The organism is Pseudomonas sp. NBRC 111140, assembly GCF_001320885.1.
Lineage (GTDB): Bacteria > Pseudomonadota > Gammaproteobacteria > Pseudomonadales > Pseudomonadaceae > Aquipseudomonas > Aquipseudomonas putida_P.
Map to the genome: position 1 here is coordinate 55,397 of NZ_BCBQ01000007.1, position 43,728 is coordinate 99,124.

40 protein-coding genes, 1 pseudogene and 2 riboswitches (1 of these 43 running past the window's edge) are annotated in these 43,728 nt (G+C 63.0%); of the genes and pseudogenes, 30 read left to right on the plus strand and 11 right to left on the minus strand.

All coding sequences use genetic code 11. The features are described 5' to 3' along the window. Positions 1–1,923, plus strand: partial view of a TonB-dependent receptor gene (locus APH42_RS04075; protein WP_060492795.1) — the 3' portion only. The gene continues 507 nt to the left of window position 1, outside the view; only the last 1,923 of its 2,430 coding nucleotides appear in the window; its start codon lies off the left edge, out of view; its stop codon occupies positions 1,921–1,923. A 7-nt stretch (positions 1,924–1,930) separates the two neighbouring features. Here APH42_RS04075 and thpR read toward each other — a convergent pair whose 3' ends face one another. After that, positions 1,931–2,476 (minus strand): RNA 2',3'-cyclic phosphodiesterase, encoded by a 546-nt coding sequence (gene thpR / locus APH42_RS04080; RefSeq protein WP_060492796.1) that lies wholly within the window; start codon positions 2,474–2,476, stop codon positions 1,931–1,933. 158 nt (positions 2,477–2,634) lie between these two features. Here thpR and lpxO point away from each other — a divergent pair, with 158 nt between their 5' ends. From lpxO to APH42_RS04130, 10 genes are all read left to right on the plus strand, one after another. Continuing rightward, positions 2,635–3,534 carry a lipid A hydroxylase LpxO gene (gene lpxO / locus APH42_RS04085; RefSeq protein WP_012271715.1) on the plus strand — a complete coding sequence of 300 codons (900 nt, stop codon included), beginning with the start codon at positions 2,635–2,637 and terminating at the stop codon, positions 3,532–3,534. Between the two features lie 133 nt (positions 3,535–3,667). After that, positions 3,668–4,012, plus strand: a complete 345-nt coding sequence (locus tag APH42_RS04090; protein WP_012271714.1) for a carboxymuconolactone decarboxylase family protein — start codon at positions 3,668–3,670, stop codon at positions 4,010–4,012. Positions 4,013–4,090: 78 nt separating this feature from the next. Beyond that, positions 4,091–4,660 (plus strand): GNAT family N-acetyltransferase, encoded by a 570-nt coding sequence (locus APH42_RS04095; RefSeq protein ID WP_012271713.1) that lies wholly within the window; start codon positions 4,091–4,093, stop codon positions 4,658–4,660. Positions 4,661–4,724: 64 nt separating this feature from the next. Further along, a riboswitch (cobalamin riboswitch) is annotated at positions 4,725–4,933 on the plus strand. Between the two features lie 108 nt (positions 4,934–5,041). Beyond that, on the plus strand, positions 5,042–7,168 hold the full coding sequence (locus APH42_RS04100; RefSeq protein ID WP_060492808.1) for a TonB-dependent siderophore receptor: 2,127 nt from the start codon (positions 5,042–5,044) through the stop codon (positions 7,166–7,168). Positions 7,169–7,309: 141 nt separating this feature from the next. Continuing rightward, positions 7,310–8,476 carry a DUF1624 domain-containing protein gene (locus APH42_RS04105; protein WP_060492797.1) on the plus strand — a complete coding sequence of 389 codons (1,167 nt, stop codon included), beginning with the start codon at positions 7,310–7,312 and terminating at the stop codon, positions 8,474–8,476. A gap of 28 nt (positions 8,477–8,504) precedes the next feature. After that, a riboswitch (cobalamin riboswitch) is annotated at positions 8,505–8,704 on the plus strand. 110 nt (positions 8,705–8,814) lie between these two features. Beyond that, entirely contained in the window at positions 8,815–9,825 is a 1,011-nt protein-coding gene (locus tag APH42_RS04110) for an ABC transporter substrate-binding protein (protein ID WP_060492798.1), read from the plus strand. Next, positions 9,825–10,841 carry an iron ABC transporter permease gene (locus APH42_RS04115; protein WP_012271709.1) on the plus strand — a complete coding sequence of 339 codons (1,017 nt, stop codon included), beginning with the start codon at positions 9,825–9,827 and terminating at the stop codon, positions 10,839–10,841. Before APH42_RS04110 ends, APH42_RS04115 begins: the two co-directional genes overlap by 1 nt. Beyond that, positions 10,838–11,626 (plus strand): ABC transporter ATP-binding protein, encoded by a 789-nt coding sequence (locus APH42_RS04120; RefSeq protein ID WP_012271708.1) that lies wholly within the window; start codon positions 10,838–10,840, stop codon positions 11,624–11,626. The genes APH42_RS04115 and APH42_RS04120 overlap by 4 nt, the downstream gene beginning before the upstream one ends. Before the next feature lie 17 nt (positions 11,627–11,643). Continuing rightward, positions 11,644–12,078, plus strand: a complete 435-nt coding sequence (locus tag APH42_RS04125) for a pseudoazurin (RefSeq protein ID WP_060492799.1) — start codon at positions 11,644–11,646, stop codon at positions 12,076–12,078. Further along, the gene (locus APH42_RS04130) at positions 12,075–13,412 is read left to right on the plus strand and encodes an OprD family porin (protein WP_012271706.1); all 1,338 of its coding nucleotides are present in this window, start codon (positions 12,075–12,077) and stop codon (positions 13,410–13,412) included. Before APH42_RS04125 ends, APH42_RS04130 begins: the two co-directional genes overlap by 4 nt. Positions 13,413–13,458: 46 nt before the next feature. Here the strand turns inward: APH42_RS04130 and APH42_RS04135 are convergent, their stop codons facing one another. Together APH42_RS04135 and APH42_RS04140 are read right to left on the minus strand one after the other, a co-directional pair. After that, entirely contained in the window at positions 13,459–13,782 is a 324-nt protein-coding gene (locus APH42_RS04135) for a hypothetical protein (RefSeq protein ID WP_012271705.1), read from the minus strand. A 122-nt stretch (positions 13,783–13,904) separates the two neighbouring features. After that, positions 13,905–14,402 (minus strand): GNAT family N-acetyltransferase, encoded by a 498-nt coding sequence (locus APH42_RS04140; RefSeq protein ID WP_060492809.1) that lies wholly within the window; start codon positions 14,400–14,402, stop codon positions 13,905–13,907. 131 nt (positions 14,403–14,533) lie between these two features. Between APH42_RS04140 and APH42_RS04145 the strand changes: the two genes are divergently transcribed. The 7 genes from APH42_RS04145 to APH42_RS04175 all read left to right on the plus strand — a co-directional run bounded on the left by APH42_RS04145 (position 14,534) and on the right by APH42_RS04175 (position 22,667). Next, positions 14,534–15,013 carry a hypothetical protein gene (locus APH42_RS04145; RefSeq protein ID WP_012271703.1) on the plus strand — a complete coding sequence of 160 codons (480 nt, stop codon included), beginning with the start codon at positions 14,534–14,536 and terminating at the stop codon, positions 15,011–15,013. A 58-nt stretch (positions 15,014–15,071) separates the two neighbouring features. Then, complete coding sequence (locus APH42_RS04150) at positions 15,072–16,643, plus strand: sensor domain-containing diguanylate cyclase (protein ID WP_012271702.1); 1,572 nt, start codon at positions 15,072–15,074, stop codon at positions 16,641–16,643. 104 nt (positions 16,644–16,747) lie between these two features. After that, positions 16,748–17,524: a ParA family protein gene (locus tag APH42_RS04155; protein WP_012271701.1), complete on the plus strand. Its 777-nt coding sequence runs from the start codon at positions 16,748–16,750 to the stop codon at positions 17,522–17,524. A 114-nt stretch (positions 17,525–17,638) separates the two neighbouring features. Then, positions 17,639–18,049: a DUF2946 family protein gene (locus tag APH42_RS04160; RefSeq protein WP_012271700.1), complete on the plus strand. Its 411-nt coding sequence runs from the start codon at positions 17,639–17,641 to the stop codon at positions 18,047–18,049. Positions 18,050–18,115: 66 nt separating this feature from the next. Then, on the plus strand, positions 18,116–20,266 hold the full coding sequence (locus APH42_RS04165) for a TonB-dependent siderophore receptor (RefSeq protein WP_060492800.1): 2,151 nt from the start codon (positions 18,116–18,118) through the stop codon (positions 20,264–20,266). Positions 20,267–20,419: 153 nt separating this feature from the next. After that, entirely contained in the window at positions 20,420–21,178 is a 759-nt protein-coding gene (locus tag APH42_RS04170) for a hypothetical protein (protein ID WP_060492801.1), read from the plus strand. A 151-nt stretch (positions 21,179–21,329) separates the two neighbouring features. Beyond that, positions 21,330–22,667, plus strand: coding sequence for an MFS transporter (locus APH42_RS04175; RefSeq protein WP_012271697.1), 1,338 nt, complete (start codon positions 21,330–21,332; stop codon positions 22,665–22,667). A 115-nt stretch (positions 22,668–22,782) separates the two neighbouring features. Here the strand turns inward: APH42_RS04175 and APH42_RS04180 are convergent, their stop codons facing one another. From APH42_RS04180 to APH42_RS04190, 3 genes are read right to left on the minus strand one after another with little or no spacing between them, the layout of a single operon-like run. Then, complete coding sequence (locus tag APH42_RS04180; RefSeq protein WP_060492802.1) at positions 22,783–25,929, minus strand: CusA/CzcA family heavy metal efflux RND transporter; 3,147 nt, start codon at positions 25,927–25,929, stop codon at positions 22,783–22,785. 16 nt (positions 25,930–25,945) lie between these two features. After that, entirely contained in the window at positions 25,946–27,160 is a 1,215-nt protein-coding gene (locus APH42_RS04185) for an efflux RND transporter periplasmic adaptor subunit (protein WP_060492803.1), read from the minus strand. Then, positions 27,153–28,406, minus strand: coding sequence for a TolC family protein (locus tag APH42_RS04190; RefSeq protein WP_012271694.1), 1,254 nt, complete (start codon positions 28,404–28,406; stop codon positions 27,153–27,155). The genes APH42_RS04185 and APH42_RS04190 overlap by 8 nt, the downstream gene beginning before the upstream one ends. 206 nt (positions 28,407–28,612) lie before the next feature. On the opposite strand from APH42_RS04190, the gene aroQ reads away from it, so the two are divergent. From aroQ to APH42_RS04205, 3 genes are all read left to right on the plus strand, one after another. Next, on the plus strand, positions 28,613–29,062 hold the full coding sequence (gene aroQ / locus APH42_RS04195; RefSeq protein ID WP_012271693.1) for a type II 3-dehydroquinate dehydratase: 450 nt from the start codon (positions 28,613–28,615) through the stop codon (positions 29,060–29,062). Beyond that, positions 29,059–29,907, plus strand: a complete 849-nt coding sequence (locus tag APH42_RS04200) for a shikimate dehydrogenase (RefSeq protein ID WP_012271692.1) — start codon at positions 29,059–29,061, stop codon at positions 29,905–29,907. Before aroQ ends, APH42_RS04200 begins: the two co-directional genes overlap by 4 nt. An 86-nt stretch (positions 29,908–29,993) precedes the next feature. Then, positions 29,994–30,173 carry a hypothetical protein gene (locus APH42_RS04205; protein WP_060492810.1) on the plus strand — a complete coding sequence of 60 codons (180 nt, stop codon included), beginning with the start codon at positions 29,994–29,996 and terminating at the stop codon, positions 30,171–30,173. Positions 30,174–30,176: 3 nt separating this feature from the next. On the opposite strand, the gene APH42_RS04210 is transcribed toward APH42_RS04205, so the two are convergent. Continuing rightward, the gene (locus APH42_RS04210) at positions 30,177–31,589 is read right to left on the minus strand and encodes an amino acid permease (protein WP_012271690.1); all 1,413 of its coding nucleotides are present in this window, start codon (positions 31,587–31,589) and stop codon (positions 30,177–30,179) included. Positions 31,590–31,914: 325 nt separating this feature from the next. Between APH42_RS04210 and APH42_RS04215 the strand changes: the two genes are divergently transcribed. The 5 genes and pseudogenes from APH42_RS04215 (at position 31,915) to APH42_RS29020 (ending at position 35,472) form a co-directional block, all read left to right on the plus strand. Further along, entirely contained in the window at positions 31,915–33,339 is a 1,425-nt protein-coding gene (locus tag APH42_RS04215) for a PLP-dependent aminotransferase family protein (RefSeq protein WP_012271689.1), read from the plus strand. A gap of 521 nt (positions 33,340–33,860) precedes the next feature. Beyond that, positions 33,861–34,559 (plus strand): hypothetical protein, encoded by a 699-nt coding sequence (locus APH42_RS29830; RefSeq protein ID WP_156352731.1) that lies wholly within the window; start codon positions 33,861–33,863, stop codon positions 34,557–34,559. Next, a pseudogene (locus APH42_RS30775) lies at positions 34,514–34,696 on the plus strand (hypothetical protein); the annotation flags it as partial. The gene APH42_RS29830 and the pseudogene APH42_RS30775, both read left to right, overlap by 46 nt. Before the next feature lie 243 nt (positions 34,697–34,939). Further along, a complete protein-coding gene (locus APH42_RS30395) occupies positions 34,940–35,209 on the plus strand; it encodes a hypothetical protein (RefSeq protein WP_256217778.1) in 270 nt (89 codons plus the stop codon). Then, the gene (locus APH42_RS29020; protein WP_071984352.1) at positions 35,206–35,472 is read left to right on the plus strand and encodes a hypothetical protein; all 267 of its coding nucleotides are present in this window, start codon (positions 35,206–35,208) and stop codon (positions 35,470–35,472) included. Before APH42_RS30395 ends, APH42_RS29020 begins: the two co-directional genes overlap by 4 nt. Positions 35,473–35,558: 86 nt before the next feature. On the opposite strand, the gene APH42_RS04220 is transcribed toward APH42_RS29020, so the two are convergent. From APH42_RS04220 to APH42_RS04230, 3 genes are read right to left on the minus strand one after another with little or no spacing between them, the layout of a single operon-like run. After that, positions 35,559–36,581 (minus strand): histone deacetylase family protein, encoded by a 1,023-nt coding sequence (locus APH42_RS04220; protein ID WP_060492804.1) that lies wholly within the window; start codon positions 36,579–36,581, stop codon positions 35,559–35,561. An 11-nt stretch (positions 36,582–36,592) separates the two neighbouring features. After that, the gene (locus tag APH42_RS04225) at positions 36,593–37,822 is read right to left on the minus strand and encodes a Zn-dependent hydrolase (protein WP_060492805.1); all 1,230 of its coding nucleotides are present in this window, start codon (positions 37,820–37,822) and stop codon (positions 36,593–36,595) included. 30 nt (positions 37,823–37,852) lie between these two features. Further along, positions 37,853–39,157 carry an MFS transporter gene (locus APH42_RS04230; protein WP_012271685.1) on the minus strand — a complete coding sequence of 435 codons (1,305 nt, stop codon included), beginning with the start codon at positions 39,155–39,157 and terminating at the stop codon, positions 37,853–37,855. Positions 39,158–39,311: 154 nt separating this feature from the next. On the opposite strand from APH42_RS04230, the gene APH42_RS04235 reads away from it, so the two are divergent. Continuing rightward, positions 39,312–40,220: a LysR family transcriptional regulator gene (locus APH42_RS04235; protein ID WP_012271684.1), complete on the plus strand. Its 909-nt coding sequence runs from the start codon at positions 39,312–39,314 to the stop codon at positions 40,218–40,220. Between the two features lie 46 nt (positions 40,221–40,266). Here the strand turns inward: APH42_RS04235 and APH42_RS04240 are convergent, their stop codons facing one another. After that, positions 40,267–41,277, minus strand: a complete 1,011-nt coding sequence (locus tag APH42_RS04240) for an aldo/keto reductase (protein ID WP_060492806.1) — start codon at positions 41,275–41,277, stop codon at positions 40,267–40,269. A gap of 118 nt (positions 41,278–41,395) precedes the next feature. Here APH42_RS04240 and APH42_RS04245 point away from each other — a divergent pair, with 118 nt between their 5' ends. From APH42_RS04245 to APH42_RS04255, 3 genes are all read left to right on the plus strand, one after another. Beyond that, positions 41,396–42,307, plus strand: coding sequence for a LysR family transcriptional regulator (locus tag APH42_RS04245; protein ID WP_012271682.1), 912 nt, complete (start codon positions 41,396–41,398; stop codon positions 42,305–42,307). A gap of 86 nt (positions 42,308–42,393) precedes the next feature. After that, a complete protein-coding gene (locus APH42_RS04250) occupies positions 42,394–43,191 on the plus strand; it encodes an SDR family NAD(P)-dependent oxidoreductase (protein ID WP_060492807.1) in 798 nt (265 codons plus the stop codon). Between the two features lie 21 nt (positions 43,192–43,212). Next, a complete protein-coding gene (locus APH42_RS04255; RefSeq protein ID WP_012271680.1) occupies positions 43,213–43,620 on the plus strand; it encodes an SRPBCC family protein in 408 nt (135 codons plus the stop codon). Positions 43,621–43,728: the final 108 nt, after the last annotated feature.

Sequence of the window (43,728 nt, forward strand, 5' to 3'; positions counted from 1 at the left end):
CTCAACCACACCACGGGCATTGTCGGCGCGCAGGGCATTGGCCCTGGCGTGGTGGTGACCTCGCGTGGTTTCCAGATCGATGACTGGCAGTACGACGGTGTGCCGATTCCGCGAAACAACTATTCGCTGGGCAACTGGGCAACCCAGGACCTGGTGTTCTTCGACCGAGTGGAGATCCTGCGCGGTGCTTCAGGCCTGCTGCAGGGCACAGGTAGCCCCGGCGGCGCGATCAACCTGGTGCGCAAGCGCGGCCAGGCAACCCCGACCGTTACCCTCACCGGCAAAGCTGGCTCCTGGGACCATTACGGCCTGCAGCTTGACGCCGGCGGCCCGTTGACCGCCGATGGCCGTGTACGCGGACGGCTCGTGGCCGACGAAGACCAAAGCGACAGCTTCATCGACTACCAGTGGAGCAAATCGCATTCGTTGTACGGCGCGCTGGACATCGACCTGAATGACGCCACTACCGTGGGTGCTGGCATCAGCTATAACCGCCAGCAGTCGCGACCGATGCTGCGGGGTATCCCCCGCTACGCCACGGGCAAGCCGGTCGACGTACCGCGCTCGACCTACACCGGCGCTCGCTGGAGCCGTGCCGAGACCGACGTCACCACCTATTACCTGGACCTGGAGCACCGTTTCAACGAGGACTGGGCTTTCAAGGCCGCTGCAGTGCGCATGGACGAGACCAACACGTCGACCCACCAGCGCACCCAGACCGTCGGTGAAGGCCTTGAGCCTGACGGCAGTGGCGTCGAGTATGCAGACTGGATCACCGACTTCCATTCCACCAAGCTGGGCCTGGACATGAACGTGGTCGGCCACTTCGACACAGGCCCCGTAGCACATGAAGTGACCTTTGGCGGCAACTACTCCAAGCTCACCAGCGATGATGGTTACTGGCGCACCTTTGGTGGCAATGACAGCATCTTCGACATCGACCATGACCGCCCCGAGCCTAGCCGTGACAGCCTGCTTGCCGCGCCCTTCGGGCGCCACGAAAGCAGTGGCTATGATATTCGCCAGAAAGGACTGTACGGTGCCTGGCGCGTCAAACCGACCGACAGGTTGACGCTGATTCTCGGGTCACGCGTCAGCTGGTTCGACTACAGCTACGCAAGCACCACGTACCGCGGGCTGAACCCGGGCCAGGTCAACCCCACCAGCCGCATGACCGAAACGGGTGAGGTCACCCCGTATGCAGGTTTTGTCTACGACCTGACCCGCGAATGGGCCTGGTACGCAAGCTACACAGACGTCTTCGTACCGCAAACCGAACGCGCCGTTGGCAATACACCGCTCAAACCGGTGATTGGCAGCAACTACGAAACGGGCCTCAAGGGCGAACTGCTTGACGGCCGGGTCAACGCTTCGATCGCGCTGTTCCGCTACGATCAGGAAAACCGCGCGGTCACCGATACAACCTCGGGGTTCGCCTGCGATGACTGGTACTGTTCAACAGCGTCGGGCAAGGTACGCAGCCAGGGTGTCGAAGCCGAGATCAGCGGTGAAGTGCTGAGTGGCCTGCAATTGTTCGCAGGCTACACCTACAACACCACCAAATTCCTTGAAGACCCTGTCGACAAAGGCCGCACATTCAGCCAGTGGACACCCAAACACATGCTGCGCGCCTGGGCCGATTACACGCTGCCACTGGACGGCCAGCGCTGGAGTACAGGCCTTGGCTTCACCACCCAAAGCCATACCCTGGGTTACGAGCGCACCTACACCGTGCCGGGCTATACGGTGTGGAGCGCGCGCCTGACCTATCAGCTGACCCCGGAAGTGAACGTTGCCGTCAACGCCAACAACCTGTTCGACAAGAAGTACTGGGTCGCAGGCTTCAACCAGCTCAATGGCAGCAACAACTTTGGCGAGCCGCGTAACTTCCTGTTGACGGTCAAGTACACCCCAGAGCTCTAACCCCAGGTCATTGCGCCAGCGGCCACTGCGCCAATGGCCAGTAGGCGCCCTTGCGCGACTCGTAAAGCGTGAAGTGTCGCGCGGTGAGGTAGAACTCCGGCGCGCTGCTGGCCTCGGGTGGCTGGCCGTGGTAGTCCCTGGACAGCGTCAGGTGCGGCCGATACTCACGGTTGGCCGCCTCCACCCCCAACGGCAGCAGCGCCTGCTGCAAGCCGTACACCAGGTGCAACAGGGCCGGCGGTGTCTGCTGTGCCTCCAGCACCAGCGCTCCGGCCCGCTGCCACACCTGCAAACGGTCGAGCAACAGCCGCGGCGCCGTGGCCGGCAGCGCCAGTTGATCGACCGCCGCGCAGATCGCTGGCAGCTGGGCGGCGTCCACATCACCGAGGAACAGCAGCGTGACGTGGAAATTGGCTGCCGGCACCGGTTTGCCGCTGCGCAGGCTCAGGTCCCGGCGCCATTGGGCCAGAGCACTGCGCTGGGCATCGTTGACCGGCAAGGCGAAGAACAGCCGTTTGAACGGGCTACCGCTGGGGCGTATATCCTGAACCATACAAACTCCCTGACATGAAACGTTTGCGCAAGACTGTAGGGCATTACACCAATGTCGCCCCACCGTTTCGTAACAATAAGTACAAACTGCCCCCATGATTGTTTATGCTGGCGAGCTTATGCCATGGCGCATGGCCATTTTTCGACAAGTAAACGTCCATGAAAATTGCACTCGTACTTATCTTCGTCCTCTCGATCGCCTATGTTCACCTGCGCGGTCGGGTTCGCCACAAGCTGACGCGTCAGCTGGGCGACCACTCCAGCTTCCTGGCCCCGGTCAACAGCTTTCTGTACCTGTTTTCCAAGCACCCGGCCAAGCCTTACCTGCCGGTTGAGGCTTTTCCCGAACTGAAACCGCTGCAGGACCACTGGCAGGAGATCCGCGAGGAAGGCCGCCAGCTGCTGCACGTAGGCGAAATCAAGAAGTCCGACAATTACGATGACGTCGGTTTCAACTCGTTCTTCAAAACCGGCTGGAAGCGCTTCTACCTGAAGTGGTACGGCGAGAGCCACCCGTCGGCGATGGCGCTGTGCCCACGCACCACCGAGCTGTTGCAAGGTATCGGCACAGTCAAGGCTGCCATGTTCGCCACCCTGCCGCCGGGTGCCAAGCTGGTGCGCCACCGTGACCCGTATGCGGGCTCGTACCGCTATCATCTTGGCCTGGACACGCCGAACGACGACGGCTGCTACATCGACGTGGACGGCGAGAAGTACTCGTGGCGCGATGGCGAGGGGGTGATCTTCGACGAAACCTACATCCACTACGCGGCCAACACCACCGAGCATAACCGCATCATCCTGTTCTGCGACGTCGAACGCCCGCTCAAGTACCGCTGGGCAACCGCGTTCAACCGCTGGTTCAGCCGAAATGTCATGGCCGCCGCCGCTGCGCCCAACGATGCCAGCGACAAGACCGGGGGCATCAACCGCCTGTTCACCCGCATCTACAAGATCCGCGAGCGTGGCAAGGCGCTGAAGAAGCGCAACCGCATGCGTTACTACCTGGAGAAATGGGCAGTGGTCGCAGCGTTGGTGCTGGTGTTCATCTACATCTGAACCGTGTAGGCGCGGGCTTGGTGCAAGCCCGCTGCCAAAGGCCCACTGCATGACCACCAAAGTACAAGCCTCGCACTTGCCACTCTTCGACTAGCCTGAAAGCTCCACTCGCAACCCCCCCAAGGTGAAGACGATGAGCATGATGGACTGGGACGCCTACCGTAAGCAGTTGATGGCCGGCATCGGCGATCTCAAGCAACTCTCACCCGACACCGTGGCCGGTTATGTGACCGCCAGCGGTGCTGGGGCCAAGACCAACCACCTGGACGCCAAGACCCGCGAGCTGATCTCCCTGGCCGTGGCCGTGACCACCCGCTGCGACGGCTGCATCGCCGTGCATTCGCAACAGGCGGTCAAGCATGGCGCCAGCCGCGAGGAAATTGCCGAAGCGCTTGGCGTAGCGGTGGCGATGAATGCTGGGGCCGCACTGGTCTACTCAGCGCGTGCCATGGACGCGGTGGGCAAGGCCAACGGTTGAGCACAAACGGCGTCGCCGCCCTTGCGCGACGGCGCCGCGCCACCCAGACTGGGCGGCTTAGCCCGCGCAGGAACCCGCATGATCCACATTCGCCCCATGACGCCCGAAGACTTCGACCGTTTCTGGCCTACCTTCCAAGCCATTGTCCAGGCCCGTGAAACCTACGCCTTCGAGCCAGCCCTGAGCGTCGAACAGGCTCGCCAGCTGTGGCTGGAGCTGCCCTTGCATACGTTGCTGGCTGAAGAAGATGGCGAGCTGCTGGGTTCCTACTACCTCAAGGCCAATGCTGCCGGGCCTGGCGCACATGTGGGCAATTGCGGCTACATGGTCTGCGAACAGGCGCGCGGCCGGGGCGTGGCGCGCCTGATGTGCGAACACTCGCAGAAGCTGGCGCGCCAGGAAGGTTTTCTGGCCCTGCAGTTCAACTCGGTGGTGGCCAGCAATGAAGTGGCCGTGGCGCTTTGGCACAAGCTGGGCTTCGAGACCGTTGGCCGCTTGCCCAAGGCCTATCGCCATGCCCGCCTGGGGCTGGTGGACTGCCTGGTGATGTACAAATGGCTGGCGGATGAGCCGGTGGTAGAGAAGCCCCCGCTGTTGATCGGGCGCAAGAACATCGAGGCACGGGTTTCGCGGCGCCGCGGACGCTAGCCTTTGCAGGCCTAACCCACCTCCATTGCCCAAGCAAATTTGACGCCCCCGCGTTTCAATGGTCAGATGCGCGCCAGTTTCAGGTGTCCTGCGCCGCCGCGCGCAGGGTGAAACGGGAAGCCGGTGCGTCGTGTTGCCCACGACAAGTCCGGCGCTGCCCCCGCAACGGTAAGCGAGCGAACCCTTCGAGATACCACTGTGCTCCGGCATGGGAAGGTGAAGGTTTCATGCCCCTCGCAAGCCCGGAGACCGGCCTGGAGCTTCACTTGGCAACCCGCGGTGGGCGGGCGCAGGCCGGAATCCGTGCGCGCGCCTGCCTGCATGGTTCGCCTTTGCGTGTTTTCCACCGGGATGCATTCATTCCTGCAGCAGTGGAACGACATGTCCCGTATGTTCAAGCTTCACCCCCTGGCGGCCTGCCTGGCCGTCGCCCTGCCGGCCTTGGCCGATGACCGTGCCCCGCCGCCTCTGGCCTTGCCTTCCACGGCCATCACCGACACCCTCGACAGCCACGCCATCGACCTGGCCACGCCTACCCAGGCCGGCTCGCGCCTTGGCCTGAGTGCCCTGGAAACACCCGCCAGTACCAGCAGCATCAGTGCCGAGCAGATTCAGCAGCGCAACAACCTCACCGTGCAGGATGCGGTGACCCGCTCGCCGGGCATCACCTTCGTCGGCTCCCCAGGCGACGGCGGCACCGGCCTGTCCGCCCGCGGCTTTGCCGGGCACAGTTCGGTGATGACCCTGTTCGACGGCGCGCGCCTTTACACCGGCGCCGGCACGCAAACGTTCCCTGTCGACCCGTGGATGGTCGAACGTATCGATGTGATTCGCGGCCCGGCTTCGGTACTGCATGGCGAAGGCGCCACCGGCGCGGTCGTCAACGTGATCCCGAAAAAACCGTTTGCCGGCGAAGTGCGCAACCACCTGCGTCTGGGCTACGGCTCATGGGACCGTCAGCAGCTCGGCCTGGACAGCGGCGGCAGCCTCAGCGAGCGCCTGAGCTATCGCCTTACGCTGAACCAGCAAGATGGCAATGGTTGGGTCGACCGCACCCATTCGCGCAGCCTGGCCGTTAGCGCAGCGCTGCGTTTCGATGCCAGTGACGACCTCAGCTTCACCCTCGCCCACGACCGTGGCGAGGCGCAGCCCGCCAACTACTACGGCACGCCGCTGATCGACGGCCACTATCGCAGTAGCCTGCGCAACAAGAACTACAACGTACAGAATGACGTGCAGCGTTATGACGACGAGTGGACCCGGCTGACCACCGATTGGACGCTGAACGACCACCTCAGCGCCAGCAACCAGCTGTACTACATCAAGAGCCGCCGCCACTGGCGCAACGCCGAAGACTACAGCTGGGACGCCGGGCGTCAGCAGTTGCTGCGCGGCAGCTACCTGGAGATCAAGCACAACCAGGAACAGTTCGGCGACCGCCAGACCTTCACCTTCGACCACACCCTGTTCGGCCTGGCCAGCAAGACCGTGGTCGGGGCCGAGTACAACAAGGTGCGCTTCAACGTCGACAGCAATTCACCCTACAACGATGTCGGCGGCGACTACATCGACCCATGGCAACCGCAGCCCGGCGGGTTCCACAGTGCCTCGCCGCTGCGACCGCAAACCTTGTCCACCACCCATACCTTTGCCCTGTTCGCCGAGAACCGCCTGCAGCTCAGCGACCGGCTGTCGCTGGTAACCGGCGTGCGCCGCGACCAGAACCACATCGACCGCGACAACCTGACCAACGACAGCCGCAGTGACCGCAGCCTGCAAGGTGGCAACTGGCGCGCTGGGCTGGTGTTCGCGGTCACTGACGACCTGTCACTGTATGGCCAGTACTCCACCAGCGAGGAAGGGGTCAACAACCTCATCAGCCTCAGCCCCACCCAGATGCACTATGACTTGACCGAAGCGAAGCAGACTGAGGTAGGCCTGAAGCAGCGCTTCTGGGAAGGCCGTGGCGAATGGACACTGGCCGCCTACCACATCGTCAAGAAGAAGCTGCTGGTAGACGACCCGATCACCCACGAGAAGCAACAGGCTGGCCAGCAGACCTCCGATGGCCTCGAAGCGACCTTGGAACTGGCGCTGGCGCACCAATGGCAGGTGTCTGCCAACGCATCGCTGGTGCGCGCAAGGTATGACGACTTCGACGAGATGGTCGGCGGCGTGGCGCAGGACCGTGCCGGCAACCGGCCGGCAAACGTGCCACGGCGTACCGCCAACCTGTGGTTGAGCAAAGGTTTCGGCCAACAGGTGGAAGCCGGCATTGGCGCGCGCTATGTGGATGAGCGTTATGCCGACACCGCCAATACCCAAAGCGCCCCCGGCTACACCGTGGTCGATGCCAACATCGCCTGGCAGGTGTTGCCTGATGTACGGCTGGGGTTGCAGTTGAACAACCTGTTCGATCGCGAGTATGTGCAGTCGGCGTTCAGCGGGCAGCAGTGGTTGATGGGGATGCCGCGCTCGTATTTTGCGACGGTGGATTACACCTTCTGACCTGAGTTGCCTGAACCGGCCTCTTCGCGGGCGCGCCCGCGAAGAGGCCTGCACAGGCAACACAAAAACCTCTACCAGCCTCCAATAAATTAGTTATAAGATAACGTTTCACATGACATTCATTCCTATCAGCGACCCTCCATGACAAGCGCCAGCGCCACGCCCACCTTGATCACCCAGCGCCTGCAGAGCATCGATGCCCTGCGCGGCCTGGTGATCCTGTTCATGCTCCTGGACCATGTCCGCGAGACCTTTTTCCTGCACCGCCAGGTCAGCGACCCCATGGCCATCGACAGCACCGAGCCTGCGCTGTTCGTCAGCCGCACACTGGCCCACCTCTGCGCACCGGTGTTCGTCCTGCTGACCGGCCTGTCGGCCTGGCTGTACGGCGAGAAGCATCAGGGCCGTAGCGATGTCTCGGCATTCCTGTTCAAGCGCGGGCTGTTCCTGGTGGTGCTGGAGTTCACCCTGGTCAACTTCGCCTGGACCTTCCAGTTGCCGCCCAGCGTGATCTATCTGCAAGTGATCTGGGCCATCGGCGTCAGCATGATCGCCTTGTCCCTGCTGGTGTGGCTGCCACGCGCCGCACTGCTCACCCTGGGCGCCATCATCGTCGCCGGCCACAACCTGCTCGACGGCCTGCACTTTGGCGTGGAGTCAGCCCTGCACGTGCCCTGGGCAATCCTGCACGACCGCGGCTGGCTTGAATGGTCGGAAAACCTGCGCCTGCGCACGTCGTATCCGGTGCTGCCGTGGATCGGCGTCATTGCCCTGGGTTATGGCCTGGGCCCCTGGTTCGCGCGCGGCAGCGAGGCCGGACAACGCCAGCAACGCCTGCTGACGGCCGGGTTGCTCGCACTCCTGGGCTTTGTCCTGCTGCGCATGTTCAACGGCTATGGTGAGGCGCCGTGGAGCGGTTACCCCACCTTCACGCAAACGTTGATGAGCTTCTTCAACATCACCAAATACCCACCGTCGCTACTGTTCCTGGCCCTGACCCTGGGCTGCGGCCTTGTGTTGCTGCGCGCCTTCGAGCGGGCCGGCCAGGCGCGCTGGATCAGTGCCCTGGCGGTGTTCGGTGCGGCCCCGATGTTCTTCTACCTGCTGCACCTGTATGTGCTGAAGCTGCTGTACCTGGCCAGCGTGGCGCTGTTAGGCCTCAACCAGGGCGACTACTTCGGCTTCGAGAGCATTGCAGCGGTGTGGCTGAGCGCGGTGCTGTTGGCGGCTTCGCTGTACCTGCCAGTACGCGGGTTCGCCCAACTGAAGCAGCGGCGCCGCGACATCGCCTGGCTGAAGTACTTCTGAAAAGCGTTTTCACCCGGCGGCGCGATGGTCTACCATGCGGGCCGCCGGTTTCCACCACGGAACTAATAGGGAATCCCAGGCCCGCCAATACGGGCCAAACGGAACTGCCCCCGCAACTGTAGGTGCCGAGCCTGCTCCATCGATGCCACTGGGCCAGACCGCCCGGGAAGGCCGGAGCCGGGCCATGACGCACCAGTCAGGAGACCTGCCGGCCTACATTCACCAACCGGCGGGGTGTCCGGGATTGGCCATCAGTGTTGCCCCTGCCACCGGCAGGGGCTCGGCGATGCCTGTCCGCGCGTTCCTCACCCGAACTGTCCGATAGGAGATCGCCCAGCATGCTGCCCCGTTTCGCCACCCTGCTCGCCGGCCTAGGCCTTACCGGCCTGGCCCAGGCCGCGGCCACCCACTACCCGCTGACGCTCGACAACTGCGGCAAGCCGCAGACGTTCGCCCAGGCGCCACAGCGCGCCGTCACCATCGGCCAGGCCGGTACCGAGATGCTCTATGCACTGGGGCTGGGCGACAAGCTGGCGGGCACCTCGCTGTGGTTCAACAACGTGCTGCCCGAGTACCAGGCAGTGAACGCCAAGGTGCCGCGCCTGGCCGACAACGACCCCAGCTTCGAAGCCGTGGTCGGCAAGCGCCCGCAATTGGTGGCGGTGCAGTTCGAATGGATGGTCGGTGCCCAGGGCGTGGTCGGCACCCGCGAACAGTTCGATGAACTGAAGATCCCCACCTACCTGCTGCCGTCGGACTGCGAAGGCAAGGACAACCTGGTCGGCGCCGACGGCACCCGTCTGCAGGCGTTCCAGGTCAGCAGCATCTACAAGAGCATCAGCCAGCTGGCCGAGATCTTCGATGTGCAGGACCGCGGCTATGCTCTGAATGCCGAGCTCAAAGGCCGCCTGGACAGTGCCAAGGCGCAACTGGCCGGCAAGGACCTGTCGGCCACCTCGGCATTGTTCTGGTTCTCCAGCGCCGACCTCGACATCGACCCTTATGTGGCCGGCCGCCAGGGCGTCGCCGACTTCATGCTGCGCACCCTGGGTGTGCGCAACGTGGTCGAGTCCAGCGAAGAATGGCCGACCGTAGGCTGGGAAACCCTGGCCAAGGCCAACCCCACCTGGCTGATCATCGCCCGCATGGACCGCCGACGCTTCCCCGCCGACGACTATCAGAAAAAGCTCGAATTCCTGCGCAGCGACCCGGTAACCCGCAACATGGATGCGGTGAAGCACGATCGCATCATCATTCTTGACGCCGACGCCATGCAAGCCGGCATCCGCCTGTTCCGCGGCGTGCAGACGCTAGCCACAGCCTTCGCCAGCGGTAAAGCAGCCCAGTGATGATGCGCCTGTTACCCTGCATCGTGGTTGCCCTGGCAGCCCTGCTGGCCGCCCTGCTGGCCGGTACCGCCATCGGCGAAACCAGCCTGTCGCCCAGCGTGGTCGGCCAGGTGCTGGCCAACCACCTGTGGCAGGCCGGCTACCCGGTCGACCCGATCGACGCCGGCATCGTCTGGAACTACCGCCTGACCCGCACCCTGGTCGCAGCCGCGTGCGGCGCCGGGCTGGCAACCTGCGGCGTGATTCTCCAGGCGCTGTTGCGCAACCCCCTGGCCGAGCCGTACCTGCTCGGGCTATCTGCCGGTGCCTCGACCGGCGCGGTGCTGGTCGGCCTGCTGGGCCTGGGTAGCCTGGCATTGAGCATGTCCGCCGGGGCCTTCATCGGCGCCGGGGCCGCATTCGCCCTGGTGCTGCTGCTGGCCCGCGCGGCCGGCCCCAGCAGCAACAACGCTCAGGTGATCCTTGCCGGTATCGCTGGCTCGCAACTGTTCAATGCCCTGACCGCCTTCCTGATCACCAAGTCGGCCACCGCCGAGCAGGCGCGCGGTATCCTGTTCTGGCTGCTGGGCAACCTCAGCGGCGTGCGCTGGCCTTCGGTGTGGCTGGCTGTGCCGGTGGCGCTGTTCGGCTTGCTGGTGTGCCTGTGGCATCGCCGTGCGCTGGACGCCTTCACGTTTGGTGCCGATTCGGCAGCCTCGCTGGGCATTCCGGTGCGGCGTACCCAGTTGTTGCTGATCAGTTGTGCAGCGCTGGTCACGGCGGTGATGGTGTCCATTGTCGGTGCCATCGGTTTTGTCGGGCTGGTAATACCCCACGCCCTGCGTCTGCTGCTAGGCCCCGGGCACAGCCGCCTGCTGCCTGCCAGCGCGCTGGGTGGCGCACTGTTCCTGATTGCGGCAGACATCCTCTCACGCACGCTGATCACCGGCCAGGTGATCCCGGTAGGTGTGGTTACCGCGCTGATCGGCGCGCCAGTTTTCGCGCTGATTCTGGTCAGCCGCCGGGGGCGCCCATGACCCTCCTGGCTGCTGTACAAGTGCACCCACTGAGTTGCCAGGGGCTGGGGCTGCAACTGGCCGGCAATGCCGTGCTCAGCGGTATCGACCTTGGCGTTGTCGCTGGTGAAACCCTGGGTATCGTCGGCCCCAACGGCTCGGGCAAATCCTCGCTACTGAAGTTGCTGGCAGGGCTGCGCAAACCCACCTGCGGCAACGTACAGCTGATGGGCGAACCGCTGGCGCAGATGCCTCGCCGCCATGTAGCCCAGGCCTTGGCACTGGTCGAACAACAGGCCGACACCCTCGATGCGATCAGCGTGTTCGACGCGGTTGCCTTGGGCCGCACGCCCTGGCTCTCGGCCCTGGCGCCGTTCTCCCGGCAGGACCGCGACATCGTCGAGCAAGCGTTGGCCGACCTTGATGCCTTGCACCTGCGTACGCGCCTGTGGGGCTCGCTGTCCGGTGGCGAGCGCCAGCGTGTGCACATCGCCCGCGCCTTGGCCCAACGCCCGCAGGTACTGCTGCTGGACGAACCGACCAACCACCTGGACATCCAGCATCAGCTAAGCCTGCTGCAGCAAGTGCAGGCCCTGCCGGTAACCACCCTGGTGGCTTTGCACGACCTCAACCAGGCGCTCACCTGTGACCGTGTGGCGGTACTCGACAAGGGCCGCCTGGTCGCCCTTGGCAAACCACTCGACGTACTCACCCCCGAGCGCCTGCTGAGTACCTTCGGCGTCCACGCCCACTACCTTACCGACCCTTACGACGGCGCGCGCATTCTGCGCTTTCGCGCCCCCTGAACCCGGAAGTTCTGCCCATGCTGTTTCGCCCTGTCGCCCTGCTGCTTGCCAGCGCCCTGCTTGCCCCGGCCGTGCTGGCCGAAGTGCATGAAGTAAAAATGCTCAACCGCGGCAGCGACGGCGCCATGGTCTACGAACCGGACCACTTGCACATTGCCCCCGGCGACAGCGTGCGCTTTCTGCCCACACAAAGCGGGCACAATGCCGCCAGCGTGGCGGGCCTGCTGCCCGCCGGTGCCGAGCCGTTCAAGAGCAAACTGAACCAGGTGTTCGAGCAAACCTTCAGCGTGCCTGGTGTGTACGGTATTCAGTGCATTCCCCACCTGGCCATGGGCATGGTGATGGTGATCCAGGTAGGTGATGCGTCCGCAGCGGCGTTGCCGGCGAACTTGCCGACGCGGGCCAAAGCCCGCTTCGCCGCACAACTGCAAAAGCTCGAGGCCAGGCAATGAACCGGTTATTGCTGGCACTGCCGCTACTGGGCCTGGCCCCGCTCGCCCTGGCCGACACTGCCCAGTCGCAGAGTAATGGTTTTCTTGCGGACAGCAGCTGGAACCTGCTCAACCGCAGCGTTTTCGACCAGCGCGACTACAAGCACGGTGGGCGCAACAGCGCAGCGCGCAATGCCTACAAACCGCGCAACGAGCGTAATGGCAAGGCCGAGGAATGGGCCTATGGTTTGATGGGTACCTTCCAGTCCGGGTTCACCCAAGGCCTGATCGGTGTCGGGGTCGATGCCCATGCCTACCTGGGCGTGCAACTCGACAGTGGTGGCGGGCGGGCGGGCAAGGCGCGCTTGCTCGGGGTCGATAACGACGGGCATCCTAAAAACGAGTACAGCCGCGCAGGTGCGGCACTGAAACTGCGCGTGTCCGATACGGTGCTGTCTTACGGCGAGCAACGGGTCAAGACGCCGGTGTTCAGTTCCTCCGACAGTCGCCTGCTGCCCGAGACTGCCACGGGCTTCTTTCTCACCAGCAATGAAGTCGACAACCTCAAGCTGGTAGCCGGGCACTTCAACGAAAGCACCGACCGCAACGCTTCCAGCCACGATCAGGGCTTTGTGGTGAACTACTCCAACGGCCGCCAGGGCAACAGCTTCGACCTGGCCGGTGCCGTGTGGAACCCCGGCGCCGCCTTCAGCGGCAGCCTGTACACCTCACGTTACGAGGACAGCTGGAACCAGCACTACCTGGGCAGTACCCTCAGCCACGCCCTGGATGACCAGCGCAGCATCAGCCTGGACCTCAACCTGTATCGCACCACCGACACCGGCAAAGCGCTGTCCGGGCGCATCGACAACACCACCTGGAGCCTGCTCTCGCGCTACAACCAGGGCCCACACAGCTTCAGCCTGGGCTGGCAGCAAGTGGACGGCAACACGCCCTTCGACTACGTGACGCGCGGCGCGATTTTCATCGCCAACGCTGTGCAGATGTCGGACTTCAACGCACCGAACGAGAAGTCATGGCAGGCGCGCTACGACCTGAACATGGGCGCCTACGGCGTGCCGGGGTTGAACCTGGTGGCGTTGTATGTGCGTGGCTTCGATATCGATGGCACACACGTCGACCCCAATGGCGGGTATGCGTACTTGGGGTATGGCAAGGGTGGCAAGCATTGGGAGCGCGACCTGGAAGCGCGTTACGTGGTGCAGAGTGGCAAGGCCAAAGGCACGACGTTCTCGGTCAGGCATAACGTGCACCGGGGGAACACGGCGCAGGCGGAGCTGGATGGCGACCAGATACGGCTGGCGGTGGAATGGCCGTTGTCAGGCGGGTTCTGATGCAATGCGTCGCCTGAGTGGGGCTGCTGCGCAGCCCCTGGGTTTTTCAGGCAACTGAATTACCAGCAGGCAGCAACCCCCACTGGGCCCTCTCCTGTGCGCTCATCGCCGCCAGCACCTCGTCAAACGTGCGCTCCACCTCCGAACTGACATTGCCAAACGCCCGATAATTCGTCAGCAAATAGCGCTTCACCGCCCTGGGCCAACGCCGTTCCTTGTGTGCAGCATTGATGATGCCTTTGGCATCATGCCGCGTCGCCCCGCGCCACAGGTCCATCAACCTGCTCTCGAAATCACCGAAGGTCCACAGGTCTGTGCGGTCTTCGAACTCGTCCAGCAGTTTGAGTTTGTACAGGGCCATGTGCGCCATTGTGAATCTCCCTTGGGTGCTGTTAAAAAGCCATACACGAGGGAAGGTTAGCAAGCCAGGTAGATTTTGAAATGAACGCGTCGATCACACCCAAAGCACCGTCGTAGGGGCTTTCCTACAGGTCAGCGTAATCGCAATTGCATGTGTGTGGTTTGCCAGACCGGGTCCTTCTCCACATCAACCACCGCAAACCCTTGTCGCTCCCAGAATGCAATCGCACCCGGCAGAAACGGATGAGTATGCAGGTACAGGAGGTCGATACCCGCCAGCATCGCCCGCTCGCGCAATGCGCAGAACAGGGCCGCAGCCAAACCATGCCTGCGGTACCCCGGCAACACGAACAGGCGCACCACCTCGACGACCCGTACTGCGTGGTAATCAAACTGGGTAAAGCGATGATCATAGGGCAGGTAACCGATCACCGCGACCAGCCGCCCAGCATCACGGGCTTCCAGGAAACAGCCCGCGCCGTCCAGGTATGTTTCAGCAAAATGCGCCAGGTCACGCGGCAATGGCGCGTTGGCGAGCATCGGAAACAGCTCGCGGCGGGCGCTGTCGACAAACGCCAGCACTTCGGCAATGGCGTCTCGCGCCACGGGTTGCAGGGTCCAGTTCGGCATCGGGTTACTGCCCATGATCGGGAGGGCAAGGTTCTACCCCAGCGCGCCGCACAAGGCAAATCACAGGGCTCGTCGTGGCCAGGCGGACATCGGTATAATCAGCGGTCTTCACTGCCCAACCAGGCCATGCCATGTCGCGCTTCCAGAAGTTGCTGTTGCCCCTGTTGCTGACTGCCGCACTCACCGCCTGCGACCAGAAACCCTCCCGTGAAGAACAGATCCTTGCCCAGCTACCGCTGCAGGACGCCTACACACACAACATCGAGCGCATGGCCGCACTGCTGGGCCGCACTCACCCACAGCTGTCGCAGGCGAGCATTCAGGACGTACTGCGCAAGCACCTCACCGTCGAGGACCAGCGCCAGGACCTGTTCCGCCTGTACAGCGAAAGGAACTTCAGCGACGCCGAGTTCGCCACCATCGTCGCCGCCACCCAGGACCCGGCCAAGGCCCGTGCCCTGGAAGACACCGAAGCCGGCAAACGCCTAAGCGAAAAACTCACCACCCTGATGCGTGAAACCGCCCAAGATGCAAACGTTCAGGCCTTGGTCGAACAGCGCATGCAGCAGGTGGAGGACGAACTCGACGCACTGGACAAGGCAGGTTCTTGACCGCGGCGCGCCAGGCCACTCCCGTTCAGTAGCCCTTTTCGATCACCCGAGGTCAGGATTGCCACACGCCAAGCATGGATTGCGCCTGGATTTACGTACACTCATTCTGGTGCTCTGCGCCCTTACCGCAGTGGTCATGCTGTGCGCCAGCTACTTCGCCAGCTACCGAGTGCAGCGCCAACTGCTGATCGACAACGCGCTGGAAGCCAACCGGGTGTATGCGACAAAGCTGGCCAGCATCACCGAAACCTTCATCGGCAACGCCCTGCAGCAACTGGCGTTCAGCGCCAGCCTGCAGGGCCGTCAGCTGAGCGATGGTGCTGCGCTGCAGGTGGAAACCGAGCGTGTGCTGGGCCAGAGCATGGCCTTCAACTCCACCTTCGTGATCGACGCCAACGGCGTGCTGTTGGCAGTATCCCCAGCCCCGCTGCGCCACCTGGTCGGCACCCACGTGCAGTCGCCCGGTGCCCAGGAAGCCTTGCACGAACGCCGTCCACTGGTTTCCACGCCCTACCTGTCGGCGGCCGACAACCTGGTGGTGGCGCTCTCGCAACCCATTTTCGACAGCAACGGCCGCTACCTGGGCTATGTGGGCGGCAGCCTGTACCTGCGTGAGCGCAATATCCTCAACAGCCTGCTGGGCGAGCACTTCTACAAGGACGGTTCTTACCTGTACGTAGTCGATCGCAACCGCCGCCTGCTGTACCACCCCAACAGCGAACGGGTAGGCACCGTGGTGGAGGGCAACGCGCTGGTAGACCAGTTGGCGACACTGGACAGCGGTACTCGGCAACTGACCAACAGCCTGGGCGTGGAAATGCTCGCCGGCTTCGCCACCGTACCCAGCGCCGGCTGGGGCGTGGTCGCGCAGCAGCCCTTGGCGCAGACGGTGACGCCACTGAGCCACCTGGTGCTGAACGTCGTCGGCACTTCGGCACCCTTGGCGCTGGTTGGCAGCCTGCTGCTGTGGTGGTTGGCCATGACCATCGCCCGGCCGCTGTGGCAACTGGCCGCGGGTGCCCGCTCGATGGACCGCGCCGGCACCGCCGAACATTTGCATCAGGTGCGGGCCTGGTACTTCGAGGCAGCAGAACTCAAGCGCGCGTTGCTGTTCGGCTTGAACTTGCTGCAAGAGCGGATTGGCCGGCTCAATCGTGACGCCCAGACCGACCCGCTGACGGGCCTGGGCAACCGCCGCAGCCTGGAGTTCAGCCTGTCGCTGCTGGAAGCCGAAGGAAGAGCATTTGCGGCCATCGAGCTGGATATCGATCACTTCAAGCGGGTCAACGACAACCATGGGCATGAGGTGGGTGATCAGGTGCTGCGCCGGCTGGCGGAATTGATGCGCCGTTGTTGCCGCGAAGGTGACCTGCTTTGCCGCACCGGGGGCGAAGAATTCCTGATGCTGCTGCCAGGGGCCAGCCTGGAAGTGGCGGCGGCGGTGGCCGAACGGCTGCGGGTGACAGTGCAGGACACGCCTGTGGAGCCCGTGGGGGCAGTGACGATTTCGCTGGGGGTGGCGCGCTGGGATGGTGATGCGGGCAGCAAGCCTATGGAAGCTTTGGGCCTGGCTGACCGGGCGCTGTACCAGGCCAAGCAGCAAGGTCGCAACCGGGTGGCCATCGCCTGAGCCCCCTGATTGTGAGCTTGTAACAATCTTTGTCATAAAACTGCAGTGTTTCAGTCATAGGATTGACCCCAACCTGACATTTACACTTCATGGATGAGCGTCTCATGCGTCGTGTGGTTTTCAATCAGAAAGGTGGCGTGGGCAAATCCAGCATTGCCTGCAACCTCGCCGCAGCCAGTGCCGCCGAGGGCTATCGGACCCTGCTGGTCGACCTCGACCCGCAGGCCAATGCCACTTACTACCTGACCGGCTTGGTCAATGACGCCATACCTGCCGGCATCGCCGATTTCTTCCGCCAAACCTTGTCGCCGGTTACCGCCGCTGGCAAGAAGCACCGCGTGGCGATCACCGAAACCCGCTACAGCAACCTGCACCTGGTCACCGCCAGCCCTGACCTCAGCGATCTGCAGAGCAAGCTGGAGAGCAAGTTCAAGATCAACAAGCTGCGCAAACTGCTGGTGGAACTGGGCGAGGACTACGAGCGGATCTACATCGACACCCCGCCGGCGCTGAATTTCTACACCTTCAGCGCGCTGGTGGCGGCCGAGCGCTTGTTGATCCCGTTCGACTGCGACAGCTTTTCGCGCCAGGCCCTGCACTGCGTCATGGCCGAGGTCGAGGAGCTGCGCCAGGACCACAACCCGGCACTGCAGGTGGAAGGTGTAGTGGTGAACCAGTTCGCCGGGCGCACCGCGCTGCACCAGACCCTGGTCGAGCAGTTGCGCAACGAAGGCCTGCCGGTGCTGCCGGTGTACTTGAGCAGCTCGATCAAGATGCGGGAGTCGCACCAGGCGTCGGTGCCGTTGGTACATCTGGCGCCACGGCACAAGCTGGCGATGGAGTTTGTCGACTTACTGGATGCGCTGGAGCGGGCGGCCTGACAGGTCTTGGGGGGCGCTTTGCGCCCCTGTCGCGACAAAAGGCCGCTCCTACAAGCGATCGTGCTGCAGCAAAAGCACTACCCGACCGTTCATCCGAATGGTAGATTCGCCGCCATGAAAACCACCCGGCACACTCGCACGCTGACTGCCTGGGCGCTCTATGCCAGCGTCCTGTTCAGCCTGTTGCTGTGCGGTTTGCACCATGGGCAGATGGGCGGCCTGCGCCTGGCCGGCCTGGAAGGTGGTTTCTGCTCCGTCAACAGCGAGCATGGCGTGGCCATCGACCTGGACGGCGCCGGCGGCGACCAGCACATGGCTCAGCTCGACTGCCCGGTGTGCTCATCGTTCGGCCTGGCGGTACCGCTCAGCAGTGGTGGCTGGTCATTCACCCCGGCGCAAGCCGTGGCCACCTCGCCCATCGTGGTGCGCAGCTGGGCACAACCGCCACCGCGCTATCAACGCCCCGCCCTCAACCCCCGCGCCTCCCCTGCCGTCTTCCCCGCAGCCTCACTTCATTTCGCCTGACTTCAGCCGGGCGCGCCTGTGCGCGCTCGCCGTCAGCCATGAACCTTGCGTGGAAGACACACAAACATGCTTCGCAATACCTCCCTGCTGCTCATCATGGGCACCTGCAGCGTTGCCTGGGCCGACAGCGCCCCTGTCGAACTTGGCGCCACCACCATCGACGGCGAACGCGACGCCGCCAGCGGCGTGCAACTGGACGAGCCGATCCGCACCGGCTCGCGCCTGGGCCTCACCGCGCGAGAAACGCCCGCCTCGGTCAGCGTCTCGGACCGCCGCCTGATCGAAGAACGCGGCGCCAAGGACAGCCAGGACGTGATCAACGCCATGACCGGTGTAAACGCTTCGGCCAACCCTGGCTTTGGCGGCTTCGTCGCCTACCGCGGCTTCACCCAGAACCAGGTCACCCAGTTGTACAACGGCATCAACCTGGGCTACAGCAGCGCCACTCGCCCGGTGGATGCCTGGGTGCTCGACCGCGTCGAGCTGATTGGCGGGCCGTCTTCGTTCCTGCATGGCGCGGGGGCGGTGGGCGGCTCGATCAACTACATCACCAAGCTCGCCAGCCGCGACCAGCAGATCATTGACGGGCGTATTCGCTACGGTAGCTTCGACGACAGCGAAGTGGCCCTCGGCATCAACCAGGCGCTGGCCAGCAACCCCGCCGATGCCCGGCATTTCATGCGCCTGGACTTCAGCCGCGGGCATGGCAACGGTTATGTCGACCGCAACGAACGGCACACCGACAGCCTGGCCTTTTCGCTGCTCAGCGACCTGACGCCCAACCTCACCCACACCTTGGCGCTGGAATACCAGGAAGACCGCGAAGACAGCCCGTACTGGGGCTCGCCGATTTTGCCGGGGCGCAGCACGATGAAAATCGACAACAGCCGCCGCTTCGAAAACTACAACGTTGGCGATGGCCGCTATGAGCAGCGGGTGCGCTGGCTGCGCTCGATCCTCGACTACCAGATCAGCGACAGCACCAGCGTGCAGAACACGCTGTACCACTACAACGCCCAGCGCGATTACCGCAACCTCGAACGTTACACCTACACCCGCGATGGCAAGGTGCAGCGCAGCAGCCCCTACTTGCAGCGCCACGACCAGAACCTGTTGGGCGACCGCATCGAGCTGCGCCATGACAACCAGCTGTTCGGCCTGGCCAGCCAGTGGTCGCTGGGGCTGGAGTACTCGCGCATGCGCCAGACCCTCTACCCCACCTCCAGCAGCTGGAGTGACGTGGTCGATGCCGAGCACTTCGACCCCGGCAGCTTCGATGACATCCCTGGTGTGAATGCCGGCCTGACCAAGCAACGCCGCCACGAGGTCATCAACCGCGCGGTTTTCGCCGAAAACCGCTTGCAGCTGACTGAGCGCCTGGCCCTGCTGACCGCCCTGCGTTACGACTACCTGGATATGGACGTCACCAACTACGGCGCAGTGACGCCAACTTCGCCGGCCTACTTCGAGCGGCGCTGGGAGCCGCTGTCCGGGCGCATCGGCCTGACCTATGCGCTGACGCCTTCGGCCAGCGTGTACGTACAGTACAGCTCTTCCGCCGACTTGCCGGCCGGCTCGCTGGCAGCGGCGACCTACTCCAATGTCGGCCTTTTCGACTTGTCCAAGGGCGAGCAATGGGAAGTGGGCAGCAAGTTCGACTTCCTCGATGGGCGCGGTGCCGCGACGCTGGCGCTGTACCAGATCGTGCGCAAGGACTTTGCCGTCCGCGACTCCAACGACGCCAACCTCACGGTCCAGGCCGGGCAGCAGACCTCACGCGGTATCGAGCTGTCCGGGCGGTTGCAGGTGACACCGAAACTGCTGGCCGAGGCCAACTATGCCTATGTCGATGCACAGTACGATGAGTTCAACGAGGCGGTGAACGGCGTATCGGTGTCGCGCAAAGGCAATGCACCGACCAACGTGCCGGCCAATGTCGCCAACCTGTGGCTGACCTACAGCCTGTCGTCGGCGTGGTCGGTGGGCGCGGACGGGCGCTATGTGGGCTCGGTGTATGCCGACAATGCCAACAGCCTCAAGGCCCCGGCCTACACCCTGTTTGGCGCGTTCGCCCGCTACCGGCTGGATGAGCACACTACGCTGACCGGGCGGGTGCGCAACCTGACCGACGAGGTGTATGCCAAGCAGGCCTACAACAGCCAGTACTACATGGGGCCGCCGCGCACCTTCGAACTGGCACTGGACATGCGCTTCTGATGCACAGGGCGGTATCGGCCATCGCGCCGATACCGCAAAACCATACATTTCCTACACACAAACCACACAAAGCCCTCAAGCATTTCGAGTGATAATATTGGTTCTCATTACCGCCGGCATGAACGCCGGCTCTATCACATCAAGGAAGTTTCTGTGCTCAGACCGTTGTCTCCGGCAATCGTGGCAGCTGCACTCATCGCCTTGGCGGGTTGCCAGAACCGCCCTGCCTCCGAGGAGGACAAACAGGCGCGCAAGGCATTCGTCAGCGACATGCAACACGTACTGAAGCTGGGCATCGCCACAGCAGATACAGGCAAGCAGGTTGGCGTGGTGATGCTGAATGTCAAACTCGACCAGCACTCCGCCCCCATCAGTTGCAAAACCAGTAAAGCACCGATGAAGTACGAAAGAGCATTACCGGCCGACCTGGTCCGCTCAGACTTCAACGCATTGGCCAACATGGTCGAGGCGCAATGCTGGAAGACCATCTACCCCGTGGTGCCCAAGTCGATGCGCGACGAGGACGGCACGACGGAAATACGAGCGCCGCTGTTCGTGGATCTGCCCGCTGCCGCCCAGGCACTGGATACCCCACGGCGCCAGGCCAATGCACAACGTGAGTTCTTCTGGCAGCACCTGTTCCGCGACCAGCCGGTAAACAGCATCGGCCGGGCCTCGCTCTATTACGAGGCGAATGCGCAGGGCAAGGTCCAAGGCTGCCTGGTACAAATCTATCCCCACCCGAACCGGCCGGATGACTTTCGTCTCGATGGCAGGCTGCAAGCCGAACTCACCAGCCGCTGCATGGCGCTTGACCTGAGCAGCCTGCCGGGCTTCAAGGCCGACATGCACGGCAAAGCCGAAGGCTACAGCGAACTGGAGTACGCCCCCTGGAAGGTCGGCCGGCTGTAAACCGTTATACCGGTTGAATCAGGTATCCCGAGGTCGCCCTCGACAAAGCACCTTTTTGCACCCGGTTATCTACTGGCAAGCACAACAATGATGGCGCGGCCCGACCGCGCCACGTTCATCATGGCTGCCAATGGAACCGGAGAGCACCCGCATGTCCGCACCTCACGAGGTATCCCCCGCCACCCTGCGCAGGGTGATCGCCGCCTCGGCCATCGGCAATTTCGTCGAATGGTTCGACTTCGCCGTGTATGGCTTTCTTGCCACGCTGATCGCCAGCCAGTTCTTTGCCAGCGAAGACCCCAGCGTGGCGTTGCTCAAAACGTTCGCGGTGTTTGCCGTGGCCTTTGCCCTTCGCCCGCTGGGCGGGATCGTGTTCGGCGCGCTGGGCGACCGCCTGGGGCGCAAGCGCATCCTGTCGCTGACAATCCTCTTGATGGCCGGCTCCACCACCCTGATCGGCCTGCTGCCGACCTACGCCAGCATTGGCCTGGCAGCCCCCGTGCTGCTCACCCTGGCGCGCTGCCTGCAGGGCTTTTCTGCCGGTGGCGAGTACGCGGGGGCCTGTGCCTACTTGATGGAGCACGCACCTAACGACAGGCGTGCGTTTTACGGCAGTTTCGTGCCGGTTTCGACCTTTTCCGCCTTCGCCTGCGCCGCAGTGATCGCCTATGGGCTGGAAGCCAGCCTGTCGGCCGAGGCGATGAATGCCTGGGGCTGGCGCGTTCCATTCCTGATTGCCGCGCCGCTGGGGCTGGTCGGTCTGTACCTGCGCTGGCGCATGGAAGAAACCCCGGCATTCCGCGAAGCCGTCGCCCAAGGCAAGGAACATGAGCATTCGCCGCTCAAATACACCCTGCGTCACCATGGCCGGGTCATTCGCAACCTGGGGGCGTTCATCTCGCTGACCGCCCTGTCGTTCTACATGTTCACCACCTACTTCGCCACGTACCTGCAACTGGTGGGCAACCTGACCCGCGCACAGTCGCTACTGGTGACCACCGTGGCCCTGCTGTTCGCCGCCGTCGGCTGCCCGCTGGCCGGCGCGTTCTCGGACCGAGTGGGGCGGCGCAAGACCATCGGCTTTACTTGCCTGTGGGTGATGCTGTGCGTGTTCCCGGCATACTGGCTGGCCAGCTCTGGCTCGATGTCGGGTGCACTGCTGGGGGTGATTCTGTTGGCGGTGGGCGCGTTGTGCAGTGGCGTGGTCACAGCGGCGTTGCTGTCCGAAAGCTTCCCAACCCGCACCCGCTACACCGCTTCGGCGATTACCTACAACGTGGCCTATACGCTGTTTGGCGGCACCGCACCGCTGGTGGCGACCTGGCTGATCGGGCAGACCGGCAGCAGCCTGGCACCGGCGTTTTACCTGGTGGTGATTGCGTTGGTGGCGCTGGTGGGCGGGTTGGCGTTGCCGGAGACTTCGCGGATTTCGTTGCATGATGAGGGGGGGGTAGACGGCGTGCAGTCTGGAGTTCGTAGTACTGTCTGAGATTGTCGGGGCTGCTTTGCAGCCCATCGCGACACAAGGCCGCTCCTACAGGGAAATACGCAATCCTGTAGGAGCGGCCTTGTGTCGCGATGGGCCGCAAAGCGGCCCCTGGCCCTCAGCCCTCTTGCGCCTCTTCCCGCCGATACGCCCACTGATACAACGCAGGCAGAACCAGCAACGTCAACGCAGTAGAAGACAGGATCCCACCAATCACTACCGTCGCCAGCGGCCGCTGCACCTCAGCCCCGGTCCCCGTGGCCAAGGCCATTGGAATGAACCCCAGCGAAGCCACCAGCGCGGTCATCAGCACCGGCCGCAAGCGCGTCAAGGCGCCCTCTTCTACCGCCACCCGCAACGGGCGCCCTTCTTCGCGCAGGCCACGGATAAAGGCGATCATCACCAGCCCGTTGAGCACCGCCACCCCCGACAGGGCAATGAAACCCACACCCGCCGAGATGGACAACGGGATGTCCCGCAACCACAGCGCCAGCACCCCACCGGTCAGGGCAAACGGAATACCGGTGAACACCAGCAAGCCATCCCTGAGGTTATTGAACATCATCAGCAACAGTGCCATGACCAGCAGCAAGGCTACCGGCACCACCACCTGCAGGCGCTCGGTTGCCGATTGCAACTGTTCGAACTGCCCACCCCAGCGTGTCCAGTAACCCGGTGGAATCTGCACCTGCTGGATCAGGATCTGTTCGGCATCCTCCACGAACGAGCCCAGGTCACGCCCGCGAACGTTGGCGCTGACCACCACCACCCGCTTGCCATCCTCGCGGCTGACCTGGTTAGGCCCCAGTTGCAGGTTCAACGTGGCCACCTGAGACAGCGGGATAAAGCCGATTTGCGCAGCGCCCGCAGTGGCACTGGCCGGTACCGGAATCAGCAGGCTGGAAAGCCCGTCCACATCCGTGCGCAAGGTTTCGGGCAGGCGCACCACCATGTCGAAGCGCCGGTCGCCTTCATACAGTGTGCCTGCCGTGCGGCCACCCACGGCAATGGCGATGGCGTCCTGCACGTCGCCCACGTTCAGGCCATGGCGCGCCGCCTTGTCGCGGTCGATGTCGATGGTCAGCACCGGCAGGCCGGTGGTTTGCTCCACCTTCACCTCGGACGCACCCGCGACACCTTGCAGGCTGCTGGCGATTTGCGCGGCGGTGCGGTTGAGCACATCCATGTCATCACCGAACAACTTCACCGCCACATCGCTGCGCACCCCGGAAATCAGCTCGTTGAAACGCAACTGGATCGGCTGCGACAGCTCGTAGTTGCTGCCCGGTACGCTGGCGGCAGCACGTTGCACCTCGGCGATCAGTTCGTCACGCGGCTTGCCCGGATCTACCCACTGCTCGCGCGGGCGCAACATCACATAGGCGTCGGAGATGTTCGGTGGCATCGGGTCAGAGGCGATTTCGGCAGTACCGGTACGGGCGAACACCCGCTCCACCTCCGGCACCTGGGCGATGATCGCCTGCTCCAGGCGCTGCTGCATGTCCACCGACTGCGACAGGCTGGTACCCGGCACACGCAGGGCCTGCAAGGCAAAGTCGCCCTCGCTTAGGCTGGGGATGAACTCGCTGCCCATGCGGCTGGCCATGCCCCCGGACAACAGCACCAGGGCGGCAGCGGCGGCAAACGCCACCTGGCGCCGGCCCAGCACCCAGGCCAGCACCGGTGCATAACGCTGGCGCGCCGTGCGCATCACCAGGCCTTCTTCTTCCTTGACCTTGCCGGTGACGAACAGGGCAATGGCCGCCGGCACGAACGTGACCGAAAGAATCATGGCGCCGAGCAAGGCCATGACCACGGTAAAGGCCATGGGGTGGAACATCTTGCCCTCGACACCGGTCAGGGCAAAGATCGGCAGGTACACCACCATGATGATCAACTGCCCGTAGATCAGCGGCCGGCGCGCCTCGCGGGCGGCGGCGAACACTTCATGGAAGCGCTCGCTGCGGGTCAGCATGCGGCCATGGCGTTGCTGGGCATGGGCCAGGCGGCGGATGGCGTTTTCCACGATCACCACCGCACCGTCGACGATGATGCCGAAGTCCAGCGCGCCTAGGCTCATCAAGTTGGCGCTGACCTTGTTGCTGAACATGCCAGTGAAAGTGAACAGCATCGACAGCGGGATGACCATTGCGGTGATCAGTGCGGCGCGGATGTTGCCCAGGAACAGGAACAGCACGGCAATGACCAGGATGGCCCCTTCGATCAGGTTCTTCTTCACCGTGGCGATGGCTTTTTCCACCAGGTTGGTGCGGTCGTACACGGTCACCGCCACCACCCCCTTGGGCAGGTTGCGGTTGATCTCGACCAATTTGGCGGCGACCGCCTGGGACACCGTGCGGCTGTTCTCGCCAATCAGCATGAACACCGTGCCCAGCACCACCTCCCGGCCATTTTCGGTGGCCGCACCCGAGCGAAGCTCTTCGCCCAGGCCAACCTCGGCAACATGGCTGACACGGATTGGCGTGCCATCGACGCTGGAGATGACAATGTTGGCGATGTCTTCGGCCGACGCCACCTGGCCCGGTGCGCGAATCAGCAACTGTTCGCCATTGCGCTCGATGTAACCGGCGCCGACGTTGGCGTTGTTGCGTTCCAACGCCGCGATCAGGTCATTGAGGGTGAGCTTGTAGGCCGCCAGGCGTTTGGGCTCCGGCGCAATCAGGTATTGCTTGGCATGGCCACCAATGCTGTTGACCTCGGCCACCCCCGGCACATTGCGCAGCTGTGGCTTGATGATCCAGTCCTGGATCACCCGCAGGTCGGTTGGGGTGTAGGGTGTGCCGTCTTCCTTGAGCGCCCCCTCCTCGGCTTCCACCGTCCACAGGAAGATTTCCCCCAGCCCGGTGGAGATCGGCCCCATGCCCGCTTCTATCCCCTCGGGCAATTGCTCGCGAGCCACTTGCAGGCGCTCGTTGACCAACTGGCGGGCGAAGAACACGTCGGTGCCATCATCGAAAATCACCGTAACCTGCGACAAGCCCGAACGCGACAGCGAGCGGGTCTGCTTCAGCCCAGGCAGGCCAGCCATGGCGGTTTCGATGGCAAAGGTGATGCGCTGCTCGGTCTCCAGCGGCGAATAACCGGGGGCGGCGGTGTTGATCTGCACCTGGACGTTGGTAATGTCCGGCACAGCGTCGATCGGCAGTTTCTGGTAGCTGTGGATACCCACCGCGGCCATCAGGACCACGGCCAGCATCACCACCAGGCGCTGCTCGATGGCGAATTGAATCAGGCGTTCGAACATGCAGGTGTCCCCGTGATCAATGGCTGTGCTCGGCCGAGCCTTTGCCCAGCTCCGACTTGAGGACAAAGCTGCCGGCGGCCGCTACCTGAGTACCGGCGGCCAGGCCGCTGAGAATCTCTACCTGGCCAGCATCGCGGCGGCCAGTCGTTACCGGGCGGGCCTCGAAGCCTTCCTCGGTGCGGGCAAACACCACGGTCTGTTCTTCCCAGGTTTGCAGGGCGTTTTCCGGCACCGTCACGGCGGCCTTGAAGCGCTCGACGCTGACAGCAATGTTGACGAACAGCCCTGGGCGCCAGGCCCCGTTGGGGTTGGCCAGGGTGGCGCGCACGGTAGCGGCGCGGTTCTGCTCACCGAGCAGGCTGCCGACGTAGTTGACCTTGCCCTCGACCTGGGCGCCCAGGTCCGGCGCACTGACCGTGACATCGCGGCCAGTCACGACCTTGCCAAGGTCACGCGGGGCCACGGCGAAGGTGGCCCACACACGGCTCAAGTCAGACAGGGTGAAAGCGTTGCTGGTCTCGTCAACCACTTCGCCTGCAGTCAGGTGCTTTTCCACGACCACCGCATCGAATGGCGCACGTAGCTCATAGCGGTTACCGGCACCGGCCGGGCCCACGGCGGCGACCTTCTGCCGGGCGTTGGCCAAGGCGATCTCGGCCTCCTGCAATGCCTGGCGCGCCTGCAGGTAATCCTGCTCGGCGCTGATGCGCTCCTGCCACAGTTGCTGTTCACGCTGGAAGGTCAGCCGCGCCAGCTCCAGACGACGCTGGGCGGCCTGCTGCTCGCTGCGCAGGTCGGAGATCTGCTGGCTGGCGATCACCGCCAGCACCTGGCCGCGCTTGACCGCCTGGCCCAGCTCGGCGTGCACCGCCTCGACGACGCCCGGCACACGGGGGACGACGTGGGCGGTACGGTCCTCGTCAAAGCGGATTTCACCTGGGAAGCTGATGTCGATGCCCAACTCACGGGGGCCTGCGGCAGCCAGTTGCACGCCGGCGGCTTCGATCTGGGCGATGGACAGGTGCAGCTGGCCTTCTTCTTCAGCGTGCCCCTCCTCGGCATGGCCCTCAGTGGCCTGCTCTGCGGCGTGGCCGTGGCTGTCTTGGCCATGATCGTCGTGCCGGGCTTCGGCTTTCGACGCCTGGCCGAGGTTGCCGGTCCAGGCCAGGCCGCCAAGGCCGAGTGCGGCGACGGCGGCGGCCAGAAGGGCTAGCTTGCGTGGGTTAGTCATTGTTGCTCCTGCTATTCGGTGTGTTGCTCAGGCCATCGAGGTCGCCGTAGATCCGCTCGACTTGCGCGCGCGCATCGGTCGCCGAGGCCAGCGCCTCGAGGTACAGCCCGCGGGCCTCGATCAGCGTGCGCTGGGCGTCGAGTACATCGAGAAAGGCGAACTTGCCCATTTCAAAACCGCGAGTGGCGGTATCCACGGCCTGCTGCGCAGCGGGCAGGATGGTGCGGTCATAGGCCTGCACGTCCTGCATCGCCGTGGCCCACTGGCTCACGGCACTGCGGGTTTCACTGCGCAGGCGCAGTTCCACGGCGTTGCGCAGGTCACGCGCCTGGTCGGCACGGCGCGCAGCGGCCAGTACATTGCCCTGGTTGCGGTCGAACAACGGCAACGGCATGGACAGGCCAACCACGTTCACCCGCTCACGGTCCTCACGGCTGTACTGGCTGCCAAGGCTGACGGTGAGGTTGGGAATACGCTGGGCCTTTTCCGAACCCAGGGAAGCATCGCCGCGCTCGACCTGCGCAGCGGCCAGGCGCCATTCGACGGTCTGTTCGACCTGCTCAAGCAAAGCGTCGGCGTTGGGCGCAACGCCCGGCGAAAGGTTGGCGGCCTGCAGCTGGTCGAAACCTGCCAGCGGGCTGCCGGTCAGGCGGGCCAGCGCCTGGTAGGCCACGCTGCGCTGGGTGCGTGCGCGGCGCACTTCGGCCTGGGCCTGGGCCAGCTGCACCTGGGCACGGGTGGCCTCTACCGGCGATGACTGGCCCGCAGTGACCCGCCCTTGCACAACCCGCAGCCCGCGTTCAGTCAGTGCCTGCGACTGCTGCGCCAGCTCCAGCGCGGTCTGCGCGCGCAAGGCTGCATGAAAGGCCTGCACCACATCGGCCCGCAGGCCGTTGCGCTGGCGCTCCAGGTCGAGCTGGGCAATGGCCTGGCCAGCACCGGCCACGGCGATACGTGCCCCGCGCTTGCCGCCCAGCTCCAGCGGTTGGCTGAGGGTGACGGTGGTGGTGCTGGTGTCACGGCGGGTGTCCTCGACTTCCCAGGCCAGCTCGGGGTTGGGGAGCAACCCGGCCTGGCGCCGTTCACCTTCGGCAATGCCGATTTCGCGGCCGGCCGCAGCCAGCTCCGGGTTCTGGGCAAAGGCGGCGGCAAGCGCCTGGGGCAGGCTCAGGCTCTGGCTGGCCTGGGCGCTGGTGGCACCGGCCAGCAACAGGCAGAGCAAGGCGATCTTGCGGGGGATGGGCACGAATCAAGTCCTCTCGGCGAAGCGTTGGCAAGGGACTGTAGAAAGGGTTGGTTATCGGGGCGGTGGCGGCAACATTACAATTTTGCAATCACCAACGCAGTTCGATAATCGCCCACTTTCCCGGTGCGAAGTGGCTGTCCAATTGACGGAACTAACCAGTCAGTACAAAACTAAGCGCATCCAACAACAACAAAGTGATGCCCGTCATGAAGCCCCTTATTCTCGTGCTCAACGGCCCCAACCTGAACATGCTGGGCACCCGCGAGCCTGCCCAATACGGCCATGAAACCCTTGCCGACCTGGCTCAAGGGTGTGCCGATACTGCCCATGCCCACGGCCTGGAAATCGAATTCCGCCAAACCAACCACGAAGGCGAACTGATCGACTGGGTCCACGCCGCCCGTGGCCGTTGCGCCGGTATCGTGATCAACCCTGGCGCCTGGACCCACACATCGGTCGCCATCCGCGATGCCCTGGTGGCCAGCGAGCTGCCGGTCATCGAAGTGCACTTGTCCAACGTGCACAAGCGCGAGCCGTTCCGTCACCTGTCGTTCGTCTCTTCCATCGCCGTCGGTGTCATCTGCGGCCTGGGCAGCCATGGCTACCGCATGGCCCTGAGCCACTTCGCCGAAATGTTCCAGGAGCGCACGGCATGAGCCAACAAGCCATCCTCGCCGGCCTGATCGGCCGCGGCATCCAGCTGTCGCGCACCCCCGCCCTGCACGAACACGAAGGCGACGCGCAGGCCTTGCGTTACCTGTACCGCCTGATCGATGCCGACCAGTTGCAACTGGACGACAGCGCCCTGCCCGGCCTGCTTGACGCCGCGCAGCACACCGGTTTTACCGGGCTCAACATCACCTACCCATTCAAGCAGGCGATTCTGCCGTTGCTCGACGAGCTGTCCGACGAAGCCCGTGGCATCGGTGCGGTGAACACCGTGGTGCTCAAGGACGGCAAGCGGGTCGGCCACAACACCGATTGCCTGGGTTTTGCCGAGGGCTTGCGCCGTGGCCTGCCCGACGTCGCGCGGCGCCAGGTGGTGCAGATGGGCGCTGGCGGTGCAGGCTCGGCCGTGGCCCATGCCCTGCTGGGTGAAGGGGTCGAGCGGCTGGTGCTGTTCGAAGTGGACGCTGCCCGTGCACAGGCATTGGTAGACAACCTGAACGCTCATTTCGGCGCCGGTCGTGCCGTGGTCGGCACGGACCTGGCCACAGCATTGGCCGAAGCGGACGGGCTGGTCAACACCACCCCGGTGGGCATGGCCAAGCTACCGGGCACCCCACTGCCGGTAGCGTTGCTGCATGCACGCCTGTGGGTGGCGGAAATCATCTACTTCCCCCTGGAGACCGAACTGCTGCGCGCGGCCCGGGCACTGGGTTGCCGCACCCTGGATGGCAGCAACATGGCCGTGTTCCAGGCGGTGAAGGCGTTCGAGCTGTTCAGCGGGCAACAGGCGGATGCGGCACGGATGCAGGCGCATTTCGCCAGCTTCACCTGACGGTTATCAGCGGCAAGCCCGCGAACGCTGAACTGTAGCGGCGATGAGGCCGGAACTGACCGCCTATGCTTGAAGTCAGTCCCTTTATGCGCACGTCCATGAAGACCTCCATCGCCCTCGCCATCCTGGCCCTGATCGCCGCCGCCGCCCTGCTCGGCTCACCGTGGATGAACCAGCGCTTCCACATGCCTGCAGAAAAAACCCAGGCTCAACAACGCGAAACGGCCGGGTCCCCAAGGGAGCCGGCCGTTTCCAAACGCGAGTGACGCTTAGTGCTGCTTGCTGCCAGAGCGGATCTGGTGCACCACACCCATTGCCACCACGATCGCCGCAGCGATACCGGTAGAGATCACCAGGATCTGGTAGTCAGGCATGAAGGCCATGGTTACCAGGGCGGCCACGATGAACGCGATCACCAGGTAGGTCAGCCACGGGAACAGCCACATCTTCAGGCGTACTTCCTTGCCCTCGGCAATCAGCTTGCGGCGCATGCGCAGTTGCGAGAAGGCGATGACCAGGTACACCAGCAGGGCAATCATGCCGGTGGTGTTCATCAGGGTGTCCAGTACGTCTTTCGGGCGCAGGGTCTCGCTGAAGTTGATCAGCGCACACACCACGGCCACGGCGCACGAGCCCATGATCGCGTACACCGGTACACCGGTGCCGGCGCGGGTGATCTTGAAGAACGACGGCGCGTCGCCACGCTGGGCCAGGGAGAACAGCATGCGCGAGGCGGTGTAGTGGCCGGAGATCAGGCAGCTGCTCACCGAGGTCAGCACCACGAAGTTCATCAGCAGTTCGGCATACGGCACGCCCAGCAGTTCCAGGGTACGGCGGTAGGCACCGTAGCCGGAGACGCCCAGGTGCGGGTCGTTCCACGGTACCAGGCAGACGATCAGGAAGATCGAGCCGACGTAGAACAGGCACACACGCCAAACCACCGAGTTGGTCGCCTTGACGATCTGCGCCGCAGGGTCCTTGGCTTCGGAGGCCGCGATCGTGACGATTTCGGCGCCGAGGAAGGCGAACATCACCCCGAGCAGGGCACCGATCACGGTGGTGATGCCATTGGGCATGAAGCCTTCGGCGGTGAGATGGCTGATGCCACGCACCTCACCGAACTGCCAGACGTTCATCACGGCAGCGGTACACACGATCAGGAAGCAGACAATCGCAATCACCTTGATCAAGGCGAACCAGAACTCGAACTCACCGTAGTGCTTGACGTTGAAGAAGTTGACGGTGATCAGCAGCAGGGTCGTGGCCAGCACGAACACGTTGACGCTGACGTCAGGGAAGAAGCCATGCAGGATCTTGCCCGCCACATAGGCTTCCCAGGCCATGAGGATGACCCAGTACCACCAGTACAGCCAGCCGATGGTGAAACCGGCCCAACGGCCAATGGCGCGGTCGGCGTAGGTGGAGAACGAGCCGGTGTCTGGCGAGGAAGTCGCCATTTCACCCAGCATGCGCATGATCAGCACCACCAGGATGCCGCCTGCCAGATAGGCCAGGACAGCGGCTGGGCCGGCGCTGTGGATCACGCTGCCGGAACCGACGAACAAGGCGCCGCCAATAACCCCGGCGATCGACATCATCGTCAGGTGGCGCGACTTCAGCGAGGCACTGAGCTTGCTCTCGTGCCCGCTTTTCGCGGTGGTGGTTGTGGATGTTGCGTCCATCAGTTGTGTACCCCGTGCTTCTTTTTATCCAAGGAAAACTGTGAAACCCCGATGGCTGGCGATTTCACCTGTACATCAGTGCTAATGCGGGCAGGATGGTGTGAACAAACACACGCAGGCCCTCCATGGCGGCCTGCTGACGCGCCCCAGGGCGACTGCCTGGCGCGAACTGAACATGCTTTATGTGGCGATATCCGACACCTAATGTAAAAATGTCCGACGCAGAGAGCCATGCACAGTGGCATGAATCTCGCACTGCACTGTACAGGTCGCCCTTGCAGTACACCCTGCAAACGCCAGGCGATACGCACCCTGAAGGCCACGAATGTTCGAATTACATCCAGACTCCTCAACCCCGCTGGTCAACCAGATCATCGACGGGCTGCGCGAGCTGATCGACAACCAGACCCTCAAGCCAGGCGCCAAGGTCCCGTCGATCCGCGCCTTTGCCGCGAGCTATTCGGTGAGCACCTTCACCGTGGTCGAGGCCTACGACCGGCTGGTCGCCCAAGGGCTGTTGGTGAGCCGTGGCAATGCGGGGTTCTTCGTCAACCGTGCGGCGGGCGAACTGCTGGAACAGCACAACGCCGAGGCCGACACCAGTCGACCAACGTTCAACTCCGAGTGGTACCTGCAGCAGATCTTCGAAATCCGCCAATTGCCGTACAAGCCGGGGTGCGGCTGGCTGCCCAACGACTGGATGTACGAGGACGGCCTGCGCCGTGGCCTGCGCCAGGTAGCCGGCAGCCCACTGGAACTGTCGGGCTACGGCGACCCCATGGGCCTGATGGAGCTGCGGGCACTGACTGCGCAGAACCTGCAACAGGAGTTGTCGATCGTCGCCAACCCGGCGCAGCTGATGCTCACCCACGGCGCCAGCCAGGCCCTGGACCTGGCCGCACGCACGCTGGTGCGCCCTGGCGACGTGGTGCTGGTGGACGACCCCGGTTACCCCAACCTGATGAGCATCCTGCGCACCCAGGGCGCCACCCTGGTCGGCGTGCCGCGCACCCCCGCCGGCTACGACCTGAACCAGCTGGAGCAGCTGCTTACCCACCACCGCCCAACCGCGTTCTTCACCCAGCCGCACCTGCACAGCCCGACCTGCTCGCGCACCCCACTGCCGCAGTTGCACCGGCTGTTGCAACTGGCCAGCCAGCACGGTTTCCGCCTTGTGGAGAACAACCTGTACGCCGACATGGTCACCGAGCCGCAACCGTGCCTGGCCAGCCTCGACCACTTGCAACAGGTGGTGTACGTGGGTAGTTACTCCAAGAGCATTTCACCCAACGTGCGGGTCGGCTACATGCTGGCCAACCCCGAACTGATGCAGAAATTGCTGCACCTGAAAATGCGCTCGGGCCTGACCACCTCGCAGGTGATGGAGCGGGTGGTGTACGCGGCGATCATCGACGGGCGCTGGCGCAAGCACCTCAAACGCCTGCGCCAGCGCCTGGCCGAGGCGCATCAGGAAGTTGGCCGGCATCTACATCGATTGGGCTTTGAACTGTTCACCGAATCGGATGAAGGCATGTATATCTGGACCCGCCATCCAGCGATTCCGGACAGCGCGGCGTTGCTGGATGACGCGCTGGAGAAAGGCATCATGCTCGGGCCTGGGCAGTTGTTCATGGTCGATGCCAAGGCCACCGGGTGGATGCGGTTCAATGTAGCGTTCAGTACCGATCCGGCGATGTGGGAGTTGTTGGAGAAGGTCTTCGTCAAGCATGTGCGGCGGGGTGGGATGTAGGGGCGTCGGTGTTGCCGGGATGTTCGCCTTGAAATTTTCGGCGCCTGTCATATCGATTGCCTATAAGTGGGGGTATGGCTAAAACAAACTTTTGATGCTGCATGCCCCTACCCGAGGTCTCAATGTAACAATTCCATCTTAGCAAACACAGTTTTCCTCTAGAGTATTTCTCTCTCCCGAACCTAGTGATCAGGAGAGAGCAATGACCTCCCGCACGACCATGACAGCTTCAGAAATTAGTAAAATTTGTTCACCAGCTCCATTCCGGTATGACTTTTCAGTATCGGTGCTGGTAGCTGGGATGCCGAAGCTAAAGCACAAAACATCATAAACAGTATCGAAGCGACTCGTCCCCTGCCCCACCTGGACTGAAGCATTATCTGGACAGCCACTATTCAGCAATTGATGCTCGTTACTCTGACAATCTAAGCATACTGCAGGCCAAGCGGCAATTCCTGCTAAAACCTCAAGAAAAAATCATCCACAAGGGCCTACCCACTGACGACTTATCAGGCATACATGTGTATGCCCCCGGATTTTCACCAGCTTATCTCTTCTATACCTTAATTGACCCTCACACCTACTTTGAAGAAGAGCTCTATGTCATACAGGGCTTCCTCTTCGCCCTTATGCGAAGCATCACTGCCGCTCAGATTGAAATTCTGTTAGGTCAGAGTCTAAAAATAATCCATCGTGAAATAACCACTCTCAACTCAAAACTTGCACTCACCGAAAGCAAAACCTCGGAAAGCAATACCATAACCTTTAGCACAATACCATCAATACAAATATCAACAACCTTGGGCGCAATAGGCAGCACCTATTACCACAACCGCCAACTAGAATCAACTTTGCGATCAGGCCGAAAAATGCTGGAAAGGGCAGCCGGAGCTGTTGCAGCCCGGCTATTCAACGTTGGTATCGGTGCTCTGCTTTATTCTTCCGAACTCGGCAACAGTGATCTCTACCATGAAACAACACTGAGCCTCCCAGCCGATTTATTAATACCGGACCTACCCGATCAGCTGTACGAGAAAGCCCTTGGCCATGGAGTAGCGGCGTCAACCTATCGAATTTATTCGAAGAATGACATCTATACACTCATCAAAACCAGCAGACAGCAAGTCTCGAAAGCAGAGTACCTCTACGCCCACTCTACTTCGACAAGGCGACGAACAGCTACATTTCCGTACCTTCGCAAAAGTTTCCAATCAAGCTGACGTTACCCGCGCACATACCCGGCGACGCCTCGACCACTAAACCTAGCACGCAGATACCTTCCTACCCCTATCGTGGCGTGACACTCAATCCACTGCACATCGAAGCCTCCCCTCTACCCGCGCTGGAACCGGAGGACTTCAAAGACTGCATTTACTGCTTCCCGCCAGAATCTGGCCTACCGCCACTGTACGTTGTCTTCAACTCTCCCTACCCCGGCGCGACAACCAAAGGGACTTACAGTGGACGACCCTACAACCCGGATAAAGCTGGGGGACCTATCGAACGACTGGATTGGAGGAAGACTAAGATCACAGCTGATGGCATTGAGCTAGTCAAGCTACACACAAGTCGTTTCGAACCCTCCGATGCGAACAAGATCATGATCGATAGGCTGAAAAAAATACTACAAGGTCAATTAGAAGCAACTGACACTGACAAGCGATTCTACACACATGAAATAAGAGAACTTGAGCGCTTCCGGGCGCTTGAAATCCCAGATAGAATTAGGCCTGAAGATCGTGGCGAAGCATGGAATAACACACATGCCGCAACACTGGAGGACTACCAACTCACTTCAGAACTTGAGCTATTATACACACCAGAAGCCATTGAGGCAGACGACCGGCAGACTGCGCGAGAAAATCAATGAATACCGTCAGCGAAATAGTAATTAACGAAAGCCCTACAGACGTCATTTTATGGCTTGTGAGGCGAGATGGCATTTCTCATCCCCGGCTCGACAACTTGTACAATAGAAATAGCTGGGCAAATATTGGTGACTGCCTACAACTCATGAACTTAGTAAGCAAAATGCTTGAAGAAGGCTTAATACAATATGGCGGTAATGGCTACATCAAGGGCCAGAATTGGCGAGAGCCAGAATTCCTGGCTCAAAAAAAATATGAATTGTGAGGCGCTCTGAACTTAGGGCCTTGCAGGCTAAGATGAGTTTCATCAGAGGCGCCGGCAGTGACAATGGGTCTGCCGGCGCTCACCACCTAACGCCAGTCCGCCTTACCAGCAAAGAACGCCTGCGCATTCACCTCCAGGCTGTCCAGGTGATACCCGCCTTCCTGCACGATCAGACACGGCAACCGCAACGCACGAATCCGCTCCCCCAACGCAGCAAACCCTTCAGTCGTCACTGCCACCTTGCTCTGCGGGTCGAGTTCATAGATATCGAACCCGAGCGACAGCACCAGCGCCTCAGCACCAAAGTCCTTCACTGCAGCTAGCGCAACGTCCAACTGCCCCATGAAATCAGCCTCACTGGCCCCATGCGCCATCGGCAAGTTCAGGTTGTACCCCTCCCCTTCACCACTACCCCGCTCGTCCGCGAACCCAGCCACGCCAGGATAGAAGTTGGTCGGGTCGCCATGCACCGACACATACAGCACATCACGGCGATCGTAGAAAATCTCCTGAATCCCCTGCCCATGGTGCATGTCGGTATCGAGAACTGCCACGCGGCTATAACGGCTGCGCAGGGCCTGGGCAGCTACAGCCGCGTTGTTGATGTAGCAGAACCCACCCGCCGAATCGAAGCGCGCATGGTGCCCCGGTGGCCTGCACAGCGCATAGGCAGCCGGTTCGCCGTCGAGGATGGCCTTGGCCCCGGCCACCGCGCTTTGCGCAGACCAATAGGCCGAACGCCAGGTGTTTTCGCCAACAGGGCAGCTGCCATCCGCCAGGTAGCGCCCGGCCTGGGCGAGAATGCCACGCAAGGCGTTGGGCTCACGCACGAAGATGTTGGACATGACCTCGTCGCCCCAGTCCTCGGGCACTTCCTTCCAGCGTGCATGGGCCTCTTCGAGGAAGGCCAGATAGGCCTCACCGTGCACAGCCCTGAACGGTTCAAGGCCGGCATCGTCGGGCTGGCGGATGTCGAAGCCCAGGTCCTTGGCGGCCTGCAACAGCCGCTGGGCGCGCTCGGGGACTTCCTGCGGGGTGCGCATGGCGCCGCGCGAGTAGTAGCTGCGCGGGTGGTGCAGCAGTTGTTCGGGGTGGAAGTAGCAACGCATCAGGCTTCTCCTTATTCGACAAGGCCCGCACGGGCCAGCACGGCGTTCAGCAGTACATCGGCACCCTGACGGGCATCGTTGGGCAACACGTCTTCGGCTTCGTTGTGGCTCAGGCCGCCGACACAGGGGATGAACACCATGGCCGTCGGGCAGTAGCGGGCCAGCAGGATGGCATCGTGGCCGGCACCGCTGACGATCGATTGCTGGGCATAGCCCAGGCCATCCACGGCCTGCTGCACAGCAGCCACGCAGTCGGTGTCGAACGGGGTGGCCGGGCTGACCCAGTGCCGCTCGATACGCACCTGCAGACCACGCTGGCTGGCAATGGCTTGCAGCTTCAAGGTCAAGTCGCGCTCCATCGCCTCGATGGCTTCGTCGCGGTGGTGGCGCAAGTCGACCGTGAACTGCAGCAGGCCAGGAATGGTATTGCGTGAAGACTTGGCAATGGACAGTTCGCCAACAGTGGTCAAACCTTCGGGCGCGAAGTCCGCTGCCAGTTGCTCAACCGCCTGGATCATCCGCGCCGCGCCATACAAGGCATCCTTGCGCAGCGGCATCGGCGTGGTGCCGGCGTGTGCCGCCATACCTTCGACAGTGACGTCCAGCCAGCGGATGGCCTGACCACCGCTGACCACGCCGATGGCCTTGGCGTTGTCTTCAAGGATCGGGCCTTGCTCGATATGCGCTTCGAAATACGCATCCACCTGGCCACCCAGCGGGCGCTGGCCGGCGTAACCAGTGCGCTGCAGTTCGTCAGCCACGCTGATGCCATCAGCATCGCGGATAGCCAGCGCCTCGGTCAGCGCGAGGCTGCCGGTAAACACCGCCGAGCCGAACATGGCCGGGGTGAAACGCGCGCCTTCTTCGTTGGTCCATACAGCGATTTCCAGCGGCTTGCGGGTCTGGATGTTCAGATCGTTGAGGCGGCGCACCACCTCAAGCCCGGCCAGCACGCCATAGACGCCATCGAAACGACCGCCTTCGGGCTGGGTGTCGAGGTGGCTACCAATCATCACCGGCGCCGCATCCGGGTCACTGCCAGGGCGGCGGGCGAACAGGTTGCCGATGGCATCCACCGTCAGCGTCAGGCCGGCTTCACGGCACCAGTGGCTGAACAGTTCACGGCCAGCCTTGTCTTCGTCGCTGAGCGCCAGGCGGCAGCTGCCGCCACGGGCGGTGGCGCCGATTTCGGCCATGGCCATCAGGCTCGCCCACAGGCGTTCGCCATTGCTTTTCAACATGTGCGGGTACTCCAGAGTAAAACAGTTCGATCAGGCCAGTTCCAGGCGCTGGCTACGGGCATACTGGCGCGCCAGGGCAAGCACGCAGACCAGCGAGACGGTGGCGATCAGGGTGTAGAACACGGCCATCGGCCACCACTGGCCGCTGAAGGTGTGAGCCAACCAGGTGCCGATCAGCGGGGTAAGGCCGCCAGCGATGGCGCCGCAGACCTGGTAGGCCAAGGAAATGGCGGTATAGCGCACGCGGGTTTCGAACATACCGCTGACATAGCCAGCTATCACCGCGTAGAAAGAGGCCATGCAGGCTGCAGCCAGGGCGATGCCCAGTACGATCAACGGCCCCTGGCCCGAGCTGACCAGCACGAACATCGGGTACGGCGAGGCCATCGCCAGCAACGCGACCAGGGCCAGGAAGCGCGTGGCACCGATCTTCTCCGACAGCCAGGCAGCCAGCGGTTGCACGCAGAACTGGATGATCGCCACGAAGAACAGGCACTCAAGTATCAGCGAGCGCTCCAGGTGCAATTGTTGAGTGGTGTAGCTGATCATGAAGGTGTTGGTGAAATAGACCCCGGCAATGCCCAAGGTGTTGGCACCGATGCACAACAACAGCGGGCGCCAGGCGGTGCGCAGCACTTCGAAAACCGGCGCCTGCTCTTTGCGCCGGGCCTTCTCTGCCTGCTCGCGGCTGGCGATGAACTCGGGCGACTCGTTCACCCCCAGGCGAATCGCCAGGCCCACCAGCAGCAGCAACGCGCTGGCCAGGAACGGCACGCGCCAGCCCCAGCTCATCAGCTCGTCTTCAGGCAGGCGGGTCACCGCGCCGAAGGCCAGCAGCGACAGAATCAGGCCCGCCGGGCTGCCCAGTTGGGCGAACGAAGCGAAGAAGTTGCGCCGGCCTTTGGGCGCATGCTCGCCGGCCATCAGCACCGCCCCACCCCACTCGCCGCCCACGGCGATGCCCTGGACGATGCGCAGCAGGATCAACAGCACCGGTGCGGTGGCACCGATCTGCGCGTAAGTCGGCAGCAGGCCGATACACACGGTGACGATGCCCATCATCAGCAGGGTGATGACCAGCGACTTCTTGCGGCCGATACGGTCGCCCACGTGGCCGAAGACAATGCCACCCAGCGGCCGGGCGAAAAAGCCCACGGCGAAGGTGCCGAACGCGGCCATGGTGCTGAACAGGCTGTCGTCGGAGGGGAAGAACAAGGCACCGAACACCAGGGCGGCGGCGGTGGCGTAAATGTAGAAGTCGTACCATTCGATCATGGTGCCGATGAACGCGGCAGCAGCTGCACGACGTGGCTGGGCGGAAGCGGTGGGCTTCATGGGGGCTCCTTTGCTTGTTGTTCTGGCAGGAGTTGCTGGGTCATTGTCGCGCTCTCGTGGCGCTTGGCCTGCGATTTATCGGCTCAGGGCTATGATTAGTCAATTTTCTATTTATTATTCGTACTATTAGCCACGCTTATCATCGAGCCTCGCCATGTCCGACCGTCTGCTCAACGACCGCCTCGACTGGAACCTGCTGCGCACCTTCCGGGTCATCGGCCAGGAACTGTCCATCAGCCGCGCCGCCGCCCGCCTGCACCTCACCCAGCCGGCCGTAAGCCAGGCGCTCAAGCGCCTTGAAGAGCAGCTTGGCCGCCAGCTTATCGCCCGACGTGGGCCGCGTTTCGTGCTGACGGAAATGGGCGAGCAGCTGTTCCAGCTGGCTGGCGAGGTGTATGGGCAGATGTCGCAGATCGGCGGTTTGCTGGAGCAACCGGCGGACGAACTGGTAGGCAAGGTGCGTCTGTTGATGATCAGCCGCATCGTCAGCGAGCGCTTCGACGACTTCCTCGCCGACTTCCATCGCCAGCACCCACGGGTGGAGCTGGAAATCGACGTGATGCGCAGCTCCGACATCGTCGCAGCCCTGCAGGAGAAAACCGCCACAGCGGGCCTTAGCCTCAACCGGCGTGCACAGCCACGGCTGGAGCAACGGCTGTTTCTGCGCCAGCGCTATGCGTTCTTCTGTGGCAAGCACCATGCCCTGTTCGGCCAGGCCGAAGGCGACTTGCAACGGGAGAATTTCGTCAGTTTTACCAGCGACCAGATTGGCGGCATGTTGTCGCCGCTGACCATTTTCCGCGACCAGCAGGGCTTTGCCGGGCGCATCGTGGCGTCATCGCCAAGCCTGGAGGAAGTACGCCGGCTGGTGATCGCCGGCTTTGGCATCGGCTGCCTGCCCGAGCACGTGGTGGCGCCGGATGTAGAGGCGGGGTTGCTGTGGAAGTTGCCGCCGCAGGAAGGGATTGCCGATGTGGATATTCACCTGCTTTGGAACAGAGAGCAGCGCTTCAGTCGGGCGGAAGAGGTGTTTATCGAGGCATTGCAGCAAAGTCTCGGGTAACAGGCTTCGCTGGCGATAGGAGGGCAAAGCCCTCCCCCTTTCGCGATTAGGCTTCAGGTACCGGTGCCTGCTGGGCGATCAGCCCCAGCTCACGCAGCTCGGCCCAGAACGCGGCCGGAATCACCGCATTGAACGCCGCCAGGTCTTGGTCGGCATGTTGTGGCCGGGTCGCCCCTGGGATCACCGCCGCTACCGCGGGGTGCGCCAGCGAGAACTGCAACGCCGCAGCCTTGATGTCCACCCCATGGCGCACCGCCACTTCGTTCAGGCGCTGGACACGGGCACGGATTTGCGGGCTGGCCTTCTGGTACTCGTAGTGCTCTCCCCCGGCAATCACGCCGGAGTTGTACGGGCCGCCGACGACAATGCCGAGGCCTTGCGCCAATGCACCTGGCATTACCCGTTGCAACGCACGGTCGTGGTCCAGAAGGCTGTAGCGACCCGCCAGCAGGAAGCCGTCCGGGCGTGCTGCTTCGAGGTCCAATGTCAGCTCGATCGGCTCGACGCGGTTCACGCCCAAGCCCCATGCCTTGATCACGCCTTCTTCACGCAGGCGGGTCAGCACGCGGAAGGCACCGGTACGAGCGATTTCGAACTGGCTCAGCCATTCGTCACCGTAGAAGTCCTGGGCGATGTCGTGAATCCAGACGATATCCAGGTAGTCGGTACCCATACGCTTGAGGGTGTCTTCGATCGAGCGCAGGGTGGCATCGGCGCTGTAGTCATTGACGATGCGGTTACGGTTGCCGTGCTCGAACAGGCCGCTCTTCTCGCCCAGCTCACGAGCAGCCGGGTCTTCCAGTGCGTCGAGGATGACGCGGCCAACCTTGCTGCTCAGCACGTATTCATGGCGCGGGCGCTGGGCCAGGGCCTTGCCGAGGCGGATTTCCGACAGCCCGGCACCGTAGAAAGGCGCAGTGTCGAAGTAGCGCACACCGTTGTTCCAGGCCGCGTCCACCGAGGCTTGCACTTCGGTATCTGGCACGTTGCGGAACATGTTGCCCAGTGGCGCGGTACCAAAGCCCAGGGGGTTGGCGATCAGGTCTTTCAAGCTCATGGCATGTCTCCAGAAAGGGTGTGTAAGGTCATCAACCGACGACGTGAGCACATCCTAGGCTGGCCAAATCCAGACCGTCCAAGTCATAATTCGTCACAGTTAAGTCCCTGGAGGTCTCATGCAGGATTTGCGTCAGTTGCGCTACTTCGTGGCCGTCGCCGAATGCGAGAATGTCGGCCGAGCCGCCGAGCAGCTGCATATTTCCCAATCGCCCCTCAGCCGGCAGATCGCCCAGCTGGAGGACAACCTTGGCCTGGCCCTGTTCGAACGGCGCAACCAGCGGCTGTACCTGACTAACGACGGGCGCACCTTCCTGGCCGAGGCGCGCGGCCTGCTCAAGCATGCCGAGCGCTTGGAGTCGCTGGGCAAGCGCCTGGGCCGTGGCGAGGAAGGCGGCTTGTGCATCGGCTACGTCAACCACGCCATCCACGCTGGTGTGCTGCCTGGCGCAGTGCGGGCCATTCGTGGCGAACGCCCGAACATTCACATTGCGCTGTACAACATGATCCCCAGCGAGCAGTTCGAAGGCCTGCGCCAGCGCAGCCTGGACATTGCCCTGGTGTGCGAGCCGCCGCCGAAGCACGACCCCGACTTGCGTGCGCAGCCAGTACTGGATGACCCAATGCTGCTGGCCATCCCAGCCTCGCACCCTCTGGCCAGCAAGGCGGAACTGACCCCGGCCGACCTGCACGAGCAGGAATGGATCATCACCGGGGGCCAGCCCGACCAGGTGAACAAGCGCGACGACTTCATCGCCCGCTGCGGTGATGCCGGTTTTACCCCGCGCTTGTCGCTTGAAGCGACCGACCCATTGAGCGTGCTCGGCCTGGTGTCCGCGGGCCTGGGCCTGGCCATGGTGCAGGGCAGCCTGACGGCCAGTGCCGGGCCAACCGTGGTTTTGCGTCAGCTGGATTGGTTCCAACCCAGCGTGCAATTGTGGGCCGCCTGGCACCAGGTCGACCTGCGGCCGATCGTGGGCATTTTCCGTGAACGCGTGCTGGCGCAGGCGAATAAGTCCATAGAGGTCTGAACTCAGTCGAATTACGTCTTTTACAGTCTGAGTAGGCTTTACTAGGATGGCTCTCATCGATACAACTCACCCACAGGAGCCATTCCATGAACATCGACCTCGGCGGGCGCACCGCCATCATCAGCGGCTCTACCGGCGGTATTGGTCTGGCCATCGCCCGCGGCCTGGCCCGCGCCAACGCCGACGTGGTCATTGCCGGCCGCAGCCAGAAATCGCTGGATGCAGCCTTGGCCGAACTGCGCCAACAAGGCGGCCGTGGGCAGATTCACGGCGTGGTCGCCGACCTGGGCACCGCCACCGGTGCCGACACCCTGTTTGCCGCCCACCCACGGGCCGACATCCTGGTCAACAACCTGGGCATCTACGACGACGTCGACTTCTTCGACGTGGCCGACAGTGAGTGGGCGCGCTTCTACGATACCAACGTGTTGAGCGGCGTGCGCCTGGCCCGCCACTATGCACCGGGGATGGTCGAGAAAGGCTGGGGGCGGATCCTGTTCATTTCCTCGGAATCGGGCATCGCCATCCCTGCGGACATGATCAACTACGGTGTTACCAAGGCCGCCAACTTGGCCGTTTCCCATGGCCTGGCCAAGCGCCTGGCCGGCACCGGGGTTACCGTGAACGCGATACTGCCCGGCCCGACCCTGACCGATGGCGTGGCCGCGCTGGTAGCCGATGCGGCACAGGCGTCCGGGCGCAGCATTCGTGAAGAGGCCGACAACTTCGTACGTACCGCACGGCCAAGTTCGATCATTCAGCGCGCCGCCGATGTCGACGAAGTCGCCCACCTCGCGGTGTACCTCGCCTCGCCTTACTCCTCCGCCACCACCGGCGCGGCCCTGCGGGTCGACGGCGGTGTGGTCGACAGCCTTGCTATCTGAACTCAACTGGAGCATTACCCTATGGCAACTGCCTACGCTTCCCTGCAAGCCCAACACAGCCCTGAACACGTCTGGGCATTGATCGGCGGTTTCGACAGCCTGCCGGACTGGCTGCCGTTCATCCCCGAGAGCATCTCCAGCGAAGGCGGCCGTGTGCGCTCGCTGAAAGACCCGGACGGCAACAGCATCGTCGAGCGCCTTACAGCTTTTGACGACAACGCGCGCAGCTACAGCTACACGATCCTGAGCAGCCCGTTTCCAGTGACCGACTACCGATCGACCCTGCGAGTCAAGGCCGACGGCCAAGGCAGCCTGGTGGAGTGGTTCGGCGAATTCACCCCGGCCGGTGTCAGTGAGGCCGAGGCTGAGGCACTGTTCAAAGGCATCTACGAAGGTGGCCTGCAAGCCTTGGCGAAAACCCTGGGCTAAGCGAGTCCCCCAGGTACCTCATCCCCTTGCAAGATTCGAGGGTGGGGGCAAAGCGCTTTTGCCCCCCCCGTCAAAACACCTTGTCCCCCCCCCCCCCTGTCCCCCCCC

Excerpts from the sequence above, each read along its gene's own strand:
- APH42_RS04135 (WP_012271705.1), bottom strand. The coding sequence starts at position 13,782 with ATGGCGCACATGGCCCTGTACAAACTCAAACTGCTGGACGAGTTCGAA.
- APH42_RS04210 (WP_012271690.1), bottom strand. The coding sequence starts at position 31,589 with ATGGACGCAACATCCACAACCACCACCGCGAAAAGCGGGCACGAGAGC.
- APH42_RS04110 (WP_060492798.1), top strand. The coding sequence starts at position 8,815 with ATGCTGCCCCGTTTCGCCACCCTGCTCGCCGGCCTAGGCCTTACCGGC.
- APH42_RS04220 (WP_060492804.1), bottom strand. The coding sequence starts at position 36,581 with ATGCGTTGCTACTTCCACCCCGAACAACTGCTGCACCACCCGCGCAGC.
- APH42_RS04230 (WP_012271685.1), bottom strand. The coding sequence starts at position 39,157 with ATGAAGCCCACCGCTTCCGCCCAGCCACGTCGTGCAGCTGCTGCCGCG.
- APH42_RS04140 (WP_060492809.1), bottom strand. The coding sequence starts at position 14,402 with ATGCCGAACTGGACCCTGCAACCCGTGGCGCGAGACGCCATTGCCGAA.
- APH42_RS04105 (WP_060492797.1), top strand. The coding sequence starts at position 7,310 with ATGACAAGCGCCAGCGCCACGCCCACCTTGATCACCCAGCGCCTGCAG.
- APH42_RS04185 (WP_060492803.1), bottom strand. The coding sequence starts at position 27,160 with ATGACTAACCCACGCAAGCTAGCCCTTCTGGCCGCCGCCGTCGCCGCA.
- APH42_RS04130 (WP_012271706.1), top strand. The coding sequence starts at position 12,075 with ATGAACCGGTTATTGCTGGCACTGCCGCTACTGGGCCTGGCCCCGCTC.
- lpxO (WP_012271715.1), top strand. The coding sequence starts at position 2,635 with ATGAAAATTGCACTCGTACTTATCTTCGTCCTCTCGATCGCCTATGTT.
- APH42_RS04200 (WP_012271692.1), top strand. The coding sequence starts at position 29,059 with ATGAGCCAACAAGCCATCCTCGCCGGCCTGATCGGCCGCGGCATCCAG.
- APH42_RS04180 (WP_060492802.1), bottom strand. The coding sequence starts at position 25,929 with ATGTTCGAACGCCTGATTCAATTCGCCATCGAGCAGCGCCTGGTGGTG.
- APH42_RS04155 (WP_012271701.1), top strand. The coding sequence starts at position 16,748 with ATGCGTCGTGTGGTTTTCAATCAGAAAGGTGGCGTGGGCAAATCCAGC.
- APH42_RS04215 (WP_012271689.1), top strand. The coding sequence starts at position 31,915 with ATGTTCGAATTACATCCAGACTCCTCAACCCCGCTGGTCAACCAGATC.
- APH42_RS04225 (WP_060492805.1), bottom strand. The coding sequence starts at position 37,822 with ATGTTGAAAAGCAATGGCGAACGCCTGTGGGCGAGCCTGATGGCCATG.
- APH42_RS04175 (WP_012271697.1), top strand. The coding sequence starts at position 21,330 with ATGTCCGCACCTCACGAGGTATCCCCCGCCACCCTGCGCAGGGTGATC.
- APH42_RS30395 (WP_256217778.1), top strand. The coding sequence starts at position 34,940 with ATGATCGATAGGCTGAAAAAAATACTACAAGGTCAATTAGAAGCAACT.
- APH42_RS04250 (WP_060492807.1), top strand. The coding sequence starts at position 42,394 with ATGAACATCGACCTCGGCGGGCGCACCGCCATCATCAGCGGCTCTACC.
- APH42_RS04235 (WP_012271684.1), top strand. The coding sequence starts at position 39,312 with ATGTCCGACCGTCTGCTCAACGACCGCCTCGACTGGAACCTGCTGCGC.
- APH42_RS04245 (WP_012271682.1), top strand. The coding sequence starts at position 41,396 with ATGCAGGATTTGCGTCAGTTGCGCTACTTCGTGGCCGTCGCCGAATGC.
- APH42_RS04095 (WP_012271713.1), top strand. The coding sequence starts at position 4,091 with ATGATCCACATTCGCCCCATGACGCCCGAAGACTTCGACCGTTTCTGG.
- APH42_RS04240 (WP_060492806.1), bottom strand. The coding sequence starts at position 41,277 with ATGAGCTTGAAAGACCTGATCGCCAACCCCCTGGGCTTTGGTACCGCG.
- aroQ (WP_012271693.1), top strand. The coding sequence starts at position 28,613 with ATGAAGCCCCTTATTCTCGTGCTCAACGGCCCCAACCTGAACATGCTG.
- APH42_RS04115 (WP_012271709.1), top strand. The coding sequence starts at position 9,825 with ATGATGCGCCTGTTACCCTGCATCGTGGTTGCCCTGGCAGCCCTGCTG.
- APH42_RS04255 (WP_012271680.1), top strand. The coding sequence starts at position 43,213 with ATGGCAACTGCCTACGCTTCCCTGCAAGCCCAACACAGCCCTGAACAC.
- APH42_RS04205 (WP_060492810.1), top strand. The coding sequence starts at position 29,994 with ATGCGCACGTCCATGAAGACCTCCATCGCCCTCGCCATCCTGGCCCTG.
- APH42_RS04090 (WP_012271714.1), top strand. The coding sequence starts at position 3,668 with ATGAGCATGATGGACTGGGACGCCTACCGTAAGCAGTTGATGGCCGGC.
- APH42_RS04100 (WP_060492808.1), top strand. The coding sequence starts at position 5,042 with ATGTCCCGTATGTTCAAGCTTCACCCCCTGGCGGCCTGCCTGGCCGTC.
- APH42_RS04120 (WP_012271708.1), top strand. The coding sequence starts at position 10,838 with ATGACCCTCCTGGCTGCTGTACAAGTGCACCCACTGAGTTGCCAGGGG.
- APH42_RS04165 (WP_060492800.1), top strand. The coding sequence starts at position 18,116 with ATGCTTCGCAATACCTCCCTGCTGCTCATCATGGGCACCTGCAGCGTT.
- APH42_RS04125 (WP_060492799.1), top strand. The coding sequence starts at position 11,644 with ATGCTGTTTCGCCCTGTCGCCCTGCTGCTTGCCAGCGCCCTGCTTGCC.
- thpR (WP_060492796.1), bottom strand. The coding sequence starts at position 2,476 with ATGGTTCAGGATATACGCCCCAGCGGTAGCCCGTTCAAACGGCTGTTC.
- APH42_RS29020 (WP_071984352.1), top strand. The coding sequence starts at position 35,206 with ATGAATACCGTCAGCGAAATAGTAATTAACGAAAGCCCTACAGACGTC.
- APH42_RS04160 (WP_012271700.1), top strand. The coding sequence starts at position 17,639 with ATGAAAACCACCCGGCACACTCGCACGCTGACTGCCTGGGCGCTCTAT.
- APH42_RS04145 (WP_012271703.1), top strand. The coding sequence starts at position 14,534 with ATGTCGCGCTTCCAGAAGTTGCTGTTGCCCCTGTTGCTGACTGCCGCA.